A 57,671-nucleotide genomic window follows, 5' to 3' on the forward strand; every position below is an offset into this window, starting at 1 on the left:
CTCCGCCCGCGCCGCCGTCCGCTTCGGCCTCCCCGCCGTCGCGGTCGGCCGGGGCGGAGTCGGGCTCGGGGCCGGCCGTCTCGTGCTCACCCGTGCGCTGCTCGGGGACGGACGGCTCGGGTCCGGCGGGCGGCGCCTGCTCCCGCGCCCCGTCGCCCGCGCCCTCCCGCGGTCCGCCCTCGGGGCCGCCCCCGTCGTCCGGCCCGGAGTCACCCGGCCCGTCCTCGGGGCCCGGGTCCGGATCCGGCTCCGGGTCGTCCTCCTCGAACCGCCGCAGGATCTCGTCGAGTTTGTCCTCGTCGAGCCCCGGCGCGTCGAACGGCGCCCGCCGCCTGCGGTGGGGGAGCGACAGCAGCGCGGCCCCCCGTACGTCCTCGGTCCGGACGTCGGTGCGCCCCGCCCAGGCGGCCAGCGCGGTCGCCGTACGGGCCGTCACGATGTCCGCGCGCATCCCGTCCACCTCGAACCCGGCGCACACCGCCGCGATCTGCCGCAGCGCGCGGTCGCCGAGAGCCACCCGCGGCAGCAGGGCGCGCGCCGCCGCGATGCGCTCCCGCAGGGCCTCCTCGTCCGCCGCCCAGCGCGCCGCGAACCCCTCGGGGTCCTCGTCGTACGCCAGCCGCCGCCGCACCACCTCGACCCGCTCCTCGGTGTCGCGGGACGCCGCGACCTCCACCGTGAGGCCGAAGCGGTCCAGCAACTGCGGCCGCAGCTCGCCCTCTTCGGGGTTCATGGTGCCCACCAGGAGGAAGCGCGCCGCGTGCCGTACGGACACCCCCTCGCGCTCCACGTAGGAGGCGCCCATGGCGGCCGCGTCGAGCAGCAGGTCGATCAGGTGGTCGTGGAGCAGATTGACCTCGTCGACGTAGAGCACCCCGCGGTGGGCGTCGGCGAGCAGCCCGGGCTCGAACGCCTTCACCCCGTCCGACAGCGCCCGCTCGATGTCGAGCGCGCCCACCAGCCGGTCCTCGGAGGCGCCCACGGGCAGTTCGACCATCCGCGCGGGGCGCGCCTCGCCCGTGCCCGGCTCATGGGGTCCGTCCGGGCAGGACGGGTCGGGCGCGGCGGGGTCGCAGGAGAACCGGCACCCGGCCACCACGTCCACCTCGGGCAGCAGCGAGGCGATCGCTCTTACGGCGGTGCTCTTGGCCGTGCCCTTCTCGCCGCGCACCAGGACGCCGCCCACGGCGGGTGAGACGGCGTTGAGGAGCAGGGCGAGCCGCAGGCCGTCCATGCCGACGATCGCGCTGAAGGGGTAGGTGGTGGTCACGCGGCGATACCTCCTGGGGTGCGTGGGCACAGCGGTCCGGTGTGGGAGTGGGGGCTCGTCATGGCGTCCCCCCTGGGACCCCCGGAGGGACGAACGGCAGCCCCTCCGGGACGCCCTCCTCGATGAGCCGCAGCAGCGCGTCCGTGTCGGCGTGCTCCTCGATCAGGTCGCCGAGGCGGTCGAGCTGCTCCTCGCGCAGCTCGCCGAAGCGGGTGTCCGGCGCGGGGACGAACGCCCGGCCCGCCGCGGCGGCCACCCGCCGCAGAAAAGCCCGCCGGAAGCCGTCGCTCTCCAGCGAGCCGTGCCAGTGGGTGCCCCACACCGAGCCCACCCGGCAGCCGTCCAGGAAGGGCTCCTCGGCCCCGTCCAGCAGCTCGGCGACCCCGTGGTGGATCTCGTAGCCCTCCACCCGCTCGCCGAGCGCCTCGCCCACCGGCCGGGCCAGGGTCTTCTCGGCCGCGAACCGCACCCGCACCGGCAGCAGCCCGAGCCCGGCGACCGTCCCGGCCTTCGACTCGACCTCGTCCTCGATGCGCTCCCCGAGCGCCTGGAAGCCGCCGCAGACGCCGAGCACCGGACGGCCCTCGGCGGCCCGCCGGGCGATCGCGTCGGCCAGCCCGCGCTCACGCAGCCACTCCAGCGCCCTTACGGTGCCCCGGGTGCCCGGCAGCACCACCAGGTCGGCGTCGGCCAGCTCCTCGGGCCGGTCCACGAACCGCACGATCACGCCCGGTTCTGCCGCCAGCGCGTCCACGTCCGTGAAGTTGGACATCAGCGGTACGGCGGCCACCGCGATCCGCAGGACGTCCGCGCCGAAAGGGGGCGCCACGACGCTCTCCCGCACCGCGCCGCGCAGCGACACCCGCAGCCCGTCCTCCTCGTCGATCCCCAGCCCGTGGGCGAACGGGAGCACCCCGACGGTCGGGCGCCCGGTGAGGTCGCGCAGCATCTCCAGACCGGGCTCCAGAAGGCTCACATCGCCGCGGAACTTGTTCACCAGGTAGGCGGCCACATGCCGTTGGTCGGCTGCCGACAGCAGCGCGGTCGTGCCGAAGAAGGACGCGAAGACACCACCGCGGTCGATGTCCCCGACCACCACGACCGGAAGCCCGGCGGCACGCGCCAGCCCCATGTTGACGATGTCGGTGCGGCGCAGATTGATCTCGGCCGGGCTGCCCGCGCCCTCGCAGATCACCGCGTCATGGGTGCGCCGCAGCTCCTCCAGGCACTCCGTGACGGTCCCCAGCAGCGCCTCCCGCCCCGCTGAGAGCCTTTCGCCGGGCGAGGGGGCTCCGGCCCCGGCGAAGTACCCGCGCGCGCTCAGCTCGCCCACCGGCTTGCCCAGCAGCACCACCTGGCTGCTGCGGTCGCCGCCCGGCTTCAGCAGGACCGGGTTCATCAGCGCGCTGGGCTCGACGCGCGCGGCGGCCGCCTGCATGGCCTGCGCCCGCCCGATCTCCGCACCCTCCCGGGTGACGAAGGAGTTGAGCGACATGTTCTGCGCCTTGAAGGGCGCCACGCTGACGCCCTTACGGGCGAGCCACCGGCAGATCCCGGCCGTCACCACGCTCTTGCCCGCGTCGGAGGTCGTGCCCGCGACGAGCAGCCCCCCGCCGCGCGCCCCGGAACCCTCCGTGCCGCCCTTACCGCGTATGCCGCTCATCCGCCGCCCCTTCCCAAGGCCCGGGTTCTCAGGGCCCGGGGCCGCCCCGTCAACGCCCTCAGGACCGGCCGGGCCGCCATGGACACCCCGAGCGCCAGCACACCGACGCGCCGCGACAGCCGTATCGCCCGCTCGATGTCGGCCGACTCCACCGGCCGCCCGCCGGAGTTGAGCACCGGCCGGTTCTCGACCCGGCCGCCGTACGCGAGGGCGCCGCCCAGCCGGACGCCGAGCGCGCCCGCGAAGGACGCCTCCACAGGGCCCGCGTTGGGGCTCGGATGGCGTCCGCCGTCGTGCCGCCAGGCGCGCCACGCACCGCGCGGATCGGGGCCCGCGAGCGTCGCCAGGGTCGCCGTAAGGCGTGCACCGGGCCAGCCGGCCACATCGTCCAGCCGGGCCGCCGCCCAGCCGAACCGCCGGTAGCGCGGCGACTTGTGGCCCACCATGGCGTCCAGGGTGTTGACGGCGCGGAATGCTATGAGCCCCGGCACCCCGCCCACGGCGCCCCACACCAGCGCGCCCACGACGGCGTCTGAGGTGTTCTCGGCCACCGATTCGACCACCGCGCGGGCGATCTGCGGCCCGTCCAGCGCCTGCGGATCGCGGCCGCACAGATGCGGCAGCCGCTCCCGGGCGACCTCGAGGTCCCCGGCGGCCAGCGCCCCGCCGACGGCCCGTGCCTCACGGCCCAGGCTCGTACCTCCCAGCACGGCCCAGGTGGCGGCGGCGGTCAGCGCGACCGCCGCGCCACGGCGGCTGCCAAGTCCCCGTACGGCGCGGGTCAGCAGCGCGGCACCGGCGGCCGCGCCGCCCGCGCACAACGCGGTGTGCAGGGCCCCGTAGCCCCGGTGGTCGCGCCACAGCCGGCGCTCGGCGGCCGCGGCGGCGCGCAGGAACGCGGCCACCGGATGGCCGCGGCGCGGATCACCCGTGGCGAGGTCGCCGAGGAAGCCGAGGGCCGCGCCGCACGCGAACGAGGCGTGGTCGGCAGGCATCCGTCAGGCCGCCGTCACGCCTCGGCGCGGCGATACGGAACCAGACGGGCCGGAGGGGCCGGAAGAGCCGAAGCGGACAGGGAGGGCTGGCGGCGTGGCGATGCCGGGCATGGCGGTATGTCCTCACTCAGGGTCCTCGCCCTGGTTCGACGTGACCGGCGGTGAGAGTCTCCTGGCTCCCGGATCCGCGGCCCTCCCGGTCTTCCAGCCCCGCGTACGCGACGAACCGTACGGACGAGCCGTGACCCCATCCAGGCGATGGGAAGGTGCTCCCCGGTGACAGTGGCGGGACCGCGCCGGATTCTCACCGGCTTCCTCTCCTGCCGCCGTTTGGCTCGGGAAGTCCACCATGGGCCGCGAATGGCCGTCAACTCGCATATGACCCATGACGCCCGAGTGTGCCGAGCCCCACAGACGACCGCCCCCACGAGACGGCCGCCGGACGGACGGCGCTGGTCAGCGCCACCATCCGGCGGCCGGTGGGTCATCCGGGGACAGCGGGGCCCTCAGGCGACGATCAGATAGATGCCGTAGGCCACGACCGCGGCGCACACCGCGAAGCAGGCGTACGCGCCGGTGCGCGCGAGCGAGGAGCCGCCCACCGCGCCCCCGGGCACGGCGGCGGCCGTGCCGCCCTGCTCCGGCGCCGCCTTACGGGAGGTGCCGACGATGCCCAGGGTGAAGACGCCCACCATGCCGACGGTCACCGCGAGGCTGATGCCGAAGACCTGGCCGAGTGCCGCCCAGTCGATGCTCATGTTTCCTGGCTCCTTAGCGGGTGGCGCTGCTCGCGGCGGCGGGGGTGGGGGTCTGCTCGGGTGTGTTCTCCGAGGTGTCGTCCTCGGGGGCGGCGCTCTCGGGGGCGGCGCTCGCCGCACCGGCGGGCGGCGGGGCCACGGACCGCAGGGCGGCCGTGACGGCGCCCACCGGCTCCTGGGTGCCGACCTCGTTGACGTTGGTGTGGTCCACGGGCTTGCGGCGCGACAGCATCCAGATCGCCCCGCAGGCCAGGACGGCGAGCACGGCCACCGCCGTGATTCCCGCGTTCCCCTGGTCGGCGAGGAGCGCGGCGGCGCCCGCCACCAGCCCGGCGGCCGGGAGGGTCAGCACCCAGGCGACCACCATGCGGCCCGCGGTCGACCAGCGCACCACGGCGCCCTTACGGCCGACACCCGCGCCCATGACGGCGCCGGAGCAGACCTGGGTGGTGGACAGCGCGAAGCCGATGTGGGAGGAGGCGAGGATGACGGTCGCGGCGCCGGTCTGGGCGGCGAAGCCCTGCGGCGGCTGGATGTCGGTGATGCCCTTGCCCATGGTGCGGATGATGCGCCAGCCACCCAGGTAGGTGCCGAGCGCGATGGCCAGGCCCGCCGAGACGATGACCCACAGCGGCGGGTCGGAGTCGGGCGCCACCACGTTCCCGGTGACCAGCGCCAGGGTGATCACGCCCATCGTCTTCTGGGCGTCGTTGGTGCCGTGGGCCAGGGAGACCAGGGCGGCCGAGGCGATCTGCCCCGCGCGGTAGCCCTTCGCGGTGTCCTCGGGGGAGCGGTCGCGGCCGAGCCGGTAGGTGAGCCGGGTGGCGGCCAGCGTGGCGATGCCGGCCACGATCGGCGCGGCGACGGCGGGGATCAGGACCTTCATGACGATCGCGTCGCCGTTGACCCCGTCCAGGCCCACGGAGACCACGGTGGCGCCGATCAGACCGCCGAACAGGGCGTGCGAGGAGCTGGAGGGGAGTCCGGCCAGCCACGTCACCAGATTCCACAGGATCGCGCCGACGAGTCCCGCGAAGATCACTTCTGGCTGGATACCGGATCCCTCGTCGATGATCCCGCCGGAGATGGTCTTGGCCACCTCCACGGACAGGAACGCGCCGACGAGATTGAGGACGGCCGACATCGCCACCGCCACCCTGGGCCCGAGTGCTCCCGTGGAGATGGTGGTGGCCATGGCGTTAGCCGTGTCGTGAAAGCCGTTCGTGAAGTCGAACACCAAGGCCGTGACGATCACGATCCCGATGAGAAGCGTGATGTGTTCCATACACCCGGTCAATCAGTTCGAAGGTCGTTAGTGGCACGGTGAACGTAAGGAAACAGGGTGAACGGGAGATGAACTGAGCGGGGCATCGGGGTGACATGGTTGCGGGGTCGCTAAAACCCAGTGAATTCCAGCCTACTTTCCCATGTCGTACGGGAGTTGAGCCGCGGTCGAGAGCCGCCGGAGGCGGCCCCTGGACCGGTCTCGCGGGCGTCCGCCGGCCCCCCACGTTCACCCGCCCGGAGTCGGGTGCCCACGAAGCACGGTCGTAGTCCCCCGCCGCGCCGCCGCCGGTCCCACCGTGCCCGCCGCCGGTCCCACCGTGCCCGCCGCCGGTCCCACCGTGCCCGCCGCCGGTCCCACGGCGCCCGCCGCTGGTCCCGCCGCCGCGCGGCCGGCGGCCGCCTGGAAGGATCGGCCCCGGAGGTGAGGGCAGGTGACCCAGTCGCGATCCCCGCGGCAGCCGCAGCCGCGGCTGACGCATCCCCTGCGGCAGGCATGGACGCAGGTGGTGAGTACGGCCCGCAGGACCACCGCCGACGGTCTGGTCGTCGGCACCTCGGGCAATGTCTCGGCCCGGGTCGGCGACACCGTCCTGGTGACTCCGAGCGGCGTCCCCTACGACCGGCTCGGCCCCAGGGACGCCGTCGCCGTCGACCTGGACGGACAGCAGGTCCTCGGCACGCTGAAGCCCACCAGCGAGCTGCCCATGCACCTCGCGATCTACCGGGAGACCGATGCCGAGGCCGTGGTCCACACCCACGCCGTCCACGCCACGGCCGTCTCCACGCTCGTCGACGAGCTCCCCGCGGTCCACTACATGGCCGCCGCCCTCGGCGGCCCGGTCCGCGTCGCGCCCTACGCGCTCTACGGCACGGACGAACTGGCCGACGCCATGCTCGAGGCGCTGCGCGACCGCAGCGGCTGTCTGCTGCGCAACCACGGCACCGTCGTCCACGGCGCCACCCTGGAACAGGCGTACGACCGCACCGCCCAGCTCGAATGGATGTGCCGGGTCTGGCTCACCGCGGTCTCCGTCCCCGGCCGCACCCCCTCCCTGATCCCGCCGGACGAGATGCGGCGCGCCGCCGAGAAGCTGAGCGGCTACGGCCAGAAGGGCTGAGCCCGCCGGGCACGCGCCCGGGCCCCGGCCGGGCGGTCACCCGGCCGGGTACGCCCGCTGGCCGGGGGCCGCCTTCCCGACCACACTGGGAGGGATGCGTCTGCGAACAACGGCGGTCGCGGCCGCCACCACCCTGCTGAGTGTCGGCGTGGCCGCGGTGGCGGCCGGACGGTACGCCACCGGTGCTGCGCTGAAACCGGTCCCCGACCGTCCGCTGCCGAACGAGGCACCGCTGACCGTCCACGCGACCGCGGCCGGCCAGATCACCCTGACCCGCTCGCTCGCCTCGCTGCGCCCCGGCACCTACGGCCTCACCGGCCGCTCCTGCCACGCCGTCGTCGGCCCCGTCATCGAGGACGCCCCGCACCCCGCCGACTGTGTCGTGCGCCGTCTGGAGCGGGTCACCCACGGCGAGCTCACCCCCGGCACCCGGGTCCGGCTGACCCCCCAGGTGCACATCGGCAACCCGCGGGACGCGCTCGGCATCGACCACGCCGACGTGGACGTGCCCGCCGAACTCGGCCCGCTGCCCGCCTGGTTCATCCCCGGCGAACGCTCCACCTGGGTGATCACCACCCATGGCCTCGGCACCACCCGTGAGCACCCTATGGTCGTCATGCCCTTCCTGCGGCAGCTGCGGGTGCCGGTGCTCGACCTCGCCTACCGGGGGGACCCCGGCGCCCCGCGCTCCGAGGACGGCATATCCCACCTCGGCGACACCGAGTGGCGCGACCTGGACGCGGCCATCCGCTACGCGGTCGAGTACGGGGCGACCGGGGTCGTGCTGCACGGCTGGTCCATCGGCGCCTCGATGGCCCTCCACGCCGCCGCGAACTCCGCGCTGCGGCACCGCGTCATCGGCCTCGTCCTGGATTCCCCGGTGCTCGACTGGCAGGCCACCCTGCGCGCCCTCGCCGCGGCCCGCGGCATCCCCGCGCCGCTGCTCCCGCTCGCCCTGCGCGCCGCCGAGGGGCGCACCGGACTCCACGACAGCAGGCTCCCGGAGGTGGCCGACCCGGAGCGGCTGTCCGTGCCCACGCTCGTCGCCCACGGCCCCGACGACACCCTCGCGCCCTGGGACGTCTCGCGCGAACTCGTCGACCGGCGGCGCGATCTGGTGACCCTTCACACGGTGCGGCAGGCCCCGCACGCGGCCATGTGGAACGCGGACCCCGAGGCGTACGAGGAGGCGCTGCGGCGCTTTCTGATACCGCTCCTGTAGCGCCCTTGAGGCGGCCACCCGCGCCGCCCGGCCTCCCGTAGCGCCCGTAAGGCGATCGCGAAAGCGCGTGCGGGGCGGCGCGGGAGGCGTTCGCGGGGCGGCGGCGGAAGCGTTCGTAAGGTGGCGTGAACCCTTCGCGGCGACCGCCGGACGGGTGCCGATTGGGCTTTCGGGCCGTCAACGGCGAGACTGCTTCCGTGACGTCCCGTACTCCGCGCGACTCCCGGCTCCGACTTGTCCGTAACCGGCCGATGGCCACGGCCCGCCGGCCCGCGGTGAACCGCGGCTCAAGACCGGCGCCCCGTCCGCCGGAGGGCACACCGCCCCCGTCGGAGCTGGCCCGGCAGGCCAGGGCGGGGCTCACCGGGGCCGTGGCGATCGCCCACTGGGCCGCGGCCGAGCACGGCGCGCCCGGCGCGCTGTCCGACGAGGCCGCCGCCCGCGCCACCGAGGCGCTCGGGGTGAGCGAGCGGGAGGTGCGGACCGACTGGGACCGCGCTCGTCTCATCGGCCTCATCGAGCACCACGCGGGCACCACCCGCCCCGGCTGGCGGCTCCAGGCGTGGGACCGGGACGACAGCGCCGTGCTGCGCGGCTGGGTCGCGCTCCTGGACGCGTGGTCGCTGGCCTGCCCCGCCCCCGAGACGGCCGAGCCGACGGCGGTCGCGGAGGTCGTCGAGGCCGTGCCGCAGCTGCTCTCCCTGCTCCAGCTCTCGGCCGGTCCCGTGCAGATCTCCGCCCTGCTCGACATGCTCCGGCAGCGGGTCGCCGAGCTGCGCACCGAGCGGTGCGAGGTCCCCCAAGAGGTCACGGAGGACCGGGAGCCCGCCGGGGGCGCCGCGACCGCCGATGATGCCAAGGACGCCGAGGACACCGCCACGCTCGAGGGGCTGCTCGACTGGGCCCTGGACGCCCTCTCGTCCGTCGGGGCGCTCACGGTGCGGGAGGAGCCCCAGGAGGGGCCGGAGGGCGCCGGGAGCGCGGCCGAGGACGCCAAGGGCGACCGCCGGGAGGCCGAGCTGACCGCGCTCGGCAACTGGGCGGTGTGGGTCAAACTCGAGCAGATCTGCGTCGCCGCCCAGAGCCCGGCCGGGAACATCGAGCAGCACGCCGCCGACATGCTGCGCGGCTGTGCGGGCCTGACCCCGGGCCCCGCCCGCGCCGAGTACCGCGCCTGGCTGGCCGCCCGCCCCGTGGGCAGCGCGGTCGTCGAGCTCATCGACGCGGCGCGCGGCGACGACGCGCTGCTGCGCGGGCTCGCCTTCGAGGCGCTGCGCGTCGTCGGGGCGCCCGCCGAGCCCAACGTACGGGCCGTCGTCGAGGAATCGTGTCTGCGGCCGTACGCGCTGCTGTGGCTCGCCGAGCACGAGGGCGCCGACCCGGACGAGGCGCTGGACGCGCTCACCCGCGAGGAGGCCACCTGGCTGTGGGTGGACACCGCCGCGGCCATTTCCGACCACGGGGAGAGCCCGCTGCTCGTCCGCCACCTGGAGTCCGCCGTCCAGGGCACCGTGCCCGCGCTGCTGGCGGAGGTACGGGCCGTGGGGCACCCCCGCACCGTGCAGGTCCTGGTGGCGCTGGCCGCGGCCCACCCCGACCCGGCCCTGGCCAAGGCGGTGCGCCGGGCGGCCTTCCAGGTGCACACGGGCGGGGCCTGAGGGAGGGGCGGCCGAGGGGGAAGCCAGGGGGAAAGCCGGGGGAAAACGACTTGCCCGCCACCGCTAAACTAGCCGCATGGCAATTCTCCTCGTGCATTAGACGGCGTCGGCCGCCCTCGTCCGTCCCGTCCGTCGTCCACCCTGCCCAGGAGTAATTCCCGTGATCACCGCCTCCGGCGTCGAGCTGCGTGCCGGCGCCCGCGTCCTCATCGAGTCCGCTTCCTTCCGTATCGCCAGGGGCGACCGCATCGGTCTCGTCGGCCGCAACGGCGCCGGCAAGACCACGCTCACCAAGTGCCTGGCCGGTGAGGGCATCCCGGCCGGCGGCACCATCACGCGCTCCGGTCAGGTCGGCTACCTCCCGCAGGACCCGCGCACCGGCGATCTCGACGTCCTCGCCCGCGACCGCATCCTCTCGGCCCGTGAGCTCGACTCCGTGCTCCGTAAGATGCGCGAGAACGAGGACCGGATGGCCAACGGCAAGGGCGCCACCCGCGAGCGGGCGATGAAGAAGTACGAGCGCCTGGAGACCGAGTTCCTCACCAAGGGCGGATACGCCGCCGAGGCGGAGGCCGCGACCATCGCCGCCAGCCTCGGCCTGCCCGACCGGGTGCTCGGCCAGCCGCTCCATACGCTCTCCGGCGGTCAGCGGCGCCGGGTCGAGCTGGCCCGGATCCTCTTCTCGGACTCCGACATCCTGCTGCTGGACGAGCCCACCAACCACCTCGACGCCGACTCGATCACCTGGCTGCGGGACTACCTCAAGACCTACAGCGGCGGCTTCATCGTCATCTCCCACGATGAAGACCTCGTCGAGACGGTGGTCAACAAGGTCTTCTACCTCGACGCCAACCGCTCGATGATCGACATCTACAACATGGGCTGGAAGCTCTACCAGGCCCAGCGCGAGGCCGACGAGAAGCGCCGCAAGCGCGAGCGCGCCAACGCCGAGAAGAAGGCCGCGGCGCTGAACGCGCAGGCCGACAAGATGCGCGCCAAGGCGACCAAGACCGTGGCCGCCCAGAACATGGCCCGCCGCGCCGAGAAGCTGCTGGCCGGTCTCGAGGAGGCCCGGCAGTCCGACAAGGTCGCCAAGCTGCGCTTCCCCGACCCGGCCCCGTGCGGCAAGACCCCGCTGACCGCGGAGGGGCTGTCGAAGTCGTACGGCTCCCTGGAGATCTTCACCGATGTCAACCTGGCCGTCGACAAGGGATCGCGCGTCGTCATCCTCGGGCTGAACGGCGCCGGTAAGACGACCCTGCTGCGGCTGCTGGCCGGGGTCGAGAAGCCGGACACCGGCCAGGTGACCCCCGGCCACGGGCTGAAGCTGGGCTACTACGCGCAGGAGCACGAGACGCTCGACCCGGACCGCACCGTCCTGGAGAACATGCGCTCCGCCGCCCCGGATCTCGACCTCGTCGACATCCGTAAGACGCTCGGGTCGTTCCTGTTCTCCGGCGACGACGTGGACAAGCCGGCCCGGGTGCTCTCCGGTGGTGAGAAGACCCGGCTGGCGCTGGCCACCCTGGTGGTCTCCTCGGCCAATGTGCTGCTGCTGGACGAGCCCACCAACAACCTCGACCCGGCCAGCCGTGAGGAGATCCTCGGCGCGCTGCGCACCTTCGCCGGTGCGGTGGTCCTGGTGACCCACGACGAGGGCGCCGTCGACGCGCTACAGCCGGAGCGGATCATTCTGCTTCCGGACGGCGTCGAGGACCTGTGGGGCCAGGAGTACGCGGACCTCGTCGCGCTCGCCTGACGAGGCCCGACGGCGGGCTGGGCGGGCCCGGCGCAGGGATGGGGGCGGCGTTCCGGACGCCGCCCCAAGAGTCCGGTTCCTCCGGTCCGATCCCCTTCTTGTAGATCATTCGGCCTAGGCGTGATCCATCATCTGAGTGAGAACGGCTGGTATCGCGGCGCGTCGCGGGCCACCGGCGCACACCACGTGCCGTGCGCCGGTCCGGATCTCTGCGACGTAGCTCACGTATGCCCTGACCTGCCTCTTCGTCGATGAACACGAAAGAGTGTCAGGTTGAACAGCGCCGGAATCCTTGCTTCCGAAGGCCGTCGTGCCGCGATTTCTCGCAATCCTTCATCCACAGACCTTGCCGAATGGGTGGCCAGGAAGCCCGGTAGGGGTGATCATGAGAGTCCAGAGCGCACTTCCCATGAGGAGGCACGGGTGGCCGAGACTCTGAAGAAGGGCAGCCGGGTGACCGGCGCCGCGCGCGAAAAGCTCGCGGCAGACCTGAAGAAGAAGTACGACTCCGGGGCGAGCATCCGGGCGCTGGCCGAGGAGACCGGCCGTTCCTATGGATTCGTTCACCGGATGCTCAGCGAATCCGGAGTTTCCCTACGGGGACGCGGCGGTGCGACGCGAGGCAAGAAGACCGCCTCGGCCTGACCGCCCGCATGCTCCATCACCATCAGCAGGTAGGGACAGGGGTGCCACCCGGCTGATCGTCGGTTCGGCCGGGTGGTTACTGTGCAGTCACTTGTACTGACCGCACCCGACCGGAGGCCCCTGTGACCCTGCTCGACAAGGACGGCGTTCAGCTCACCGTCGATGACACGGTCGCCACGGTGACCCTGAACAACCCGGCGAAGCGCAACGCTCAGTCGCCCGCCCTGTGGCGGGCGCTGGCCGAGGCCGGACAGCTGGTGCCGGGCACCGTGCGCGTCGTGGTGCTGCGCGCCGAGGGCAAGTCCTTCTCGGCGGGCCTGGACCGTCAGGCCTTCACGCCCGAGGGGTTCGACGGCGAGCCGTCGTTCCTCGACATGGCGCGCGGTTCCGACAGCGAGCTCGACGCGACCATCGCCGGGTACCAGGACGCGTTCACCTGGTGGCGGCGGAACGACATCGTGTCGATCGCCGCCGTCCAGGGTCATGCCGTCGGGGCCGGTTTTCAGCTTGCGCTCGCCTGTGACCTGCGGGTCTGCGCGGACGACGCACAGTTCGCCATGCGCGAGACCAGCCTCGGGCTGGTGCCGGACCTCACCGGCACCCATCCGCTGGTCGGGCTGGTGGGATACGCCCGTGCGCTGGAGATCTGCGCGACCGGGCGCTTCGTCCACGCCGAGGAGGCCGAGCGGACCGGCCTCGCCAACCTCGTGGTACCCGGCGCCGAGCTCGACGGCGCGGTCCAGGACCTGGCGGCTGCCCTGCTCGCCGCACCTCGCGACGCGGTGATCGAGACCAAGGCGCTGTTGCGGGGTGCCGTGGACCGCACGTACGAGGAGCAGCGTGCCGCCGAGCGCGCCGCCCAGGCCCGCCGACTGCGCGACCTGGCGGGCGTGACGGACTGAGCGCTCCGCTGACGTGACCTGACGTGACGTGACCTGGCCTGATCCGCCCGTCGATTGTCCGCGACGCCGTCGTGGCTGGTCGCTACCGGCGGCGGAGCCGCATACCGGCACGGCCCCGCGTCCCTCCGGGGCGCGGGGCGACCCGTCACACCATCCGCTGCGGCACCGCCTCCAGCACCAGCACCGCCAGGTCGTCGTCGATCGGCTCGGGGCTGAAGTCATGCGTGGCGCGCCGCACCCGCTCCGCGACCGCCTTGGCGCCCAGCCCCACACACTCCCGCAGGATGTCCGACAGACCGTCGTCGTCATCCAGCTGACGGAGGCCGTTGCGCCGCTCGGTCACCCCGTCGGTGACGCACAGCAGTGTCTCGCCGGGCTCCAGGGCCAGCGTGTCGGCGTGGAAGTCCGGGTTCTCGTCGATGCCGAGCAGCATCTGCGGGGAGGCGGCGGGCGCCACCGCGCCCCGGGTGGTCAGCCGCAGCGGCAGCGGATGGCCGGCGCTCGCCAGGGTGCAGTGGGCGCCGCCCCCGGCCGGGTCCGGCTCCAGCTCCCCGTAGAGCAGGCTCAGGAAGCGCGGCCTGGACTGCTCGCCGTCGATCTCCGCCGCTTCCGCGTCCTCCTCCACCAAGGCCTGGTTCAGCCGGTTGAGCACCGACTCCACCCCATGGCCCTCGCGGGCCAGCAGCCGCACCAGATGGCGGGCCAGCCCGGTGACCGACATCGCCTCCGGGTCGCTGCCCTGGACGTCGCCCAACAGGAAGCACCAGCGGCGGTCGCCCATGGGGAAAAGGTCGTAGAAGTCGCCGCCGACGGTCTGCCCCTCGCCGTGCGGCTCGTAGACGATCGCCGTGTCCACGCCCGGGATATGGGCGAGCGACATGGGCAGCTGGCGGCGCTGGAGCGCCCGGCTGATCGTCGCCTGCCGGGTGTACTGCCGGGCCGTGGCCACCGCCTGGGCCACCCGCCGTGCCACGTCCTCCGAGAGCCGCACCACGCCCTCCGCCATCCGTGGCACGCCCGCCCGGCCGAGCAGTAGAGCGCCATGGCTGCGGCCGTGTGCGATCAGCGGGAAGCACACCGCCGAGCCGCCCGCCCCCTGGCTGTCCGCGACCCCGGGCCAGGGCCAGGAGGTGCCCGCGGAACCGAGTCCGGTCGGCGGCGGATGCCGCTCCAGCGAGATGCGGAGCGCGCCAATGCGGTGCTCGTCGCTGTGCCAGACGCGGGCGAGCTGAAGCCCGCCGCTCTCGGTGGTCAGCCAGACCGCGCACCAGTCGGCCAGCCGGGGCACCAAAAGCTGCCCGGCGAGGGCGGCCACCATGTTCTCGTCAAGCTGACCCGTGAGGAGTTCGCTGGCCTCGGCGAGGAAGGACGGTCCGCCCCGGTCCACCCATTCGGCGGTCGGATCGCGCTGCTCACGCGGCGAAATGGGGGCCAGGGTCTCGGCGAACCGCAGTTCGCGCCCGAGCGCGCTGGTGGGGACGGCGTCGAACTCGGTCCCGGCCCGCTCGGCGTCCAGCCGGAACCAGACCGCCTTACGGGTGCGGTGATAGGTCACGCCCCAGGATTCCGCGAGCGCCCCGATCAGCTGGAGCCCGCGGCCGCGGCCCCGGCGCTGGCTCTCCGGCCCTCCGTAGACGGTGCTGGCGGGGTGGAGGTCCGCCACCTCGATGACGATCCCCGGCCGCCCCGCGTCCCTCGGCACATCGTCCGGACCGGCCGCCTCCTCGGGCCCGAAGCCCTCCCCGGCGGCGTCGGGACCGGGCTGGAGCCGGCAGACCACCTCGACCCGGGTGCCCGCGTGCAGTACGGCATTGGTGACCAGCTCGCTCACCAGCAGCACCGCGTCGTCGATCGACCGCTCGTCGAGGGTGGCCGGGGCGAACGCCTCCGCCGCGCTCCGCCCCGTGAGCGCCGTACGGACGAAGGCGCGTGCCGCGCCGGGGGCGCGCACGCTCCCGGGCAGCGTCGTCCGCGAGACGGACTCACGCGCGAGAGGAAACAAGGCTCCCACGTGCGGCTCCAGGGCAATACAGGCGGTTTAGGCCATCTAGGTGCCATATTATGACAGACAGGGGGATATGAATGATCTTTAAGGGACGACGCCATGGCTCTCGACCCGATCACCACCGACACTTCCCCGGCCCCGACCGTGGAATGTCCGGAGAACGCTCGGCCGCCCGGCCCGGCGCGCGGTGAGGAGACCGCGTCCACGGCCGAGCTGCGATCCCTGCTGGCGGCGATGAACGCCTTGTGTGACGGTGATTTCTCCGTCCGTGCCGACACCTCGCTCGAGGGCCTGGTCGGCGAGATGGCCGGGGTCTTCAACCAGCTCGCGGTGCGCAACGCGCATCTGTCCGGCGAGTTGCACCGGGTGCGCCGCGAGGTGGTGCGCCAGGGCAGGCTGGACGAACGGATCACCGCGAGCCCCGGCCAGGGGGCCTGGGCCACCAATGTGGACGCGGCCAATCAGCTGGTGGACGCCCTGGTCGGCCCGGTGTCCAACGCCACGCGGGTGCTCGACGCGATCGCGTCCGGCGATCTGACCCAGCGGGTGGATCTGCACGACGGCAACCGCCAGCTCCGCGGCGATCTGCGGCGGCTGGGGCGCGGGGTGAACCGCACGGTGGACCAGCTGTCGCTGTTCACCGGCGAGCTGACCCGGATCGCCCGCGAGGTCGGCACCGAGGGACGGCTGGGCGGCCGCGCCAAGGTGCAGGGGCTCTCCGGCGACTGGCGCATGGTGACGGAGGCCGTCAACACCATGGCCTCCCGGCTCACCGCGCAGGTCCGTGACATCGCCGAGGTGACCACCGCGGTCGCCCGCGGTGACCTCACCCGCCAGGTGACGGTCGAGGCCACCGGCGAGCTGCTGGAGCTCAAGCTGACCGTGAACACCATGGTCGACCAGCTGGGCGCGTTCGCCGACGAGGTGACGCGGGTGGCCCGCGAGGTGGGCACCGAGGGCGAGCTGGGCGGCCGGGCCCAGGTGCGCGGCGTCTCCGGGGTCTGGAAGGACCTCACGGACAGCGTCAACTTCATGGCGTCCAACCTGACCTCCCAGGTCCGCAACATCGCCCAGGTGACCACGGCGGTCGCCACCGGTGATCTCTCGCAGAAGATCACCGTGGATGCGAGGGGCGAGATCCTCCAGCTCAAGTCGACGATCAACACCATGGTCGACCAGCTGTCCGCCTTCGCCGACGAGGTGACGCGGGTGGCCCGCGAGGTGGGCACCGAGGGCAGGCTGGGCGGCCGGGCCCAGGTCCGCGGCGTCTCCGGGGTCTGGAAGGACCTGACGCAGAACGTCAACTTCATGGCGGACAACCTGACCTCCCAGGTCCGCAACATCGCCCAGGTCGCCACCGCCGTGGCGGAGGGCGATCTGAGCAAGACGATCACGGTGGAGGCCAAGGGCGAGATCCTCGAGCTGAAGTCGACGATCAACACCATGGTGGACCGGCTGTCGTCCTTCGCCGACGAGGTGACGCGGGTGGCCCGCGAGGTGGGCACCGAGGGCAACCTGGGCGGTCAGGCCCAGGTGCGCGGCGTCTCCGGGGTCTGGCGGGACCTCACCGAGAACGTCAACTTCATGGCCCTGAACCTGACCTCCCAGGTCCGCAACATCGCCCAGGTCACCACGGCGGTCGCCAACGGCGATCTGTCGAAGAAGATCACGGTCGATGCCCGGGGCGAGATCCTGGAGCTCAAGGACACCGTGAACACCATGGTCCAGCAGCTGCGCTCGTTCGCCGACGAGGTGACGCGGGTGGCCCGCGAGGTGGGCACCGAGGGTCAGCTGGGCGGCCGGGCCGGAGTGCCGGGCGTGTCCGGGGTCTGGAAGGACCTCACGGACAACGTGAACTTCATGGCGTCCAACCTGACGTCCCAGGTCCGCAACATCGCCCAGGTGGCCACCGCCGTGGCGAAGGGCGATCTGAGCAAGAAGATCGACGTCGACGCGCGCGGCGAGATCCTCGAGCTGAAGACCACCATCAACACCATGGTCGACACGCTCTCCTCGTTCTCCGACGAGGTGACCCGGGTGGCGCGCGAGGTCGGCAGCGAGGGCCGGCTGGGCGGCCAGGCCCGGGTCGAGGGCGTCTTCGGCACCTGGAAGCGGCTGACCACCGGCGTGAACGAGCTGGCCCTCAATCTGACCACCCAGGTGCGCGCGATCGCCGAGGTCGCGTCCGCCGTCGCCCAGGGCGATATGTCCGGGTCCATCTCGGTCGAGGCGCAGGGCGAGGTCGCCGAGCTGAAGAACAACGTCAATCTGATGGTCGCCAACCTCCGCGAGACCACCCGCGCGAAGGACTGGCTGGAGTCCAACCTGGCCCGTATCGCCTCGCTGATGCAGGGCCACCGCGATCTGGTCGAGGTCGCCGATCTGATCCTGAGCGAGCTGACCCCGCTGGTCAACGCGCAGTTCGGGGCGTTCTTCCTCACCGCGGCCGGCGCCAGGCCCGGTGAGGGGCTCGAGCTCATCGCCGGATACGGCACCGATCAGGACGCGGTCGGTGGCGACGGCCAGACGCCGCGGCCCGGCCCCAGGGGTCGCGGGCTGGTCGCCCAGGCGGCGGTGGAGAAGAAGCGGATCCTCATCACCGACGTCCCGCCCGACTACATCACCATCGACTCCGGGCTGGGCTCCGCGCTCCCGGCCAGCGTGGTGATCCTGCCGATCCTCTACGAGGACCAGGTGCTCGGAGTGATCGAGCTGGCCTCGTTCAGCCGGTTCAGCGAGGTCCACCTGGCCTTCATCGACCAGTTCGTCAACACCATCGGCGTCTCGATCAACACCATCATCGCCAACGCCCGCACCGAGTCGCTGCTCTCCGAGTCCCAGCGGCTCACCACCGAGCTGCGCCAGCGCTCGAACGAGCTCCAGCGCTCCAACGCGGAGCTGGAGGAGAAGGCCGCACTGCTGGCGACCGCATCCCAGTACAAGTCCGAGTTCCTGGCCAACATGTCGCATGAGCTGCGCACCCCGCTGAACTCGCTGCTCATCCTGGCCCGGCTGCTCGCCGACAACCCCGAGGACCGGCTGTCCCCCCAGGAGGTGCAGTTCGCCGCCACCATCCACCGCTCCGGCTCCGATCTGCTCCAGCTGATCAACGACATCCTGGATCTGTCGAAGATCGAGGCCGGCCGGATGGACGTCCGTCCGAAGAAGCTGCCGCTGGTCAAGATCCTCGACTATGTGAACGCCACCTTCCGGCCGCTCGCCGCCGACCGGGGCCTGTCGTTCGAGATCGCGGTCGGCGAGGACGTACCGCGCGAGATGTTCTCCGACGAGCAGCGGCTCCAGCAGATCCTGCGCAATCTGCTCTCCAACGCCCTGAAGTTCACCTCCTCGGGCGGGGTGACGCTGCGCGTCGAGCGCACCCCGGGAGCGCAGTTCGAGGAGGAGACGCTGCGGGCCGCGGACGCGGTCATCGCGTTCTCCGTCACCGACACCGGTATCGGCATCCCGCCGGAGAAGCTGCCGGTGATCTTCGAGGCGTTCCAGCAGTCCGACGGCACCACCAGCCGGAAGTACGGCGGGACGGGCCTCGGCCTGTCCATCAGCCGGGAGATCGCCGGAATGCTGGGCGGCCGGATCGTGGCCGAGAGCGAACTGGGCGTCGGCTCCCGCTTCACCCTCTACGTCCCCGCGCACTACAGCGGCGTCGCCCCGGCCCCCGACCCCTCGGACCCCAGGGCCACCGGCTCCTCCGTCCCGGCGGCCGCCCCCGCCTCGGACGAGACGCTGCCGGACACCGCCGACCACGCCCCGAGCGGGGTCTTCGGCGAGGCGGACAGCCTGGTCGCCAGCCGGCTCGCCGTCCGGGCCCCGGGCGGCGGGGCGGAGGCCGGGGCCGGGAGCGAGCGGGAGGCCGAGGGCGAGGGCGAGGACCACGACGACGGCTGGCCGGGGACCACCCAGCTCAAGGAGTGGCAGCGCGGACGCCCCGGCCAGGTGCTGAACGGCCGCCGCATCCTGATCGTCGACGACGACATCCGGAACGTCTTCGCGCTCACGCACGTGCTGGGCCGGGTCGGCATGACGGTGAAGTACGCGGAGAACGGCCGCGAGGGGCTCGAGGTGCTGCACCGCAACCCGGACGTCTCGCTGGTCCTGATGGACGTGATGATGCCGGAGATGGACGGGTACGAGACGATCCGGGCCATCCGGAGCACACCGCGGCTCGCCGAGGTGCCGATCCTCGCCCTCACCGCGAAGGTCATGCCCGGCGACCGGGAGAAGGCCATCGACAGCGGCGCCAATGGCTATGTCCCCAAGCCCGTGGACGTCGACCGGCTGATGTCGGCGATCCTCGATCTGCTCGATCCGGACGGTGAGGTGGGGGAGCCGGACGAGCCCGGGAGCGGTGACGCCACGTCCGGCGGGTCCGACGGGTCCGCCGGCTCTGACGGGTCCGCCGGCTCTGACGGGTCCGGCGGGTCCGACGGTGACACCGCCGTATCCGCTGAGGGCGGGTCCGGAGAGGGCGCCGCGCCTGCCGAGACCGGTCCGCCGAGGCCGAGGCAGGGGGAGAGATGACTACGAGCGTGTCCGAGAAGGCCGGAATCCTCATCGTCGACGACATGGAGGAGAACCTGATCGCGCTGGAGGCCGTCCTCGGCCCGCTCGATCAGCAGCTCGTCCGCGCCCGCTCCGGCGAGGAGGCACTGAAGGCGATGCTGCGGCAGGACTTCGCCGTCGTACTGCTCGATGTGCTGATGCCGGGCATGGACGGCTTCGAGACCGCCGCCAACATCAAGCGGCTCGACCAGACCAAGGACGTCCCGATCATCCTGCTGACCGGGACCGACGCCGACTCCGACTACGCCTACCGGGGCTATGCGATCGGCGCCGCCGACTTCCTCACCAAGCCCTTCGACCCGTGGCTGCTGCGGACGAAGGTCAATGTGTTCCTGGAGATGCATCGCAAGAACCGCCAGCTCGAGGCGCGGACCGAGCAACTGGCCGACCGGGTCGAGGAGCTGGAGCGCACGGTCGAGGGGCTGCGGAAGTACGCCGAGAAGTGAACGGTCGGGGCTGGGCTCCCGGTCAGGGCTCCACGGCCGCGACGAGGACGGCCACCGTGGGCGGCTGGTCCCCCGGGGGCGGGGCGGCTTCCGCCACCGCCACTCGTACCGCCCTCGCCACGTCCACGGCACGGTGACCCGCCGCCACGGCCAGCTCGATCCGGATGTGCGCCCCCTCGATCCGCACGGCCCGGGGCGAGCCCAGCACCGGTGCGAGCCGCGCGACGCCGGGCACGGAGGTGGCGGCACGGGCGACGGCAGCGGTGGCGGGGTCGGGGCCGGGGCCGGTGGCGGGGCTGTCGATCCGGTGGGGGCGCGGGGTCTCCGGGGGCCGGGCCGGGAGCTCGTCCAGCACCTCCGTCACCCGTATGTCCACCGCCTCCACCAGCAGACCGAGCCGGTCCGTCGCCGCGTCGAGCAGTACCTCGCGCAGCCGGTCCGCCGTCACCGGAAGCGGTTCCTCCAGCGTCGCCCCGCACTCCGCCGTGACGCGCAGGGGCCCCGGCGACAGGGCGCTCGGCGGGGGCGGCACCGCGGGCGTCCCCACGGAGTCGGGGTCGGCGGGTCCGATCCGCAGCGCGCCCAGACGCGCGCCGGGGACCGCGGCGGCGGCCCGCCCGAGCACATCGCCCGCCGCGCGTTCGGTGATCCAGGAACCGTCCTCCCGCGCGCCCAGGGGCAGCAGCCGACCGAGCCGCAATTGCTCCCTTACGGTCTGCGCGAGCCGGTCCGCGACCACCGCGTCACCCCTTACCGCCGTACGGACGTGAGCCCTACCGCTCTCAGCCTGCCGCATCGATCGCGCGAGTGCCGCATCTCCGAAGCGGTTCGGGGAATGCCCCTTTAAGGTGGCAATAGAGCGAGTGGAAATCGCTTCCCCCGCTCTTCGCCTCGGAAGGGACGATCGGTGATGTCCGAGACCGCACCACGGAACCGACCCGAGAACCCCGCAACGGAACCCGCCGCCGGTACGCCCAAGACGCTGGGCGCCGGGCCCGGCACCGCCTCGGTGGGCGCCGCCACCGATCGGCCCCGGCGGGGCGGGGGCGACCCGGCCCTGCGGGGGCGCACCACCATCGCCGACGGCGTCGTCGAGAAGATCGCGGGTATGGCGGCCCGCGATGTGGTCGGCGTCCACGCGATGGGCGGCGGCCTCGCGCGTACCTTCGGGGTCGTACGGGACCGGGTGCCCGGCGGCCGTTCGGTCACCCGTGGGGTGAAGGCGGAGGTGGGGGAGGTACAGACGGCCCTCGACCTGGAGATCGTGGTGGACTACGGCGTCTCCATCGCCGATGTCGCACGGGCCGTACGGGAGAACGTGATCGCGGCGGTCGAGCGGATGACCGGCCTCGAGGTCGTCGAGGTCAATATCGCGGTCAGCGATGTGAAGTTGCCGGACGAGGAAGAGGAATCGCCGGAGCCGCGGCTCCAGTAGGCCGGCAGCGGTTCCGGTCGGCTCCAGCGAAGGAGCACACGATGAGCATGGCCGTGGTCGGGATGATCGCGGGAATGGCGCTGGCTTTCGCAGGTTACTTCGGTGGATTCGGGGCCTTTCTGCTGGTGGCGGCGTTGGGAGCCGTCGGGTTCATCGTCGGCCGGTTCCTGGACGGTGATCTGGAACCGGGCGACTTCTTCCGTTCCCGTGGCCGTGACGGACGGCCGCGGTGAACGCCATGACGACCGTAAGGACGTGCCGTGGTGGAGCCGGGTGAGCGGGGCGCGACGCGGATCGCGGACCGGGTCGTCGCGAAGATCGCCTCGCAGGCGGCGCGGGAGGCGTTGCGGGGCGGCGGCGCGGCGGATTCCGGTGTGGGCGGCGGTGCGGACGCGGGTGCGAATGCCCGTGCGCATGCCGGTGTGAACCCAGGTGTGAACCCCGGTGACAGCCCCGGTGCGAACCCTGGTGTGAACCCCGGTGAGGTCGCCCTCGCCGATGTCGTCGGCGCGGCGCGGCCGTACGCGGTCGCCGCGGTACGCGGGGGCGTCGCCCGCGTCCGGGTCGCCGTCGAGCTCGGCTATCCCTCGGACATCGGCGCGCACTGCGGTGCGGTGCGTCGTCAGGTGATCGAACGGGTAGGCGAGATGACGGGCATGGAGGTGCCCGAGGTCGCGGTGACGGTCGAACGGCTGCATGTGCCGCGGTGGGAGCGCCCGGAGCGCAGGGCGCGTCGGGGGAGGGACAGGGTGCGATGAACGCGGACCAGAAGATGCGTCAGTCCACCTCGGCGTCGGCGTACGGCGCGAGGGCGGGGACGGGCGCCGGTCCCGGTGCCGGGGACGGGGATCCGCCCGGGCGCGTCCGGCGGTTCTGGTCCGAGCGGCGGGTACCGGCGGGGATCGTCGCCCTGGCCATCGCCGCGGTCAGTGGGCTGCTGCTGTACGACGTGGCGGCGGTGCGCTCGGGGTGGCGCGCCATGCGGTGGCGGGACTGGCTCGCCGATGAACTCGCCGCTCGGCCCCTGGACAACGCCTGGATGGTGGCCGGGGCGGCGCTGCTGGCCGCGCTGGGGGTGTGGATGGTGGTCATGGCGATGGCGCCGGGGCTGCGAGGGCTGCTGCCGATGCGCGCGCCGGAGTCGGGGGCGGGGGTGGGGGCGGAAGCTGAGGCCGCCATTCGAGCGGGAATCGACCGAACGTCGGCGGGGCTGGTGCTGCGGGACCGGGCGATGGAGGTGCCCGGTGTCCGGTCGGCCCGTGTGGACGTCGGCCGGCGGCGGATCAGGGCCCGCGCGCTGGCCCACTTCCGCGATCTCGACGAGGTACGCGCGGATCTGGACGCCGCCCTCCACGAGGGCATCCGCCAACTGGGTCTGGCCCGGCCGCCCGCCCTCTCCGTCCGCGTACGGCGCTCGGCGAAGTCGAAGGGGTGAGCACGCCATGCTGAGTGTCGTCAACCGGGTGCTGCTGGGGCTCGTGGGTCTGGTGCTGGCCGCTGCGGGCGCGGTGATCCTGGCCGGGTGGCCGCCGTTCGACGGCCGCGACGATGTGCTGCTCAGCCGGGCGGACCGCACGCGGTGGCGGGACACCGGATGGTTCTGGCCGGCCGTCATCGCGGCGCTTGCGGTGCTGTTCGTGCTTTCGCTGTGCTGGTTCCTGGTCCAGCTCCGACGGCGCCGCCTCCAGGAAGTGCTCGTGGAGACGGGCGACGGCGAGGGCGCCCTGCTCCGGGGCCGCGCCCTGGAGGCCGCGTTGTTGTCGGACGCGGAGTCGCTGGACGGCGTGGAGCGCGCCCATGTGCTGCTGCGGGGCCGCCGGACGACACCGGAGGCCCGGATGGGCTTGGCCCTGGAGGCGCGGGCGGACCCGCTGGCGACTCTGGACGCGGTGCGGGCGGAGGCCCTGGAACGCGCCCGCACGTCGGCGGGCCTGGGAGCCCTCCCGGCGGAGGTGCGGCTGAGGGTGGCCCGGCATGGGGCGGAGCGGGCGCGATAACCCTGCGACCGGCCGATGCGCGCCGCGCGCGCCCGCCTTCGCAGGGCCTTCCCCACCCCGCCCCTCCCCGAAACCAGGGGGCTCCGTCCCTACGACCCCCGGGGCTCCGCCCCTACGACCCCCGGGGCTCCGCCCCTACGACCCCCGGGGCTCCGCCCCTACGACCCCCGGGGCTCCGCCCCTACGACCCCCGGGGCTCCGTCCCCACGACCCCCGGGGCTCCGCCCCCATGCCCCCCGGGGGCTCCGCCCCCACGACCCCCGGCTGGGGCTGCGGCCCCGCCTCCCGTTGGGGCTTCGTCCCACGAGCCCTGTTGGGGCGCCGCCCCCGGCCCCGCTCCTCAAACGCCGGAGGGGCTGGAGGGAGCCGGAGAGGCCGGAGACAGCCGGAGGGGCCGGGCAGGGGACCGGCCGGGCCTGACTCAGCGCGGTTCGGTGCCCGCCTGACGGGTCGGTCGGGGGCACCGGCGGGGCGGGTGTCGGGCTGGGGGCGGGCTTGGCCGGAAAGCCAGCCTCTCCGGCGTTTGAGGAGCGGGGTCCGGGGCGGAGCCCCGGTGGGGGTCTAGGGGGCGGAGCCCCATGGTTTCGGGAAGGGGCGGGGTGGGGGAATCCCCGCCAGAGGCGCCCACGGCCCGCGCTCGGCGTCCGGCCGCACCATGCCCGGGTCTTCGGCCTGGTGGCCGTATCGTGCCCCGGCCGGCCGTGGGCGGGAGTGCCGTGGCTGTACCGTGCCCAGGCTTTGGGCGGGAGCCCCGTGGCCGCACCATGCCCAGGCCGTGGGCGGAGCCTCGTGGCTGTACCGTGCCCGGGCCGTGGGCGGGAGTCCCGTGGCCGTGTCGTGCCCAGGCTTGGGTGGGAGCTTCGTGGCTGTACCGTGCCCAGGCCGTGGGTGGAGCCTCGTGGCCGCACCGTGCCCAGGCTTTGGGCGGAGCCTCGTGGCCGTGTCGTGCCCAGGCCTTGGGCGGGAGCTCCGTGGCCGCACCGTGCCCGGGCCTTGGGCGGAGCCTCGTAGCCGCACCGTGCCCAGGCCGTGGGCGGAGCCTCGTGGCCGCACCGTGCCCAGGCCCAGGCCCCGTAGGCCCACCCCCAAGCCCCTCAGATGTTGTGGAGCGCCCCGCCGTCCACCGGAAGCATCACCCCGGTCAGATACGACGCCGCAGGCGAGAGCAGGAACGCCGCGGCCTTCCCGAATTCCTCGGGCGTCCCATACCGCCGCAGCGCGATCGCCGCCGCGTTCCGCTCCCGCGCGGCATCCGCGTCGCCGGAGAGGGAATCGAGCTCGCGCACGCGGTCGGTGTCGATGCGGGCCGGGAGGAGGCCCACGACGCGGATGCCGCGGGGGCCGACCTCGAGGGAGAGGGACTTGGCGAAGCCCGCGAGGCCGGGGCGCAGGCCGTTGGAGACGGTGAGGCCGGGGATCGGCTCGCGGACGGAGCCGGAGAGGACGAAGCCGATCACGCCCCCGGAGGGGAGCTGCTCCGCGGCGGTGCGGGCGAGGCGGACGGCGCCGAGGAAGACGGAGTCGAAGGCGGCCTGCCACTGGGCGTCGGTGATGTCGGCGGTCAGCCCGGCCGGCGGGCCGCCGACACTGATGAGGACGCCGTCGAAGCCGCCGAACCGCTCCCGGGCGGTGGCGATGAGGCGGGCCGCCGCCTCGGGGTCGGCGTTGTCGGCGGCGACCCCGACCGCGTTCGGCCCGAGGTCGGCGGCGACGGCGGCCGCCGTATCGGCGTCGCGGCCGGTGATGACGGTCTTCGCACCGTCGGCGATCAGCTCACGGGCGGTCGCGAGCCCCAGCCCGCGGGTGGCCCCGGTGACGATGTACACCCGGTCTTTGAGTCCAAGATCCATGGGGTCAGTCTGCCCTGGGCCGTTCCGCGAGGGTGAGGGCGGTCCCCACCAGTCCGATGTGGCTGAACGCCTGCGGGAAGTTGCCGAGCTGCCGACCGGTGGCCGGGTCGTACTCCTCGGCGAGCAGCCCGACGTCGTTGCGGAGCGCGAGGAGGCGTTCGAAGAGGGCTCGGGCTTCCTTGTGGCGGCCGGCCAGCTGGAGGGCGTCGGCGAGCCAGAAGGAGCAGGCGAGGAAGGCGCCCTCGGAGCCGGGGAGGCCGTCCACGCCGCCGTCGGTGGTGTAGCGGCGGATCAGGCCGTCCTCGCTGAGTTCGCGGCGGATCGCGTCGATGGTGCCGAGGACACGGGGGTCGGTGGCGGGGAGGAAGCCCACGCGCGGGATGAGCAGGGTCGCGGCGTCCAGCTCGGCCGAGCCGTAGGACTGGGTGAAGGTGGACCGCTCGGGGTCGTAGCCCTTCTCGCAGACCTCGCGGTGGACGGCGTCGCGCATCGCGCGCCAGCGGTTCGCGTCCCCGCCCAGCCGCGGGTCGGCCTCCATCGCGCGGACGGCGCGGTCGGCGGCCACCCACGCCATGACCTTGGAGTGGACGAAGTGGCGGCGGGGCCCGCGGACCTCCCACAGCCCCTCGTCGGGGTCGCGCCAGGCCGACTCCAGGAAGTCCATCAGCGCGGTCTGGATCTTCCAGGCGTGCGGTTCGGCGGGCAGCCCGGAGGCGCGGGCGAGGTGGAGGGTGTCGAGCACCTCGCCGTAGATGTCGAGCTGGCGCTGGTCGACCGCGTCGTTGCCGACCCGGACCGGGGTCGAGCGCTCGTACCCCTCCAGCCAGCTCAGCTCCTGCTCATGGACCCGGCGCTCGCCCGCCAGGCCGTACATGATCTGCAACTCGGCCGGGTCGCCGGCGATCGCCCGCAGCAGCCAGTCGCGCCAGGCGACGGCCTCGTCGTGGTAGCCGGCGCGGAGCAGGGCGTTCAGGGTGAGCGTGGAGTCGCGCAGCCAGCAGTAGCGGTAGTCCCAGTTGCGGACCCCGCCCAGCCGCTCGGGCAGCGAGGTGGTGGGGGCCGCGACGATCCCGCCGCTCGGGGCGTAGGTGAGCGCCTTGAGGGTGATCAGGGAGCGCATGACGGCATCCCGGTACGGGCCCTCGTAGCGGCAGCGGGCGGCCCAGCCGCGCCAGTCCTCCAGGCTGGCGTGGAGGGAGCGGTACGGGTCGATGAGCCGTGGGCGGGGCTCGTGGGAGGGGTGCCAGGTGAGCACGAAGGCCACCTGGTCCCCGGCCGAGACGGTGAACTCGGAGCGGGTGCTGAAGTCCTCGCCGTAGGTGCGTACCTCGGGCTCCGAGCGCAGCCATACGGAGTCCGGCCCGGCGATCGCGATCCGGTGGCCGTCGGTGCGGCGCACCCAGGGGACGACCCGCCCGTAGTCGAAGCGGAGCCGCAGGACACCGAGCATCTCGACGCTGCCGGAGACGCCCTCGACGATGCGCACGACGTCGGGGGCTCGGTCGCGCTGCGGCATGAAGTCGATGACCTTGACCGTGCCCGTCTCCGTCTCCCAGACCGACTCCAGGACGAGGGAGTCGTCGCGGTAGCCGCGGCTGGTGCAGGCGCCCGCGCCCTTGGGGGCGAGCCGCCAGTGGCCGTTGTCGCGGTCGCCGAGGAGCGCGGCGAAGCAGGCGGGGGAGTCGAAGCGGGGCAGGCACAGCCAGTCGATCGAGCCATGGCGGCTGATCAGTGCCGCCGTCTGGTGGTCACCGATGAGGGCGTAGTCGTCGATGTGCTGGGCCATGTCGGGCGCTTTCCCGGGGAAGCGGGATTCTAGGCCCCTGCCCGGTCAGGATCCGCTGGGCCGCTCCCCGCTACCAGAAGCGGATCGGCGGAAGTCGGCCGCGGTTCGGACGCGCCCGAAGGGGTGCGGGGCTGTATAGATACGCGGCTCCGCCGCGGGGCGCGACCAGCCACGACGGCGTCGCGGACGAGCGACGGCATGGTGGGGCACGTCCTGCGGACCGCTTAGTCCGCGGCGGCCGCGGCGGGGACCTTCTCCGACGTCGCCGCCGCCTTCGCGGCCTCGGCGGCGCGGTCCCGGCGCTCGCGGCGGGCCAGCACGAACCAGCCGATGGGCACACCGGCGGAGAACAGCCACCACTGGACCGCGTACGCCATATGCGGGCCGATGTCGCTGTGGTTGGGCGCGGCGACCGGCTGGGGCTGCTTGCCGCCCTTGGGGGAGGACGAGGTGAGCTCGATGTAGCCGCCGAGGACGGGCCGGGACAGCGCCTTCGCCTGCTGTTCGCTGTTGATCAGCGAGACCTGGCGGGGCGGCAGCCCCTGCTTGTCCTTGATGCCGCTGTTGCCGGTGGTCTCGTCGGCCTTCAGCCGGCCGGTGACGGTGACCTTGCCGGAGGGCGCGGCGGGGACCTTGGGGAACTTGGTGAGGTCCGTGCCCGCCGGGATCCAGCCCCGGTTGACCAGCACCGCGCGGTCGTCCGGGAGCAGCAGCGGGGTGAGGACGAAGTAGCCGATGGACTGCTCGTCGGAGCCGGTGCGCTGGCGCACGACGACCTCATGGGCGGTGTCATAGGTGCCGGTGGCGGTCACCGTGCGCCAGGTGTCGTCGCGGGGGACCGTACGGCCGGGGGCGGTGAACTTCTCGACGGCGACGGCCGGGGCGTCGAGGTTGTCCCCGATCAGCTGGTTCTGCGCGACCCGGTGCTCATGGCGGTGCAGCTGCCAGAAACCCAGCCTGATCATCGTCGGGATCAGGGCCAGGGCCACGAGTGTGAGGATCACCCACTGCCGGGTCAACAGGAAGCGGTACACATCCTTGACCCTACTCGGCGTGGATTGTCCCTCGGCCGCTGGGGGCGCCCCGGGACAATCCACGCAGGTGGCCGGGTTCACACATGGTCGACGATGCCCACCTTCCCCTCCGCCCGAGCGCAGTGCGCACAGCAGTAGAACTGGCCGTCGGCCTCCACGCCCTGCCCGATGATCTGGGCCCGGCAGTGCTCGCAAATGGGCGCCATGCGGTGGATGGCGCACTGGAAGCAGTCGAAGACGTGCACATTGCCCTGTGCGTGCACTTCGAATGTCATCCGGTAGTCGTTTCCGCAGACCTCACAACGTGCCATGCGCCTCAGCGTGCGGGGCCGCGCGGTGGCGAGCGAGCGGCGGGCGGGCGCGTCGCGCCGACTTCACCTGTTTGTCGGCGGCGCGGGGGTGACGTCCTGGAGGAGCTGCATGAAGGCCGCCTCGTCGATGACCGGCGTGCCGAAGGAGCGGGCCTTGGTGGTCTTGGACGTGGGCGACTCGGGGTCGTTGGTGACCAGCACGCTGGTGAGCCGGGAGACGCTGGTGGCCACGTGCAGCCCGGCCTCGACGGCCCGGTCCTCCAGCAGCTCGCGGTCCACGGAGGTGTCACCGGAGAACGCCACCCGCATCCCCTGGACCAGCTGCCCGCCCGGCTCGTAGCGCCCGGGGTTGGGGTACGGGCAGGCGGGGCGCTTGCGGCTGGGGCGCCAGGTCTGCCGATACGAACGCTGACGGCCGATGGCCGGTCCCTCGGACCACTCCGTGAGCGGCTGGCAGGCGAGCAGGGGCAGCCGCAGCCCGGCCTCGGCGGCCCGGTGGAGGCTGGGCCGGAAGGTCTCGGCGAGCACCCGCGCGTCGTCCAGTGCGTGGTGGGCGCGCCGCTGGACCACTCCGTAGTGCGCGGCGAGGGTCTCCAGCTTGTGGTTGGGCAGCGGCAGGCCCAGCTCCTTGGAGAGGGCGATGGTGCACAGCCGCTGCCGCACGGGCGCGGCGCCGCGGGTGCGGGCGTACTCGCGGGCGAGCATCGACCAGTCGAAGGCGGCGTTGTGCGCGACCAGGACGCGGTCGGCCAGGCGCTCGGAGAGCTCCGCGGCGATCTCGGGGAAGCGCGGGGCGTCCGCCAGCATCTCCTCCGTCAGGCCGTGGATCCACACCGGGCCGGGATCGCGCTGCGGATTGACCAGCGTGTACCAGTGGTCCTGCACCGCGCCCCGGGCGTCGAGCTGATAGACCGCCGCGGAGACGATCCGGTCGTCGCGGGCGAGGCCGGTGGTCTCCACGTCGACGACCGCGTACCCCTGCGGATAGGTGGCCGGCCAGGCGGACGGCGGGGCGAGGTGCGGGGCGGCTGCCGTGGGGTCTTCGAGCATGGTCAATGAGGATACGGGCCGTCACCGACAACCCCGACCGGCGGGCCGGTCGGGACGTACGCCGCCCCGGGGTTGACGGGGCGTCGGGCCGGGCGGCGGATCGGAGCGCGTACATCGCGGGCCGGAACCTGTACGCGGCGGGCCGGAACCTGTACGTGACGGGTCAGGACCTGTACGCGGCGGGTAGGAGCCGGTACGTGGCGGGTCAGAGCTTGGGCAGGGCCAGTTGCAGGTCGACGTCGCTGATGAGGAGGCGGCCGGCGCGCTTGTCGCCCGGGCGGTCGGGCACCGTCACCTTCACTCCGGGCGAATCCCCGGTGAGAACCGTCACCTTGGCGCCGTCGAAGCGCGGGGCCCGCTGGCGGATGACGGACTTCAGGCGGTCGGCGGCCCGTTCGGCGGTCCTTTTGCCGTCGGTGAGGGCGCAGATGACCCCGGATGTCCGCTTCGCCGACTTCGCCAGCTGACCGGTGGCCGAGAGGCGCACCGGTTCCTTGGGGTTCTTCCCGCCGAAGTCGACGCGGTAGACATCGCCCAGACAGTCGCCCAGCGCCCGGTAGTCCGGGTCGTCCGCCACGGACTTGCCCTTGGCCGGGCGCACCGCCGACAGATCCTTACCGGCGTAGCCGAAGGAGATCTCGTCCTTGGCGACCTGGAGGGTGATCCCGTCCTTCGCCCAGACGGTCTCGCCGTGCCAGGTGCGCCGGGCGAAGCCGCCCGCCTTGAGCTTGGCGGTGACGCGGTCCGCGTCGAAGGAGCCCTGCCAGTGTCCGGCGTATCCATTGGTCACATCGGTGTCGATCATGGCTGGATCGAGGCCATAGGCGTGGGCGTTGAAGCGGTAGCCCGTCATCAGCGGACTGCCCGCCTGGCCGACGGCGCGGAACCGCTGGGAATCGCCCTTCTCGCCCGTCTCGCCCTTCTCCAGAGATCGCACCCGGGCGGCGTCGAGATAGGAGACCTGGGCCCCCGTCGCGCCCGCGACCGAGATGTGCCCCACCGCGTCCATCAGGGCTGAGGGTGAGTCATCGCCGCCCGATCCGGAGGAACACCCCGTGGTGAGCGCCGACAGCAGGCAGGCGAAGGCTATGCCACCGATCCGGAACCGTTCTCTGGCTCTGCGCACAGGCGGGGAGCTTAATCGGCCATGCGGCCGGAGGCGAGACCTGTTGTTGACGCCGCATCTACCATACTTGTTGGTAACTACCCCTAGCGGCGGCCTTACGGGCGGTTCTATGTTGCGGACATGCCGCACCTGCCCAATGCCGTGATGTGGTCGATACCGGCCTTTGTGCTGCTCGCCGTCGTGGAGATGGTGAGCTACCGCTTCCACCCCGATGACGACGCCGAGGGCTATGCGGCGAAGGACGCCGCGACCAGTGTCGGCATGGGGCTCGGCAGTCTGGTCTTCGATCTGCTGTGGAAGATCCCGATTGTGGCGATCTACGCCGCCGTCTACGAACTCACCCCGCTGCGCGTCCCGGTGGTGTGGTGGACGCTGCCGCTGATGCTGCTCGCCCAGGATTTCTTCTACTACTGGTCGCACCGCGGGCACCACGTCATCCGCATCCTGTGGGCGTGCCATGTGGTGCACCACTCCAGCCGCAAGTTCAACCTCACCACCGCCCTGCGGCAGCCGTGGACCACCTGGACCGTCTGGCCGTTCTACGTGCCGATGATCGCGCTCGGGGTGCATCCGGCGGCGGTGGCCTTCTGCTCGTCGGTGAACCTCGTCTACCAGTTCTGGATCCACACCGAGCGGATCGGCACCCTGCCGCGCCCCGTCGAGTTCGTCTTCAACACCCCCTCCCACCACCGCGTCCACCACGCCTCCCAAGGCGGCTACCTGGACCGCAACTTCGGGGGCATCCTCATCGTCTGGGACCGGCTCTTCGGATCCTTCGTCCCCGAGACCGAGCGGCCCGTCTACGGCCTGACGAAGAACATCGACACCTACAACCCGCTGCGCGTGGCCACGCACGAGTACGTGGCCATCGCCCGTGACATCGCGGCGGCGCGGGACTGGCGCGAGCGGGCGGGCCGGGTCTTCCGGGGGCCGGGCTGGCAACCCGCGCGGGCCCCGGAGGCGGGTCTCCCGGAGGCCGGTACGCGGGAGGTCGGTTCCCCGGAAACCAGCCCTGAGACCGGTCCGGAGACCGGTCCGGGGGCCGGTCCGGAGGCCGGTCCGGAGGCCGGGCGGCCGGAGCCGGTCGGCGAGAGCGCGCGGTGACGGCCGCCGCCGGGCGCGCGACGACGGTCCTGCGGGCCCTCTTCGCGCTGCTGACCGGCGTTCACCTGGGCGCGCTGCTGGTGGACGCCACCACCGTCGTCCACCTCACCAAGCCCGCCCTGATGCCCGTGCTCGCCGTATGGGCCCTGGCACGCGGCGGGCCGTGGCCGCTCCCGGCCGCGCTGCTGTGCGGCTGCGGGGGCGATGTGCTGCTCCAGATCGGCGGCGAGACCGCGTTCCTGGCCGGAATGGGGTGCTTCGCGGCCGGGCACCTCTGCTATCTGACGCTGTTCGCCCGCGCCGGGCGGCGCCGTACGGCGCCCTGGGCGGCCGCCGGGTACGGGGCCGCGTGGCTGGGCACGGTGGCGCTGCTGTGGCCCGGCCTCGCGGCGCATCTGCGGCTTCCCCTCGCGGGCTACAGCCTGCTGCTGACGGTCATGGCGCTCGCCGCGCTCGGGGCGGGTCCGTGGACCGGGCTCGGCGGGGCGCTGTTCATGCTCTCCGACACCCTGATCGCGGCCGGGCTCGCCGACTGGCCCCGGCCGCCGGTGCCCCAGTTCTGGACCATGGCCACCTATACAGCCGCCCAGTGGCTGCTGATGGCGGGGGCGACGCGCGAGGGAGCCCCGCGCCCCGCGCCGGAACGGGCGCTCGTCAGCCCGTGACCGGCAGCCGCCTGAGCCTGACCACCCGCAGCGGGTCCGAGTGGCGGTCATGGCTCAGCTCCCAACCCCGGGCGCGCGCCGCCTCGACCACATAGCCCGCGCCCACCCCGCGGTACTCGCGCACGGGGATGTCGTGCGGGCCCGGCGGCGGGGCCTTCCTCGCCTTCTGGGCGGCCAGTTCCTTGGCGGTCCAGCCCGCGACGCGCTTGTCGACCCGGGCCCGGTAGAAGGCCGCGTCGCCCTCGTGCCGCAGCTCCGGGAGCGTCACGCACCAGGCGGGCCAGATCTTCACGCTGTCCCCGAACTTGTCGATCAACCCGAGGAACCCCTTCTCGAACCCGGGGATCACCGTAAGGATCTCGGCCACGATTCCGAAGGCGATGAAGCCGAGGAAGATCACCACGATCAGCGCCCACCACAGCGGCAGCAGCAGTACGGTCAGCACGAACCGGATCAGCAGCGAGAAGGCCGGCCGCGGCGGCAGCGGTCCCCAGGGGGCGTCGTGGTGCACGGGACGGGGTCCTCTCGCGGCTTCATGGGAACACGTACGGGCCGCCGGGCGGCTGCTCCGCCCCGGCGGCCCGTGCATTGTGTCAGCCGGTCACTTCTCGACGGCGTCCAGGGCGTCCGCGAGCCCGGCGCCGTAGAAGCCGTTGTACCGCTTGCCGCCCTCGCACACCGCGTCGACCGTGCCGTCGCCGTCGATGTCGTACGGCGTCGGGCAGGCCAGGTCATCGGCCTCGGCCTTGAGTAGCGCCTTCACCTGCCCCGCGGAGGCGTGCGGATGGGTGCTCTTGATGAGCGCCGCGACACCGGCCACATGCGGCGAGGCCATCGACGTGCCCGCCATGTAGCCGTACTGCCCGCCCGGCAGCGTGTTGTAGATCAGGCCGCTGGTGGCCGGGGGCTCCGGCTTCTGGTAGGCGGTGCTGTCGCCGCCGGGGGCCGCGATGTCGATGATCCCCAGACCGTAGTTGGAGAACGAGGACTTGAGCGCCTTGGCGCCGGTCGAGGCGACCGTGACGACGCCCGGCAGCTGGGTCGGGATGTCCAGGCAGACGCTCGGGTCCACCTCCCGGTCACCGGGGGTGGTGTCGTTGGGGCTGGAGGGGTCGGTGATCTTGTCCGAGGTCAGGTCGTAGTTCTCGTTGCCCGCCGCGGCCACATTGACCACGCCCCGGCGCTCGGCGTACGAGGAGGCCCGGCGCACCGCCTCGACCAGGGCCTTCTGGTCCGGGTCGGTGGTGCAGTTGAAGTACCACGGGTCGGTGTAATAGCTGTTGTTGGTGACGTCCACGCCGTGCTCGGCGGCCCAGACGAAGCCGCAGACGACCGCCTCGGTGTAGAAGAACCCGGCCGTCGTGGACACCTTGATCCCGGAGACCTTGACGCCCGGGGCCACACCGGTGACGCCGATGCCGTTCTTCGCGGCGGCGATCTCGCCGGCCACATGCGTGCCGTGCGGGGACTCCTCGGCGCTCGGCCGCCAGGCGCCGTCAGCGGTGTCCGGCTTGCCCGTCACACAGTTGACGGACGCCTTACGGTCGAAGTTCGGCGCCAGATCGGGGTGGGTGTCGTCCACACCGGTGTCGATGACCCCGACGGTGACCTTACGGCTGCCCAGGCTCTTCTCGTGCGCCTTGTCCGCCTTGATCGCCGGCAGATCCCACTGCAACGGCTCCAGCGGGTCCTGCCCGGCCTTCGCCTTGGCCGCCACCGCCTGCCGCTGCTTCTCGCTCAGCAGCTTCGGCGTGTCGATGTCGTCGGTGGACTGGGCGGGCAGCGGGGCGGTGCGGGTGTTCCCGGCGGAGGTGACGCCGCGCACCTTACGGACGGTCTTGGCGAAGTCCGGGTTGGCGGAGTGGACGACGATGACGCCGATCCGGTCGTAGGACACGACGACCGTGCCGCCGGCCTGGGCGATGGCCTTGCGGATCCGGGACGGGTCCTGCCCCGGGCGGGTGTTGACGACATAGCTCAGGGACGGGCCGTCGGCCGCGGCCGCCGCGGCGGCGTGGCCGTCCCGGCCGAGCGCGGTGGCGGTGGTGGGCAGGAAGGCCAGCGCGGTGGTGAGCGCCATGGCGGCGGGTATCGCGGCGGTGCGCAGCGGCAGGGAGGTGCGGCGCGGCGTCATGGGTACTCCGGTTCTCTCGACGGTTCTCTCGAGATGGGTCTCGAGGTGGATGAGGAGGCTCTGGGCGGGCGGACCGGGCTGGATCGCCAGCGTTCCGGACCGGGGGCGCGGACGCGCGCTCAGCGCGCCACTCGGGGGACGTGGAGCCCCCGGGCGCGGGCGGCGGTCCGGCGGGCCGCGTCAACGGCGGCGGTTCGGCCGGGGTCATCCGCACAAGCGAATGTGCGCGCCCTCGTGGCGCGGCTCCCGCGCGCCGCCTCGACGGCCCGGGACGCCGCGGAACCGGGGCAAGGACGGCGGGGAGTGGTGAACGGGTGGTGCGAAGCCGACGGGCCGTCAAAAACCCGCCGTCCGGGTCTTGGAGGAGCCGATCTCAGATGAGCCATGGGGTCTCCACTTCATCCTTGCGGGCCGCCCGAACGCCGTCCGCGGCTGGGCGGGTACATGACGAAGGAAGCTATCGCTGATCAAGGTCGGACATCAATGCATTCCGGAAGAAAACCCGCCACAGTACCCGGAGCCGATCCCTCCCCGGAATTCTTATCCGTCTTTCAATCAACCGGCCCCTGTCGTACGGGTCCGCGTCGCCCTACCATGCGTGATCTGGATCACTCTCGACGCCGTATTCATCCCCGTCGGACCCACTCACCAGGAGAGACCGTGGATACCGCACCGGCCAACGATCGCCCCGACGATCAGCGGCAACTTGACCGTTCTGCCTACGCCGAGGTGCAAGCGAGCGCGGAGTTCGGCGAACTGCGCGGTGCCCACCGCTCGTTCGCCTTCCCGCTCACCATCGCGTTCGTCAGCTGGTACCTGCTCTACGTCCTGCTGTCCAACTACGCGGGCGGGTTCATGGGCACCAAGGTCGTGGGCCACATCAATGTGGCCCTGGTGTTCGGGCTGGCCCAGTTCCTGACCACCTTCCTCATCGCCTGGTGGTACTCCCGGCACGCCGCCGCCAAGCTGGACCCCCGCGCCCAGGCCATCAAGTCCCGTCTGGAGGAGCGCGCATGAGCCTCCACGTGCTCGCGGCCGAGAGCGCCTCGGACAACCGGCCGCTGATCGTCACGCTCTTCGCGGTCTTCGTCGTGGCGACCCTGGCCATCACCGTCTGGGCCGGCCGGCAGACCAAGAACGCCACCGACTTCTACGCCGGCGGCCGCCAGTTCACCGGCTTCCAGAACGGCCTGGCCATCTCCGGCGACTACATGTCCGCCGCGTCCTTCCTCGGCATCGCCGGCGCCATCGCGCTCTCCGGCTACGACGGCTTCCTGTACTCGATCGGCTTCCTCGTCGCCTGGCTGGTGGCCCTGCTGCTGGTCGCCGAGCCGCTGCGCAACTCCGGCCGCTACACGATGGGCGACGTGCTCGCCTACCGGATGCGCCAGCGCCCGGTGCGCACCGCCGCGGGCGTCTCCACCATCGTGGTCTCGATCTTCTACCTGCTGGCGCAGATGGCGGGCGCGGGGGTGCTGGTCTCCCTGCTGCTGGGCATCACCAGCGAGGCCGGGAAGATCCTCATCGTCGTCCTCGTGGGCGTCGTGATGATGCTCTACGTCACCATCGGCGGTATGAAGGGCACCACCTGGGTGCAGATGGTCAAGGCCGTGCTGCTGATCGCGGGCACGCTGCTGATCACCTTCCTGGTGCTGCTGAAGTTCAACTTCAACATCTCCGAGCTGCTCGGCGAGGCCGCCAAGAACAGCGGCATCGGGGAGTCGTTCCTGGAGCCGGGGCTGAAGTACGGGGTCAACGCCACCACCAAGCTGGACTTCATCTCGCTCGGTATCGCCCTGGTCCTGGGCACCGCGGGCCTGCCGCACATCCTCATCCGGTTCTACACCGTGCCCACCGCCCGGGCCGCCCGTAACTCGGTCAACTGGGCCATCGGCATCATCGGCCTCTTCTACCTGATGACCATCGCGCTGGGCTTCGGCGCCGCCGCGCTGCTGGGGCACGACGACATCATCGCCTCCAACAAGTCGGGCAACACCGCCGCCCCCCTGCTCGCCGAGGAGATCGGCGGCGGACCGGACTCCACGGGCGGCGCCATCCTGCTCGCGGTGATCTCCGCGGTGGCGTTCGCGACGATCCTCGCCGTGGTCGCCGGACTCACCCTCGCCTCCTCGTCGTCCTTCGCCCACGACCTGTACGCCAACGTCATCCGCAAGGGCAAGGCGACCCAGGACGAGGAGATCTCGGCCGCGCGCTGGGCCACCCTCGGCATCGGCACCGTCGCCGTCGTCCTCGGGGTCTTCGCACGAGATCTCAACGTCGCCGGACTCGTGGCACTGGCCTTCGCGGTCGCCGCCTCCGCCAACCTGCCGACCATCCTGTACAGCCTCTTCTGGAAACGCTTCACCACCCAGGGCGCGCTGTGGTCCATCTACGGCGGACTGATCTCGTCGGTCTTCCTGGTGCTCTTCTCGCCCGTCGTCTCGGGCAAGGAGACCTCGATGTTCCCGGACGTGGACTTCCACTGGTTCCCGCTGGAGAACCCCGGACTGATCTCCATCCCGCTGGGCTTCCTGCTCGGCTGGCTGGGCACGATCGTCTCAAAGGAACAGCCCGACAAGGAGAAGTACGCCGAGCTGGAGGTGCGCTCGCTCACCGGGCACGGAGCCCACTGACCAGCCACTCCCACCCGCGCGGCCCCTCCATGTCACACCCGTCACGTACGCTGCGAGAGAATTGAGCAGTGCACGCACGCCAACCGTGGAGGGGCCGCCACCATGCTGATCGACACCTATGGTCGCGTAGCCAACGACCTGCGTGTCTCCCTGACCGATCGCTGCAATCTGCGCTGCACCTACTGCATGCCGGAAGAGGGCCTGCAATGGCTCGCCAAACCGGATCTGCTCAGCGACGACGAGATAGTCCGGCTGATCCGGATCGCCGTCACCGAGCTCGGGATCACCGAGGTCCGCTTCACCGGCGGTGAGCCACTGCTGCGCCCCGGTCTGGTCGGCATCGTGGAGCGCTGCGCGGAGCTCGACCCGCGCCCCCGGATGTCGCTCACCACCAACGGCATCGGTTTGGAACGCACCGCCCGGGCCCTGCGCGACGCGGGCCTGGACCGGGTCAATGTCTCGCTCGACACCCTGCGTCCTGAGGTCTTCCAGGCCATCACCCGGCGCAAGCGCCATGGCGATGTGCTGCGGGGCCTGGACGCGGCGCACACCGCCGGGCTGACCCCGGTGAAGGTCAACGCCGTGCTGATGCCCGGGCTCAACGACGACGAGGCGCCCGAGCTGCTCGCCTGGGCCCTGGAAAAGGAGTATGAGCTGCGCTTCATCGAGCAAATGCCGCTCGATGCGCAGCATGGCTGGAAGCGCGACGGCATGATCACCGCCGGGGACATCCTGGCCAGTCTGCGCACCCGCTTCACCCTCACGCCCGAGGGCGAGGAGGAGCGCGGCTCCGCGCCCGCCGAGCGCTGGCTGGTCGACGGCGGCCCGGCCCGGGTCGGCGTCATCGCCTCGGTCACCCGCCCGTTCTGCCGCACCTGCGACCGGACCCGGCTGACCGCCGACGGGCAGGTGCGCACCTGCCTCTTCGCGCGCGAGGAGTCCGATCTGCGCGGAGCGCTGCGCTCCGGCGCCCCGGACGAGGAGATCGCCCGGCTGTGGCGGCTGGCGATGTGGGGCAAGAAGGCCGGATCCGGGCTCGATGACCCGTCGTTCCTCCAGCCGGACCGGCCGATGTCGGCGATCGGGGGCTGACACCCCCGGGGCGGACCTTTCCGGAAGGGGCCCCTCCGGGGCGGCCCCTCGCGGGCGGCCCCGCCGCCGGCCGGAACCGCCCAAGCGGCGGAACCGGCTCCATAGCGACATGGGTTCGGTATATTCCTCGTGTCAACACTGAAGGGCCCGACCCGGGTGGCACCCCGAGCCAGGCCCTTCAACGCGGTTCACAAGCCCGGTCGCCCAGCTGCCGACCGGGCTTCCGCGTATGCGGATCCGGTCACGACCGGCTCGTGTCGGGGACGGCTATCGCACGAACTGTCCCACCGTGGCGATGACGGCCACGAGCAGCCCTGCCGCGGCCAGACGGACCTGCCACCTCTCGGCCTCGCTCCACCTTCGCTCGCGAGGTTTCGCGTCGCTTCGATCACCACTCACTCACTTCCTCCTCGCTCCTCCAGCAGCCCTGCTGAGGGATTCAGCAGGCCTGCCGTGAGGGGCGCGCTTCGGAAACGCCAGGAAGTATGGCATGGGGGAAGGCACACGGCGCACCGGAACCGCGCGACTGATCTGAGGTTTTCTTGAGCTTGCGGAATCGGTGTCAGCGGTCGGTGGCCGACCATTCCGCCAGCGGCACCACGTCCTTGAGGAAGCCCCGCACTCCGAGGAACTCCGAGAGATATTCGCGGTGTTCCTCGCAGGCGAGCCAGGTCTTGCGCCGCTCCGGGGTGTGGATCTTGGGGTTGTTCCAGGCCAGCACCCATACGGCGGGGGCGTGGCAGCCCTTGGCGGAGCAGATCACGGTGTCGGTCTCGGCGGCGGTCTCGCGGGTGTTCACACCGCAGACTCTACGAAAAGCCCGCCGGACATGACGACGCCGGGCAGCCACGGGGGGAGCCGCCCGGCGTCGGTCCGTCGCTCCGACGGGGGATGCGGAGCGCGTACGCAGTATGTCACGAGGGATGGGGCCCGGTGCACCGGTACTGCACTATTGATCTGAGGTTTTCTTGAGCTTACCGAAACATGGCAGGTCAGCCATGCTCACCGCGTCCAGGCTCGCTGATATGTCCGACGTCCTCCGGGACGGATTCCGCCCCGTGGGGGTCGCTCGGCTCCTCTCCGCGCCCGGCGATCAGCATCGGACGGGGCGGGGTCGGGATGAAGGTGGTGGGCAGCGAAGTGGCGTTCTCCCGGCCCGCGTTGGCTATCACGACCGCGATGTAGGGCAGCACCGCGCCGAGCACCAGGGCCACTATCGCCACATGGCGCTCCACGTTCCACAACACCGCCGCCAGCACGACCGCGATGGTCCGGACCGACATCGAGATCACATAGCGGCGCTGCCGGCCGCGTACGTCGTCGGCCAGCCCCTGCCGTGCTCCGGTGATCCGGAAGACCTCCGCATCGCCGTGCTTCCGCATCACGTTCCACCACCTGATCGCCGAGCGGGCTTCCCCCGCTCTGGGACGTACTCAACGTTACGCCGCGCCTGCTGTCGGTTCGAGACCGGGGCACCCTGATGGGTGCCGTCTCCGGCTACGCCAGAGGGTGGATCGGCCCTCCGGCGTGCGCCGTACCCGAAGTGGTCGAACACTGGAAGGGATCCGCATCCCCTCGCCGCGTGTCAGGGAGGCGACATGAACTGGCTATGGGCGATCGTCGTGGGCCTGATCCTGGGTGTGATCGCCAGGGCGATCCTGCCCGGTAAACAGGCCATTCCGCTCTGGCTGACCTGCGTCTACGGCATCCTCGGCTCCATTCTGGGCAATGCGGTGGCCGGCTGGATCGGGGTCAGGCACACCGAGGGCTTCGACTGGATCCGGCATCTGCTCCAGCTGGCGGGGGCCGTGCTGATCGTCGCGCTGGGCACTCCGCTGTGGCACTCGATCCGCGGTGGCGGACGCAGACGCAGTACGACCTGAGGGGCGCGACGCCGGTGTGACCTGGTGCGCGACGCCGGTGTGACCTGGTGCGCGACGGCGGGGTGATCTGGTGCGCGACGGCGGCGGCCGGTGCGCGTGGTGGACGCGCACCGGCCCCCGCTCCTCGCGGTCGTGGGCCGGGTGACTACACCCCGCGCACCTGGGCGATCTTCCGCCCGGCCTTGAGGTAGACCCCGCCGGAGGCCGCCGTGAGCCCGGCGGACGCCAGCGTCTCCGCGACCACCTCGGCCAGCGGGCGCACCGCCTGGGCCTCGGGCAGCACCACCGACTGCTGGCCGCCCTCGGTCTCGATCACCAGCCGCAGACCGTTCTGCTTGGCCACCCGGCGGGCGGCCGAGGCGCTGGGCTGGAACTCCAGCACCTTGCTCAGCACGGTCGCGATGGACTCGGTGCCGTGCTCCCCGGCGTCGACCACCGGCGTCTCGACGTCGGTGAAGCTCTTCTTGGAGAACTGGGCGACGAAGCCCGCACGGGCCGCCATCGCCTTCTCGAGGCCGTACAGCGCCGCCACCACCTCGCCCGCCAGGACCTTCTTCAGATCCATCGGGTGCAGCGACCGCTCCTCGACCCGGGCGATCGCGGCGGTGATCTCCGCGTCCGTCCACTCGGTCCATGCCTCCAGGTACGGCTTCATCAGCCGGTCCGGAATCGACATGATCTTGCCGAAGACGTCCTCGGCGGTCGCGGAGAGCGCCACATAGTTGCCCTTGGACTTGGACATCTTGGCGCCGGTGCCGTCCGTGCCCTCGATCAGCGGCATCGTGACCACCAGCTGCGGCCGCTGTCCGCGCAGCTCCATCAGCTTGCGGCCCATCTGTAGATTGAGCAGCTGATCCGCGCCGCCCAGCTCCACATCGCACTCCAGGGCCACCGAGTCGAGGGCCTGCGCGATCGGGTAGAGCAGCTCGGACATGGTCAGCCCGGAGCCGGCGGCCAGCCGGTTGCGGAAGTCCTCGCGCTGCAACAGCTGGGAGACCGGCACCTGGGCGAGCAGCCCCAGCAGCTCCGGGAAGGTGTACGGCGCCAGCCACTCGCTGTTCTGCCGGAAGTTGACCTTCTCGAAGTCGAAGAACGGCCGGACCTGGTCCTGGTAGCCCGCGAGGTTCCGGGCGATGTCGTCGTCGGTCAGCGGCGGGCGCTCCGCCGTACGGCCCGACGGGTCGCCGATCTTGGCCGTGAAGTCGCCGATCAGCAGCGTGACGTCATGCCCCATGCGCTGGAAGCGGTTGAGGATGATCATCGGCACCACATGGCCGAGGTGCACATCGGCGGCCGTGGGGTCGATGCCCAGCTTGATGGCCAGGCCCTGGCCGGCGCCGCGCCGCTCCTCGATCCGCTTGGCCAGGTCCGCCACGCCGGGCAGGATCTCGACCGTACGGGACGCGATCAGCTCGGCCTGCTCCGTCGGCGAGAGGTCCGTCAGGTCGATATAGCGCCGCGAGCCCGTCTCCTCGAGCAGCCGCTCGACGGTCTTGTCGGAGGAGAGGTCCTGGCTGAGGAGCTCGCTGGCGCGGGCGACGGATTCGCCGAGGCGTGTCATGGCGTTCCTGTTGATAGACGAAACGGATATGGATGGATCCGAAACGGTCGCTTCGGATGGGCGTGGACCAGTCTATTCGGCTCCTCACACCGTTCCTAAAGACTGAGCGGTAGTGAGTCCTGTTGCCAGGAATCATGCTCAGCCGCGTGCCCCGAACGGTGCTGGGCACACTGGTCTCCCGCGTTCGCTCCGCATCCGGCGCGCATGGATCGTGTCCGTGGTCCGGGGATGCGGGGGCGGGGTTCCTCACGCCTCGGGGCGCCCGGTCGGGCCTGGACGGTCCGATGCCCCACACGATCACGCTGGTCGTGCGGGGGCGGTGCCGTCCGTCGCCGGATCGGGTGTCCCAGGGCGCGCCTGCCGATCGCCACGGCGGCTGCGTCGTGGCGAGTGATGGTGCGGTTCTTACAGGTGAGTGGCTTCTGCCAGTGCTGGGCGCCCCACTTGCTGGTGTAGGCCGGGTCGACCGCGATGACGGTGATGCCCAGTTCGGCCGCCATGCTCACGAGCCGGGCCCGCAGCCTGGCCACGGGCATGCCGGAGATGAGATTGCGGAACTTCTTGCGGCGGCCGTGTTTCTCGCGGGTCTTGTCCGCGGTGAAGTCGAGGTCTTCGATCGCGATGGCGCGGCCGTGGCGTTTGGCCCAGTGCAGCAGGCGGATCAGGGCGTGCCGGACCTGGGCATCACGGTGTGGGGCGGGGCCGGACAGGTCGAAGCCGAACCGGAGCGGTTCTCCGACGGGGTTGCCGTGTAGGTCCAGGCGCCAGGCTGCGAGGTGGTCGGCGTTGGTGTCGACGCCGACCAGGCCGCCTCTGCGGGCCGCGGCCAGGGGCACGGTCTTCACCGGGGGGATGGTCCACGATGCGGTGAGGTACCAGCGCCCGCATGATGTGTCTTCGTGGATGCGGTAGGCGATGGCGCGGTTGGCGGTGACCCGGTCGCGCCACTGCTCACCCCGGTGTGCGAACGCCACCCGCGCGGCGAGCACGTACCGGCCGTGCGGGGCGTTGGCCAGATGCGCCAGCGGGGCGGGGAGTTTGAGGGAGACCTCGCCGTCGGGGGTGACGCGGATGGTCTCGTTGCCGAACCGCTTGCCGGACTCGCCATCAGCTTCAAGGAACCGGCGCACGGCCTGCCACCGCGTGCGCCACTGCTCCTCGGTGAGCCCGGCGGCCCGCAGGTGGTGGCGGGTGTTCAACAGCCCCTTCCCGCCCCGCACCACACGGACGACCCCGGCCTCACGATCGGCCCGCACCGCCCGAAGCCGGTCTTCGAGCACGTGCAGGCGGCGGGCCTTCGCATGCCACTCCTGCCTGCTGCGGTAGCCGCCCGGAGCGCGCTTGCCGCCCTTCTCCCCGATCGGCAGGGACAGCCGGTGCGCGATCGTGCGCACACCCGCTTCCAGACTCTGGATGTGCGCGAGCTGCCCGCGCCTGGCCAGCGCCCACTGATCATGGGTGGCCTTGGTGATCGACCCGGCCCATCGGGAGGAGGAATCCAGCGTCAGCGTCCTCTTGCGCTCGGCCCACTGGCCGGTGTCATGGTCCAGCCCGGCCGCACACCGTGCTTTCAGGTCCAGGGAGGCGAGCGTACCGAGCAGGTCACCGATCAGACGAAGTACCTTCTCATCCTCGACACTCAGGTGCTTGAGCCGGTCGCGGACCGCGACTCCGGACGGGCCAAGGGCGACGAACGGTGCCGCCACCTCTTGTAGCCCGCCCATCCCCTCACCCCGCCCCCGCGTCGGCCGACAACCCCCTCACCACACTCAACGACCACCACCGGCAAAGGTCACACATTCGACCAAGGAACCTTCGTTCACGCTCATGGAGCCACACGGGCCGCATCCCGAACACTCACTCGTACGCGCCGCCTGCGCGCAGGCACTCGCCAGCAGTTCACACCCCCTTGCTGACCGAGCTCATATTGAAGTCCGGAATGCGCAGCGGCGGCACCGCGACGCGGTTGAAGTAGTCGCTCCACTCCCGCGCCAGCGTCCGCTCGGTGCTGCCCGCCTCGGTGGCGCGGGCGAGCAGATCCACCGGCGACTCGTTGAACCGGAAGTTGTTCACCTCGCCGACCACCTCGCCGTTCTCCACGAGGTAGACGCCGTCCCTGGTCAGCCCGGTGAGCAGCAGGGTGGCCGGGTCGACCTCGCGGATGTACCACAGGCAGGTCAGCAGCAGCCCCCGCTCGGTGGACGCGACCATCTCCTCCAGCGAGCGGGTGCCGCCCGCGTCCACGATGAGGTTGTCGACCCCGGGGGCGAGCGGCAGCCCGGTGAGCGCGGAGGTGTGCCGGGTGGTGATCAGCTGCTGGAGCACCCCGTCGCGGACCCAGTCGGTGGCGGCCAGCGGCAGCCCGTTGTCGAAGACCGACGTGTCGCCCCCGGACGAGTGCGCGATCACGAACGGCGCCGCCTCAAGACCCGGCTCGGCCGGGTCGCTGCGCAGCGTGAAGGGCAGCTCGGACAGCTTCTCGCCGATCCGGGTGCCACCGCCCGGCTTGCTGAAGACCGTACGGCCCTCGGCCGCGTCCCGCGCCGAGGACGACCACAGCTGGTCGATCAGCAGATCGGCCACGGCGCTCGGCGGCAGCAGCGTCTCGTAGCGGCCGGCCGGCAGCTCGACCCTGCGCTCGGCCCAGGCGAGCCGCCCGGCGAGCTCGGCGTCGATCGCGGCCGGGTCCACATCGGTGAAGTCGCGGGTGGCCCGACCGGCCCAGGCCGACCGCGTCCGGTCCGGCGACTTGGCGTTGACCTCGAGCGTGCCGGTGGGCTGGTCATGGCGCAGCCGCAGCCCGGTCGAGCTGCCGAGATAGCTGGAGACCAGCTCATGGTGGGCGAATCCGTACAGCTGCCGGCCGCCCGCGCGGGCCCGGGCGAAGGACTCGCCGAGGGCGGGCGCGAAGTCGGCGAACACCTCGGAGGAGGTCACCGCGGGGGAGTCGGTGAAGCCGGGGGAGACCGCCGCGCCCGGCTCCCGCTCCACCAGCGGCTGGGCGTCCTCGGCCGGCTCCGCCTCCCGCGCCGCCGCCTCGGCGGCCCGGACCAGCGGCTCCAGCTCCTCGGCGGTGACCGCGGACCGGGACACCACGCCCGAGGCGGTGCCCTTCCCGCCGTTCACGGTGGCCACGACGGTCAGGGTGCGGCCGCGGGTGACGCCGTTGGTCGTCAGGGCATTGCCCGCCCAGCGCAGATTGGCCGTGGAGGTCTCGTTGGCGATCACCACACAGCCGTCCGCGCGGGACAGCTCCAGGGCGCGCTCGACGATCTCATGGGGCTGCATGCTCATCGTCCGGCCTCCTGGGTGGTGTTGAGGATGTTGACGCCGCGGAACAGCGCCGACGGGCAGCCGTGCGAGACCGCCGCGATCTGCCCGGGCTGGGCCTTGCCGCAGTTGAAGGCGCCGCCCAGGACATACGTCTGCGGGCCGCCCACGGCCGTCATCGAACCCCAGAAGTCGGTGGTGGTGGCCTGGTAGGCGAAGTCGCGCACCTGCCCGGCGAGAGCGCCGTTCCTGATGCGATACGCCCGCTGCGCCGTGAACTGGAAGTTGTACCGCTGCATATCGATCGACCAGGAGCGGTCGCCGACCAGATACAGACCGTGTCCGACGTCCCCGATCAGCTCCTCCGTCGAGGGACCGCCGGGGGCAGGCTGGAGCGATACGTTCGCCATCCGCTGCACCGGCACATGGCCCGGCGAGTCGGCGAACGCGCAGCCGTTCGACCGCTCGAAACCGGTCAGCCGGGCGATCCTGCGGTCCAGCTGATAGCCGACGAGCGTGCCGCCCTTCACCAGGTCCCAGGACTGGGCGGCCACGCCCTCGTCGTCGTAGCCGATGGTGGCCAGCCCGTGCTCGGCGGTCCGGTCCCCGGTCACATTCATGACCTCTGAGCCGTACTTCAACTTTCCCAGCTGGTCGAACGTGGCGAACGAGGTGCCCGCGTACGCCGCCTCGTAGCCGAGCGCGCGGTCCAGCTCGGTGGCGTGGCCGATCGACTCATGGATGGTCAGCCACAGATTGGACGGGTCCACCACCAGGTCGTACGAACCGGCCTCGACGGCTGGCGCGCGCATCTTCTCGGCCAGCAGCTCCGGGATCTCCGCCAGCTCCGCGTCCCAGTCCCAGCCGCCCGCGCCGGGCCCACCCGTCAGATACTCCCAGCCGCGCCCGACCGGCGGGGCCAGGGTGCGCATCGAATCGAACTCCCCGCTCGCCGGATCCACGGCCACGGCCGTCAGCTGCGGATGCAGCCGCACCCGCTGCTGAGTGGTCGTGCTGCCCGCCGTGTCCGCGTAGAACTTGTTCTCCTGCACGGTCAGCAGCGACGCGTCCGCGTGCGCGACCCCATCGGCCGCGAGCAGCCGTCGGCTCCACTCGGCGAGCAGTGAGGTCTTGTCGGAGTCGGCCACATCAAAGGGATTGACCTCATACGACGAAACCCAGGTCTTGTCGGCATGCACCGGCTCGTCCGCCAACTCCACCCGCTCATCGGACCCGGCCGCCTCGATCACCTTGGCCGACAGCTTCGCCATCGCCACGGCCTGCGAGGCCACCCGCGCGGCGGCGTCCATGCTCAGATCCACCCCGGAGGCGAACCCCCACGCCCCGCCGTGCACCACCCGTACGGCATACCCCAGGTCGGTGATGTCGGAGGCCCCGGACGGCCTGCCATCCCGCAACCGCCACGCGGCACTCCGCACCCGCTCCAACCGAAAGTCCGCATGCCCGGCCCCAAGCGCGCGGGCCCGCGCGAGCGCCGCGTCGGCGAGCGCCCTCAGGGGCAGCGCAAGGAAGGACGGATCAATCTCGTGCGCCACGGGCGGCTCCTCTTCGTCGCGTACGTCGCGTGGTGTCCGTCGGCAGTGAACCATGTGACTGGGGCCCGGGGCGCGGTAATTGCCGTCGCGCTCTGCGTGGCGAAAGGACAACGGCCGCCCCGGTTGCCCAGGGCGGCCGAACGGGTGGTTACGCGCCGAACTCCTCAGCCGTGAGACGGCCGATGAACGCGTCCCACTGGCGTATGGAGAAGGCGAGTTGCGATCCGTGGCGGTTCTTGGAGTCCCGTACGTGGACGGTGCCGCCGGTGGCGGCCACCTCGACGCACATGCCGCCCTCGCTACTGCTGTAACTGCTCTTGAACCAGGACAGGTTGACGTGCTTGTCGCTCATATTTCTCCCCGCAGCTTCTCGATGAGCTCCAACGACTCACGTGGCCTGAGAGCCTGTGCTCTGATGATGCCGTAGCGCTGCTCGATTTCTCGGACTGATTTCCGGTCCGTGAGCAGCCTGCTGATGCTCTGGGCCTCGACGTAGGCCATCGTCTGCCGCCCTTTCGGCTCCAGCAAGGCCAAGGGACCTGCGGTTCCGGCATGATCGTCCACGTTGGTCGGCATGACTTGGAGCTCCACGTTCCGCAACTGGCCAATGTGCAGCAGGCGTTCCAACTGCCCGCGCAGCACCGTCGCACCGCCGTAAGGGCGGCGCAGTACCGCCTCCTCGGTGACGAAGCTCATGATCGGGGCCGGTTGCCGGGAGAGGAGTTCCTGCCGGGCCAGCCTCGCGGACACCAGCCGCTCTATGGCCTCCTCCTCCAGTAACGGTCGCTGCATATTGAGCACCGCACGGGCGTAGTCCTCGGTCTGGAGCAACCCGTTGACCACCAGGCATTCGTACGCATGGAACTCGACCGCCTGCGCTTCCAGCCGTGCCGCGCCCCGGAAGAACGCCGGGAGCTGTACGTTGGCGACTTCCTCCCTGGCCGCCCGCAGCACCCCGAACGCCTCCAGCGCCTCATCCGCCGCGTCAAGGAAGTCCGGCTGTGGCACCCGACGTCCCTGCTCGACCGAGGAGACCTGCTCCTCGCTGTACCCGATCGCCTCACCCAACTGCGCCTGCGTGAGTCCCGCCCGTTCGCGGAAGAGCTTCACCTGCCTGCCGATGCATTTGACGATGTCACCCGCCATGACCCACCCACCTCCTTGCGCGAGAACGCGTCCCTTCCCCTCGGCGTCACGGCAGTCCTCCCGTACGCGCACCGGTCGTGCCCGTACCGCGACCCTGCGTACCCGCCGCCCGTCTGGTCAGGCTAGGCGCGCTTCGCCACGCTCGGTGACGTGAATGGCGAAAATCCCCCTAGCGGTACATTCGAGATGTTCTTCACCTCTTCCCGGCGCGGTGCCCGGCTCGCCCGACGCATCGTCGTCCGCAGGCTGGAGGAGTGGGGCATCCCCCGCGACAGTGACGCCTCGCAGAGCCTCGCGCTGATCGCGGGGGAACTCGCGGCGAACGCAGTGAGCCATGGGCACGTGCCCGGTCGCCACTTCCATGTACGACTCAGCGTTCAGCCACCGCCCAGCCTGGACGGCCGTCGCGCCCCCGCCTCGGCCAGGATCGAGGTGTCCGACGCCCGCGACGAGCGGCGCCCCGTCCTCCGTGACCAAGGAGACGAGGCGGAGCACGGACGAGGTCTGATGCTCGTGGACGCCCTGGCCTCGAAGTGGGGCGTGGTCGAGCGGGGCGTCGGCAAGACGGTGTGGTGCGAATACGCTCTCGCGTCCGAGGAGTGCCGGTCGCGGCAGGTCGCGGGAGACACTGGAGTCGGCGATGCGCGATGATGGGGCACCGGCGAGCAGGTTGGCCGTGGTGAAGGAGCGTCGGCCGTAGTTTCCCCTGAAGTTCCCTACTCATCTTCTAATCCAGTCAGGGATGGTACTGGACGCCGGGCTTGGAGGCGTTGCCACTAACGCCTAGTCACCTTTCGGACCCTGAATCGAGACTTCGCGACGCCGACTCGAGTCCCTCGAGCGCTTCGGCTACCAGTTGTTCGGCATCTGGGGGGAGGGTGTCCAACCCGCGATCGATTACGTCCACGGCGAGCACTTGTTCCAGCGTCCACCAATCGCCGCGAATCCTGTCCTTCGCCTCAGAAGGCTCCAACGATTCCCAAATGGAGTCAACGTCGCTGACAAATCTTGCCAACGAAATGCGGCCTTCTCGAAACTCTTGCAGCGACTTTCGGAGCAGTGCGCCGTAATCGGTTTCCATGATCAGCCTTACTGTCGAATTTTACCGTAGTCGACGGTTATGACCCTGCCGTCTGTAGAACTCCTGACGACCGTTAGGTCGTTCAGTTCGTCGTAATATACCGTGGTGCCCTCTCTCTTTCCGGACATTTCGTGACCATGCTCGATCGCATGCTGGACAGCCGATGGCATGATGCCTTGCTTCTGCATACGGTCAAACGCATGACCGCTGTAATGAATCCCGTTGACCTCCCCTGGGGCGTTACTCGCTGTCCTGTCAGCGGGATGTTTTATCTCCCACTTCTGTCCCCTGTGTCCTACAGGGGTCCGTGGAGATGTGTCGTCTTTCGGGCAGCCATCGGGTGCGAGGCCGAGGCTGTCGGACAGCACCAGAGGGTTCGGCACATATGCGATGGGGTTCGGACCTGGGCTCAGCCCAAGAGGGTCCGGTGAGGCGTAGCGGGCCGTTTCCGGGTCGTAATGCCGGAAGTAGTTGTAGTGGAGGCCGGTTTCCGGGTCGGCGTATTGGCCGGGGAAGCGGAGGGGGCAGTCGACCGAGCCGGACGGGGCGGGGAGGGGCGTGCCCCAGAGGGTGGTGCGGTGTTGCCAGGCCAATTCCCCGCCGGGGGTGACCAGTTCCGTGGGGGTGCCGACCAGGTCCGTGACGATCGCGTGGAAGCGGGTCTCGGATTCCTGGTGCTCGGTTTGGGTCACCGGGCGGTGGGTGTCCGGGGCGTAGTCCCACGTCAGCGTTGTGCCGTCGGCAGCCGTCTGTTCCGCCAGCCTCGTGCCGTCCCAGGTGAAGTCCACCGATTCGGCGACCGTGCCATCCTCCGTCAGCCGCCGCTTCGCGGTGCGGCGGCCTAGCGGGTCGTAGGCGTAGTGCCAGTGGTCGCCGTCCGGGGTTGTCGCGTCGGTGAGGCGGTCTTCCGCGTTCCAGGTGTAGGTCCAGGTGCGGGTCTGGCCGTTCAGGAGTTTGCGGGTGCGGCGGACGAGGCGGCCCTGGGCGTCGTGTTCGTACGTCGTGCGGCCCGCTCGGTGGATCACCGTGCCGGTGAACTCGCGGTCCCCGGGGGACGCGTGGTCAGGGGCCGTGGCCCGCGTCAGGTTGCCCGCCGCGTCGTAGGCGTAGGTCTCCGTCCAGCCGTGCGCGTGGACCGCCGTCACACGGCCTACCGGGTCGAGGTCGAAGCGGCGGGTGCCGGACGTCAGCTCGCGGATCTCGGTGAGGTGGTCGTCCGGGCGGTAGGCGTACGCCCGGTGCTGGATCAGGGCGTTGGCCGGGCCGGTGACGGTCTGGCCCGTCATGCGGTCCAGGGCGTCCCACGCCTGGGTCAGGGTCACGTCGTCGCCGAACGTGCGCATCGTCTCGCGGCCCGCCGCGTCGTACGCGAAGTGCAGGGAGTTGTCCGCCGTGGTGAGGGTCGTCGGGCGGCCTGTCGCGTCGTACGTCCACGCCGACCGCAGGCCGCTCGGGGTGATCCGCTCCGTGCGGTTGCCCGCCGCGTCGTACGCGTACGACGTCGTACGACCGCCCACCGTCTCCGTCACGACCCGGCCCCGCGCGTCGTACGTGCGGCTCAGCTCCGTGTCCGGGTTCGCCGCCCGCGTCAGGCGGCTCGCCGCGTCGTACGCGAACGTCGTCTCCGCGCCGTCCGCCGTGCGCGTGGCGACCGTGCGGCCCAGCGCGTCGCGCGTGTAGGCCAGGGTTTCGCCCGCGCCGTTCTCCCGGGATATCAGGCGGCCCGCCGCATCGTGCTGGTAGCTGAGCGTGCGGCCGTTGAAGTCCGTTTCCGAGACGACCTGCCCCGCCCCGTCGTACGCGTACGTCCACGTCAGGCCCTGCGGGTTCGTGACCCCGGTCAGGCGCAGCTCGGTGTCGTACGTGAAGGCGTACGTCGCCCCGTCCGGCTCGGTCCGCGTCGCCGGGAGGTCGAAGTGGGTGTGGGTGTGGCGGGTGGTGTTGCCCGCCGGGTCGGTGTGTTCCAGGAGGTTGCCCTCGGCGTCCCAGGCCCAGGTCTCGCGGCTGCCGTCCGGCCGGGTGCGCCAGGCGGGCTTGCCCTCGATGGTCCAGCCTTGGCGGGTGACATGGCCCAGGGGGTCGGTGACGCGCGTGATGCGGCCATGGGTGCCCCGGCGGACCGTGGTCGTGTTGCCCGACGCGTCGGTGACCTCCACCGGCAGGCCCGCCGCATCGCACACCACCGTCACGGTGTGGCCCAGCGCGTCCGTGACCGAGGTCAGGTTCCCCGACTCGTCGTACGTGTAGTGCGTCTCCGCGCCCATCGGATCCGTCGTCCGGACGCGGTTGCCCCGGTCGTCGTAGGCGTGGCGCCACACCGCGCCGTCCGGCTCCCGCACCTCCAGCGGCCGGCCGTACGCGTCGTACGTGGCCGTGGCCGCCGTGCCGTCCGGGCGGGTGACGCGTATCAGGTTGCCGGAATCGTCGTACGCATAGCGCGTGGTGTGGCCCAGCGGGTCCGTCACCGACAGCGGCAGGCGGCGCGTTTCCGGGTCCCACTCGGTGCGGGTGGTGTGGCCCAGGGCATCGGTGCGGGCCACCGTCCGGTACGCCTCGTCGAAGACGTACGTGACGCGGTGGCCGAGCGAGTCCGTGTAGACGGTGGTGCGGGACGCCTCCTCGTAGTGGAAGCGGCCGGTCATCATGTCGTCCGAGCCGATGGTGCGCAGCACCCGGCCCCGGTGGTCGTAGACGTACCCGAAGCTGGTGCCGTTGCGGTCGGTCCATGATGTGACGCGGTGCTGGTCGTCGTAGGTGAACCGCATCGGCTCGTCGGCCGAGTTGAAGACCTGGGTCAGGTCGCCCGCGTCGTTGTAGCCGAAGGCGACCAGCGGGGTGCCCTCCTCGGCGTCACCCACGCCCAGGAGCCGCAGCCCCGTGACGCGCATCAGCTCCGGATCGGTGTCGATCGCGATGCGGTACCCGCCGGAGTGCGCCACCTCGCGCGGGGTGCCGTCCTCGTCGTAGCTGAAGGTGATGGAGCGGCCGTTGCGGTCCTCGATCACCGTCAGCGGGAGCTCGTTGCCCACCAACGGGTCGAAGTGCAGTGTGCGCCCCTGCTCCGGTATCTCGATCCGCATCGTGCCGCCCGCCGCGCCGTCCCAGCGCAGCGGCCAGCGCGGACCCCGCGCCGGATAGGTGTCCTCCCCGGGCGTCGGCACCCCGTAGCGCAGCACCATCCCGTCGGCCGTGACGAACACGATCCCGTCCGCGTCCAGCTCCAGCCGCTGGTCGAGCGTGGCCGCCCAGGTGCGGCCGAACCAGCCGCCGCAGGTGTGCCCGGAGACGAAGGTGCGCTCCAGGACCAGCGGGAGCGCCCCGGGCAGGGACACATCCGTGGCCGGCATGACCATCTCGCCGGTCGCGACGTCGACGGGGTCGTCCTCGCAGTCCCGGTCGTGGGTGTGGCGGTCGTGGGTGCCGTCGCTGTCCGCCCGGCGGGACGCCTCGCCGTCCCGGCCCAGGTCCCTCTTGCGGAGCGCCAGCCGCTGCGCGGCGGTCTGGCCCGTCCGGAGCTCCTTGCGCAGCGCGCTCGCGCCGCCCGTGGCCAGGGCGAGCAGCAGCGACGGGGTGATCTCGCCCGCCGCGCGCAGCGGGTCCTTGGACCACATGTCCCAGTTCGTGACCGCCTTCGCGAACTCCTTGGGGTGCTGGGCCGCGTACGCCGCGCCGTCCGCCATGCCGGCCAGCTGCATCGCCAGGCCCTTGCCGTCGCCCTTGACGATCGAGGCGGGGATCTCGCCCAGGCCCAGGATGCCGTGGTGGACCTTCCACAGCCCGTCCTTGAAGCTGTCCCCGAGCTTCTGCCAATTGCTCGGCTTGTTGGGGGCCTTCTCCGCCGCCTTGTCGATCTTCTTCTTCGACGCGTCGACGACCAGCTGCAACTCCTCGATCAGCTTGTCCAGCCGACCGACGCACGACTCCATCGCGGCGATGCCCGGATCGGTCTCCGAAGGCTTCTCCGGCAACTGCTCGTCGCCGCGCGTCACCGCGTCGTTGTACGACTCGACCTTCTTGCCGTACGCCTTGGACGCCGCCCGCGCCGCGTCCGCGTCCTCGATGATCGGCTCACACCGCTTCTGCACCGACCGCAGCTTGGTGGCGTACGCCGCCAGCGCGCTCGCCGCATGGGTGAACTGATCATGGCCCGAGGTCAGCTCCTTCGGCAGCCGGTCGACCGACTTCCGGAACTCGCTCGCGCCCTTGCCCGACCAGTCCGCCAGCTCCAGCGGCCGCAGCTTGTCCTTGCCGTCCTGGAAGGCGCCCGCGTACGCGCGCAGCTCCAGCACCAGGTCGTCGATGTCGTCCGGATTGCCGGGGATCAGGTCCCTGGGCTTGGCGTCCACCGGTATCCGAATCTGCGGGGTCCGCCCCGCGTCCGGATCGCCCATCAGGACTCGTCTCCGTACTCACCCTGTAACTTGCGCGCGAACTTCGACAACGCCGTGTCCTCCGGGCGCTTCTCCATCTCGGGCGCGCCCACGTGCTCCCAGGACCATTTGCCCGCCGCGCCCGAGGGGAGCTTGGCCATGTTCTCGTCCGAGGGCCAGAAGTCCTTGATCCGCATCAGATCCGCCAGCATGTACCCGGCTATCGCCTCGTACAGCCGCTCCACCACCGCGTCCGCGTGGTCGGCCAGCTCGCCCATGCCGAAGCCCCACTCCTTGAGGAATCCCTTGCCGGATTCCAGGAGTTCGGGGGCGCCGCAGTGCTGGAGGTAGGCCGCCAGCTTCTCCTGGCCGTTCTTCACGGCCCGGGCCCCGATGACCGACTCCTCCAGCGGGGCGATCAGGCCCTTCACCGAAGCGATCTCGATCTTGTAGCCGTCGGCACCCTCGTTGCCGCCGTACTTGCCGTGTTCGCCGCCCTCGCTGGGGGCGCGGTTCACATTCCGGGCATCAGGATCCGCCACGCTCAGCCCCCTCCTCGCGGCCGTCTGCTCCCTGGCCGTCCACTCCATGGCCTTGGGCTTCCTGGCCGTCCGCTTCCTGGCCGTCCGCGTCGCGCAGCGTCCGCGCGTCCAGGAGGAAGGGGCGCTCGCCCAGCGGATCCACCAGCGCCCGTACGCCCTCGGGCAACAGGCCCACCAGGTCCTCGACGGTCGTGGACGCCCATCCGCACGCCCCCGCGAAGCGCGCGAGCCCCTCGACCGAGGTGAAGACCGGCACGAGCGGGCCGTCCTCGGCGGTCTCCGAGACCAGGAAGCCCGGCTCCTCCGGGCGCTGGAAGTACAGCCGCGCCTTCCGCAGCGCCGCCCACTTCTCCGGCTCCGACATCCGCGCGGCGGTCTCCTGGCGGACGAGGTCCGCCAGCGTCATTTTGCCAGCCTGACCAGGCGGTCCGCTGTCCCCTCCCCCAAACATGCGAGCCATACTCGCACAGGTGACTGACACCAGTGGTGACCGCCACGCGACACGGGGTGATGAACGGGACTGCGTGTTCAGTCTGGGCTCAGCCCGCGCCGCCGAGCCACTTCAGCCCGTCGAGCAGGAACCGGTTCTGCGTCTCGCTCGCGAAGGTGGACGACAGGGGGGTGTTGTGCTCGTAGTCCATCGCGTTGTGCCCGAAGTTCGCGTACAGCATCTTGTACTTGCTGTTCGTCCAGAGGATCGGGTAGTAGCCGTCGTACCAGGTCTGGTTGGGGTCGGTGCCGAGCGGGAAGCTGCTCGGGTCGACGGAGGCGAGGATCTTGATGTCCGGGTTCTGCCGCAGATCCTTCGACCAGCTGTACCACTCACTGACCGACGAGGTGAACGTGGCGGGCAGCGCCTTGGTGGACGGGTGGGTCCGGTCCTCGACCCGCAGGGTGGCCGTGGTCGGGCCCCAGGTGTTGGACTTGAAGTTGCCGCTGCCGAGGAACTGATCGTGGTACCAGGGCCAGCTCTGCGCCTCGGTGGTGAAGGCCGCCACATGGAACCCCATCCAGGCGCCGCCCGCGCGCATATAGCGCTCGAATCCGGCCCGCTGGGCTGCGGTCTGCGGCAGGTCGTCGAGGAACAGCACCACCTTGTAGTCGTCGGTCCCGATGTCGTTGAGCTGGTCCCAGTCGTTGCTCGCCGTATAGGTGAAACCGTTCTGCGCGGCCTGCTTCGGGAACCAGTCGTTCGCTTCGTGAACGAAGTTGATGTGGGCGGCGTCCCATGTCCCGTTGTAGAGGGCCAACACCTTGAACGGCGCGGCCGCGTCGCGCGCCGTCGCATGGACGGGGGCGACCGCCAGCCCCAGCAGCGTGGCCAGCAACACCAGCAGCCGTATGGCCACGGACGCCTTCCTGGGCGATTTCCTGGGCGACCTGATGTCTGCGCTCTCCGGCATGTGCGCTCCTCGCTGTACGGCTGATGCCGCTGTCACGGGTGGGGGATCAGGACACTTACGGCCAACGCCGACACAGCTGCGGAGCGAGTGGTCCACCGTCTGGTCCACCGTCGCAGAGTCGCGGCTTTCGCATGCGGGCGATGGGTGAACTTAAAGGTCTGAACCAATCCCGTCAAGAGATGAAGAGAGAGCTCCGGGCCCGGAAGTGCAAGATCGGCAGGGTCTACCGGTTTTGTCCGCGACTGGCTATCCCTGGAAGGGCGGCCTGGACCAGGGCCGCATTCCCGGAAGGAGCCCCGCCATGGACCACTGGTACGTGGACGACCGCTGTACCAACTGCGATGTCGCAAGGCAGTTAGCGCCCGAGCTGATCAGCGAGGTCGGCGGGCGGTCGGAAGTCGTGCGTCAGCCGCGCGACGAGGCGGAGGTGCGGCGCCTGCACGCCGCCGTGTTCGCCTGCCCCACCCGCTCGATCCGCCCGGCGTCCGGGCGGCCGGACCGGGCGCTCGACCCGTTCCCCATGGCCCTGGACGACGGGGTACTGATCTGCGGCCACAACTCCCAGCACACCGCCGGGGCCAACTCCTATCTGCTGCCGCGGCCGTCCGGCACGGCGATGATGATCGACACACCGCGCTGGAGCCGGGAGCTGGCCGGGCGTTACGCGGCGTCGGGCCCCGTCACCGATGTGCTGCTGACCCACCGCGACCACGCCGCACACGGCCGTCGCTACGCCGATCACTTCGGCGCCCGGCTGTGGATCCACGAGGGTGACCTGGACGCGGCGCCCGACGCGGACCAGGTGATCCGGGGCCTGGAGCCCGTGGAGATCGGCCCGGGGGTGACCGCCCATCCGCTGCCGGGCCACACCCTGGGCAGCGTGCTCTACCTCGCGGACGACCGGTACTGCTTCAGCGGCGACAGCGTCTACTGGTCGCGCGCGCTCGGGGATCTGGCCGTGGCGGAGAGCGTGACCTGGCACTCCATCGAGGAGCTGGCCGCCTCACTGGCGAGGGTGGCCGGACGGCTGCGTTTCGAGTGGATCCTGCCGGGCCACGGGGACCGGTGCCGTCTGGACGCCGACGAGATGTCCCGGCGGCTGCGGGCGCTGGCGGAGCGCACGGGGCTGCTGCGGCCCCGGCCGATCGACTTCACGGCCGTCCGGTGGTGAGGGAGCGGCCGGGTGAGGGAGCGACCGGGTGGGGGAGCGACTGGGAGGGGGAGCGACTGGGAGGGGGAGGGGTCGGGAGGGAGGCCCGGCGGAGGTTGGTGACCACTGGGTTTCTGTAGGAAGTCGACAGGGAGGGACACCCGCCCCTGTGGGTGCCCGATTCCTCCTCGAGGGCCTCGGACCGATAGTTTGCGGGGGTAGGGGTGGCACGCGCCGTGACGTCCCGCAAAGCAGTCCCGTAGGAACGCGGGACCAGTCCCGCAGGAACAATCGACAGAGATCGACAAGAGAAGGTGGTCCCTTGAGCCGCTCGGTTCTCGTCACCGGAGGCAACCGCGGCATCGGCCTCGCCATCGCCCGTGCCTTCGCCGACGCTGGCGACAAGGTCGCCATCACCTACCGGTCCGGTGAGCCACCGGCCGGCTTCCTCGCGGTCAAGTGCGACATCACCGAGCCGGAGCAGGTCGAGCAGGCGTACAAGGAGATCGAGGAGAAGCACGGCACGGTCGAGGTCCTGGTGGCCAACGCCGGGGTCACCCGCGACCAGCTGCTGATGCGGATGACCGAGGAGGACTTCGCCGCCGTCCTCGAGACCAACCTCACCGGCACGTTCCGCGTGGTCAAGCGGGCCAACCGGGGGATGCTGCGGGCCCGTAAGGGGCGCGTGGTGCTGATCTCGTCGGTCGTCGGGCTGATGGGTTCGGCCGGTCAGGCGAACTACGCCGCGTCCAAGGCGGGCCTGGTGGGCTTCGCCCGCTCCCTCGCCCGTGAGCTGGGCTCGCGCAACATCACCGTCAATGTGGTCGCGCCCGGTTTCGTCGACACGGACATGACGCGCGCGCTCAACGACGACCAGCGCGAGAACATCGTGAAGCAGGTACCGCTCGCGCGTTACGCGCAGCCCGAGGAGATCGCCGCCTCGGTCCGCTTCCTGGCCTCCGACGAGGCCGCGTACATCACTGGAGCCGTCATCCCTGTCGACGGCGGATTGGGCATGGGTCACTGAACGTCATGAGTGGAATTCTCGCCGGTAAGCGCATCCTGGTCACGGGCGTCATCACCGAGGCGTCCATCGCCTTCCACGCCGCCAAGCTGGCCCAGGAGGAGGGCGCCGAGGTCATCCTGACCGGCTTCGGCCGGGTCTCCCTCGTCGAGCGGATCG

General features: G+C 71.5%; 50 protein-coding genes, 1 pseudogene and 1 riboswitch (1 of these 52 running past the window's edge). Of the genes and pseudogenes, 23 read left to right on the forward strand and 28 right to left on the reverse strand.

The features are described 5' to 3' along the window. The 5 genes from ABD329_RS31895 to ABD329_RS31915 form a co-directional block, all read right to left on the reverse strand. The coding region (locus ABD329_RS31895) for a magnesium chelatase ATPase subunit I (protein ID WP_344317266.1) at positions 1-1,270 on the reverse strand (1,270 nt) is incomplete at its 3' end. 58 nt (positions 1,271-1,328) lie between these two features. Continuing rightward, on the reverse strand, positions 1,329-2,933 hold the full coding sequence (locus ABD329_RS31900) for a cobyric acid synthase (RefSeq protein WP_344317267.1): 1,605 nt from the start codon (positions 2,931-2,933) through the stop codon (positions 1,329-1,331). Continuing rightward, the gene (locus ABD329_RS31905) at positions 2,930-3,928 is read right to left on the reverse strand and encodes a cobalamin biosynthesis protein (RefSeq protein WP_344317268.1); all 999 of its coding nucleotides are present in this window, start codon (positions 3,926-3,928) and stop codon (positions 2,930-2,932) included. The genes ABD329_RS31900 and ABD329_RS31905 overlap by 4 nt, the downstream gene beginning before the upstream one ends. A gap of 146 nt (positions 3,929-4,074) precedes the next feature. After that, positions 4,075-4,292: riboswitch (cobalamin riboswitch) on the reverse strand. 142 nt (positions 4,293-4,434) lie between these two features. Beyond that, positions 4,435-4,686, reverse strand: a complete 252-nt coding sequence (locus ABD329_RS31910) for a hypothetical protein (RefSeq protein ID WP_344317270.1) — start codon at positions 4,684-4,686, stop codon at positions 4,435-4,437. A gap of 13 nt (positions 4,687-4,699) precedes the next feature. Next, positions 4,700-5,971 carry an inorganic phosphate transporter gene (locus ABD329_RS31915; protein ID WP_344317271.1) on the reverse strand — a complete coding sequence of 424 codons (1,272 nt, stop codon included), beginning with the start codon at positions 5,969-5,971 and terminating at the stop codon, positions 4,700-4,702. 433 nt (positions 5,972-6,404) lie between these two features. Between ABD329_RS31915 and ABD329_RS31920 the strand changes: the two genes are divergently transcribed. The 6 genes from ABD329_RS31920 (at position 6,405) to ABD329_RS31945 (ending at position 13,277) form a co-directional block, all read left to right on the forward strand. Then, complete coding sequence (locus ABD329_RS31920) at positions 6,405-7,091, forward strand: class II aldolase/adducin family protein (RefSeq protein ID WP_198281308.1); 687 nt, start codon at positions 6,405-6,407, stop codon at positions 7,089-7,091. Positions 7,092-7,185: 94 nt separating this feature from the next. Then, complete coding sequence (locus ABD329_RS31925; protein ID WP_198281309.1) at positions 7,186-8,313, forward strand: alpha/beta hydrolase; 1,128 nt, start codon at positions 7,186-7,188, stop codon at positions 8,311-8,313. Between the two features lie 197 nt (positions 8,314-8,510). Beyond that, complete coding sequence (locus tag ABD329_RS31930) at positions 8,511-9,971, forward strand: hypothetical protein (protein ID WP_425574405.1); 1,461 nt, start codon at positions 8,511-8,513, stop codon at positions 9,969-9,971. A gap of 160 nt (positions 9,972-10,131) precedes the next feature. Further along, entirely contained in the window at positions 10,132-11,730 is a 1,599-nt protein-coding gene (locus ABD329_RS31935) for an ABC-F family ATP-binding cassette domain-containing protein (protein WP_198280013.1), read from the forward strand. Between the two features lie 423 nt (positions 11,731-12,153). Then, the gene (locus ABD329_RS31940; protein ID WP_020872291.1) at positions 12,154-12,375 is read left to right on the forward strand and encodes a helix-turn-helix domain-containing protein; all 222 of its coding nucleotides are present in this window, start codon (positions 12,154-12,156) and stop codon (positions 12,373-12,375) included. A gap of 122 nt (positions 12,376-12,497) precedes the next feature. Then, on the forward strand, positions 12,498-13,277 hold the full coding sequence (locus ABD329_RS31945; protein WP_198280014.1) for an enoyl-CoA hydratase/isomerase family protein: 780 nt from the start codon (positions 12,498-12,500) through the stop codon (positions 13,275-13,277). Between the two features lie 145 nt (positions 13,278-13,422). On the opposite strand, the gene ABD329_RS31950 is transcribed toward ABD329_RS31945, so the two are convergent. After that, complete coding sequence (locus tag ABD329_RS31950; protein WP_198280015.1) at positions 13,423-15,288, reverse strand: SpoIIE family protein phosphatase; 1,866 nt, start codon at positions 15,286-15,288, stop codon at positions 13,423-13,425. Positions 15,289-15,381: 93 nt separating this feature from the next. On the opposite strand from ABD329_RS31950, the gene ABD329_RS31955 reads away from it, so the two are divergent. Continuing rightward, complete coding sequence (locus tag ABD329_RS31955; protein ID WP_344317273.1) at positions 15,382-19,821, forward strand: HAMP domain-containing protein; 4,440 nt, start codon at positions 15,382-15,384, stop codon at positions 19,819-19,821. Next, positions 19,818-20,309 (forward strand): response regulator, encoded by a 492-nt coding sequence (locus ABD329_RS31960; RefSeq protein WP_198282366.1) that lies wholly within the window; start codon positions 19,818-19,820, stop codon positions 20,307-20,309. Before ABD329_RS31955 ends, ABD329_RS31960 begins: the two co-directional genes overlap by 4 nt. 22 nt (positions 20,310-20,331) lie before the next feature. Here the strand turns inward: ABD329_RS31960 and ABD329_RS31965 are convergent, their stop codons facing one another. Further along, entirely contained in the window at positions 20,332-21,048 is a 717-nt protein-coding gene (locus ABD329_RS31965; RefSeq protein WP_344317275.1) for a nucleopolyhedrovirus P10 family protein, read from the reverse strand. A 171-nt stretch (positions 21,049-21,219) separates the two neighbouring features. Between ABD329_RS31965 and ABD329_RS31970 the strand changes: the two genes are divergently transcribed. From ABD329_RS31970 to amaP, 5 genes are read left to right on the forward strand one after another with little or no spacing between them, the layout of a single operon-like run. Next, positions 21,220-21,744 (forward strand): Asp23/Gls24 family envelope stress response protein, encoded by a 525-nt coding sequence (locus tag ABD329_RS31970; protein WP_198282287.1) that lies wholly within the window; start codon positions 21,220-21,222, stop codon positions 21,742-21,744. Positions 21,745-21,785: 41 nt separating this feature from the next. After that, the gene (locus ABD329_RS31975; RefSeq protein WP_020872298.1) at positions 21,786-21,977 is read left to right on the forward strand and encodes a hypothetical protein; all 192 of its coding nucleotides are present in this window, start codon (positions 21,786-21,788) and stop codon (positions 21,975-21,977) included. A 30-nt stretch (positions 21,978-22,007) separates the two neighbouring features. Continuing rightward, positions 22,008-22,502: an Asp23/Gls24 family envelope stress response protein gene (locus tag ABD329_RS31980; RefSeq protein ID WP_198282288.1), complete on the forward strand. Its 495-nt coding sequence runs from the start codon at positions 22,008-22,010 to the stop codon at positions 22,500-22,502. After that, on the forward strand, positions 22,499-23,179 hold the full coding sequence (locus ABD329_RS31985) for a DUF6286 domain-containing protein (protein WP_344317277.1): 681 nt from the start codon (positions 22,499-22,501) through the stop codon (positions 23,177-23,179). The genes ABD329_RS31980 and ABD329_RS31985 overlap by 4 nt, the downstream gene beginning before the upstream one ends. Before the next feature lie 7 nt (positions 23,180-23,186). Beyond that, positions 23,187-23,741, forward strand: coding sequence for an alkaline shock response membrane anchor protein AmaP (amaP, locus tag ABD329_RS31990; protein WP_198282450.1), 555 nt, complete (start codon positions 23,187-23,189; stop codon positions 23,739-23,741). Positions 23,742-24,835: 1,094 nt separating this feature from the next. On the opposite strand, the gene ABD329_RS31995 is transcribed toward amaP, so the two are convergent. The 6 genes from ABD329_RS31995 to ABD329_RS32020 form a co-directional block, all read right to left on the reverse strand. Beyond that, on the reverse strand, positions 24,836-25,591 hold the full coding sequence (locus ABD329_RS31995) for an SDR family oxidoreductase (protein WP_344317278.1): 756 nt from the start codon (positions 25,589-25,591) through the stop codon (positions 24,836-24,838). Between the two features lie 4 nt (positions 25,592-25,595). Further along, positions 25,596-27,377 carry a glycoside hydrolase family 15 protein gene (locus ABD329_RS32000; protein WP_198277428.1) on the reverse strand — a complete coding sequence of 594 codons (1,782 nt, stop codon included), beginning with the start codon at positions 27,375-27,377 and terminating at the stop codon, positions 25,596-25,598. A 224-nt stretch (positions 27,378-27,601) separates the two neighbouring features. Continuing rightward, positions 27,602-28,411 carry an SURF1 family cytochrome oxidase biogenesis protein gene (locus ABD329_RS32005; RefSeq protein ID WP_198277427.1) on the reverse strand — a complete coding sequence of 270 codons (810 nt, stop codon included), beginning with the start codon at positions 28,409-28,411 and terminating at the stop codon, positions 27,602-27,604. Positions 28,412-28,488: 77 nt separating this feature from the next. After that, on the reverse strand, positions 28,489-28,722 hold the full coding sequence (locus ABD329_RS32010) for a hypothetical protein (RefSeq protein WP_037949523.1): 234 nt from the start codon (positions 28,720-28,722) through the stop codon (positions 28,489-28,491). A gap of 63 nt (positions 28,723-28,785) precedes the next feature. Then, entirely contained in the window at positions 28,786-29,772 is a 987-nt protein-coding gene (locus tag ABD329_RS32015) for a DEDDh family exonuclease (RefSeq protein WP_198277426.1), read from the reverse strand. Positions 29,773-29,977: 205 nt separating this feature from the next. Beyond that, on the reverse strand, positions 29,978-30,898 hold the full coding sequence (locus ABD329_RS32020) for a hypothetical protein (RefSeq protein ID WP_309142730.1): 921 nt from the start codon (positions 30,896-30,898) through the stop codon (positions 29,978-29,980). A gap of 120 nt (positions 30,899-31,018) precedes the next feature. Between ABD329_RS32020 and ABD329_RS32025 the strand changes: the two genes are divergently transcribed. Then, complete coding sequence (locus ABD329_RS32025) at positions 31,019-32,002, forward strand: sterol desaturase family protein (RefSeq protein ID WP_198277425.1); 984 nt, start codon at positions 31,019-31,021, stop codon at positions 32,000-32,002. Then, a complete protein-coding gene (locus ABD329_RS32030; RefSeq protein WP_198277424.1) occupies positions 31,999-32,667 on the forward strand; it encodes a lysoplasmalogenase in 669 nt (222 codons plus the stop codon). Before ABD329_RS32025 ends, ABD329_RS32030 begins: the two co-directional genes overlap by 4 nt. On the opposite strand, the gene ABD329_RS32035 is transcribed toward ABD329_RS32030, so the two are convergent. Both ABD329_RS32035 and ABD329_RS32040 read right to left on the reverse strand, forming a co-directional pair. Then, positions 32,657-33,178 (reverse strand): hypothetical protein, encoded by a 522-nt coding sequence (locus tag ABD329_RS32035; RefSeq protein ID WP_198277423.1) that lies wholly within the window; start codon positions 33,176-33,178, stop codon positions 32,657-32,659. The genes ABD329_RS32030 and ABD329_RS32035 overlap by 11 nt on opposite strands. Positions 33,179-33,268: 90 nt before the next feature. Further along, entirely contained in the window at positions 33,269-34,801 is a 1,533-nt protein-coding gene (locus ABD329_RS32040) for a S8 family peptidase (protein ID WP_246618483.1), read from the reverse strand. 660 nt (positions 34,802-35,461) lie between these two features. Between ABD329_RS32040 and ABD329_RS32045 the strand changes: the two genes are divergently transcribed. The 3 genes from ABD329_RS32045 (at position 35,462) to moaA (ending at position 38,526) form a co-directional block, all read left to right on the forward strand. Beyond that, a complete protein-coding gene (locus ABD329_RS32045; RefSeq protein WP_198277422.1) occupies positions 35,462-35,818 on the forward strand; it encodes a DUF485 domain-containing protein in 357 nt (118 codons plus the stop codon). Continuing rightward, the gene (locus ABD329_RS32050) at positions 35,815-37,434 is read left to right on the forward strand and encodes a solute symporter family protein (protein WP_198277421.1); all 1,620 of its coding nucleotides are present in this window, start codon (positions 35,815-35,817) and stop codon (positions 37,432-37,434) included. Before ABD329_RS32045 ends, ABD329_RS32050 begins: the two co-directional genes overlap by 4 nt. Positions 37,435-37,536: 102 nt before the next feature. Continuing rightward, complete coding sequence (gene moaA, locus ABD329_RS32055) at positions 37,537-38,526, forward strand: GTP 3',8-cyclase MoaA (protein ID WP_198277420.1); 990 nt, start codon at positions 37,537-37,539, stop codon at positions 38,524-38,526. A 562-nt stretch (positions 38,527-39,088) separates the two neighbouring features. On the opposite strand, the gene ABD329_RS32060 is transcribed toward moaA, so the two are convergent. Together ABD329_RS32060 and ABD329_RS32065 are read right to left on the reverse strand one after the other, a co-directional pair. Next, on the reverse strand, positions 39,089-39,325 hold the full coding sequence (locus ABD329_RS32060) for a hypothetical protein (protein WP_198277419.1): 237 nt from the start codon (positions 39,323-39,325) through the stop codon (positions 39,089-39,091). A gap of 193 nt (positions 39,326-39,518) precedes the next feature. Then, positions 39,519-39,908, reverse strand: coding sequence for a DUF3099 domain-containing protein (locus ABD329_RS32065; protein ID WP_198277418.1), 390 nt, complete (start codon positions 39,906-39,908; stop codon positions 39,519-39,521). A gap of 216 nt (positions 39,909-40,124) precedes the next feature. Between ABD329_RS32065 and ABD329_RS32070 the strand changes: the two genes are divergently transcribed. Continuing rightward, the gene (locus ABD329_RS32070; RefSeq protein ID WP_198277417.1) at positions 40,125-40,409 is read left to right on the forward strand and encodes a GlsB/YeaQ/YmgE family stress response membrane protein; all 285 of its coding nucleotides are present in this window, start codon (positions 40,125-40,127) and stop codon (positions 40,407-40,409) included. A 145-nt stretch (positions 40,410-40,554) separates the two neighbouring features. Here the strand turns inward: ABD329_RS32070 and tyrS are convergent, their stop codons facing one another. The 6 genes from tyrS to ABD329_RS32100 form a co-directional block, all read right to left on the reverse strand. Beyond that, complete coding sequence (gene tyrS / locus ABD329_RS32075; RefSeq protein ID WP_198277416.1) at positions 40,555-41,970, reverse strand: tyrosine--tRNA ligase; 1,416 nt, start codon at positions 41,968-41,970, stop codon at positions 40,555-40,557. Between the two features lie 95 nt (positions 41,971-42,065). Continuing rightward, entirely contained in the window at positions 42,066-43,694 is a 1,629-nt protein-coding gene (locus tag ABD329_RS32080; RefSeq protein WP_344317281.1) for an IS200/IS605 family accessory protein TnpB-related protein, read from the reverse strand. 175 nt (positions 43,695-43,869) lie between these two features. Next, the gene (locus tag ABD329_RS32085) at positions 43,870-45,264 is read right to left on the reverse strand and encodes a metallopeptidase TldD-related protein (protein ID WP_198279582.1); all 1,395 of its coding nucleotides are present in this window, start codon (positions 45,262-45,264) and stop codon (positions 43,870-43,872) included. Continuing rightward, positions 45,261-46,796: a TldD/PmbA family protein gene (locus ABD329_RS32090; protein ID WP_198279583.1), complete on the reverse strand. Its 1,536-nt coding sequence runs from the start codon at positions 46,794-46,796 to the stop codon at positions 45,261-45,263. Before ABD329_RS32090 ends, ABD329_RS32085 begins: the two co-directional genes overlap by 4 nt. A 148-nt stretch (positions 46,797-46,944) precedes the next feature. Continuing rightward, complete coding sequence (locus ABD329_RS32095) at positions 46,945-47,148, reverse strand: DUF397 domain-containing protein (protein ID WP_198279584.1); 204 nt, start codon at positions 47,146-47,148, stop codon at positions 46,945-46,947. Continuing rightward, positions 47,145-47,942 (reverse strand): helix-turn-helix domain-containing protein, encoded by a 798-nt coding sequence (locus tag ABD329_RS32100; RefSeq protein ID WP_198279585.1) that lies wholly within the window; start codon positions 47,940-47,942, stop codon positions 47,145-47,147. Before ABD329_RS32100 ends, ABD329_RS32095 begins: the two co-directional genes overlap by 4 nt. Before the next feature lie 186 nt (positions 47,943-48,128). Between ABD329_RS32100 and ABD329_RS32105 the strand changes: the two genes are divergently transcribed. Further along, on the forward strand, positions 48,129-48,593 hold the full coding sequence (locus ABD329_RS32105) for an ATP-binding protein (protein WP_198279586.1): 465 nt from the start codon (positions 48,129-48,131) through the stop codon (positions 48,591-48,593). Positions 48,594-48,729: 136 nt separating this feature from the next. Here ABD329_RS32105 and ABD329_RS32110 read toward each other — a convergent pair whose 3' ends face one another. The 5 genes and pseudogenes from ABD329_RS32110 to ABD329_RS32130 all read right to left on the reverse strand — a co-directional run. Beyond that, positions 48,730-49,023: a hypothetical protein gene (locus tag ABD329_RS32110; RefSeq protein WP_198279587.1), complete on the reverse strand. Its 294-nt coding sequence runs from the start codon at positions 49,021-49,023 to the stop codon at positions 48,730-48,732. A gap of 8 nt (positions 49,024-49,031) precedes the next feature. After that, positions 49,032-53,414 carry a putative T7SS-secreted protein gene (locus ABD329_RS32115; RefSeq protein ID WP_344317282.1) on the reverse strand — a complete coding sequence of 1,461 codons (4,383 nt, stop codon included), beginning with the start codon at positions 53,412-53,414 and terminating at the stop codon, positions 49,032-49,034. Next, positions 53,414-53,935 (reverse strand): hypothetical protein, encoded by a 522-nt coding sequence (locus ABD329_RS32120; protein ID WP_198280709.1) that lies wholly within the window; start codon positions 53,933-53,935, stop codon positions 53,414-53,416. The genes ABD329_RS32115 and ABD329_RS32120 overlap by 1 nt, the downstream gene beginning before the upstream one ends. Further along, entirely contained in the window at positions 53,922-54,341 is a 420-nt protein-coding gene (locus ABD329_RS32125) for an SseB family protein (protein ID WP_246618983.1), read from the reverse strand. Before ABD329_RS32125 ends, ABD329_RS32120 begins: the two co-directional genes overlap by 14 nt. A gap of 139 nt (positions 54,342-54,480) precedes the next feature. After that, a pseudogene (locus tag ABD329_RS32130) lies at positions 54,481-55,338 on the reverse strand (ThuA domain-containing protein); the annotation flags it as partial. Between the two features lie 301 nt (positions 55,339-55,639). Here ABD329_RS32130 and ABD329_RS32135 point away from each other — a divergent pair. The 3 genes from ABD329_RS32135 to fabI form a co-directional block, all read left to right on the forward strand. Next, entirely contained in the window at positions 55,640-56,509 is an 870-nt protein-coding gene (locus ABD329_RS32135) for a 4Fe-4S domain-containing protein (protein ID WP_198280707.1), read from the forward strand. A gap of 301 nt (positions 56,510-56,810) precedes the next feature. Then, positions 56,811-57,515, forward strand: a complete 705-nt coding sequence (gene fabG / locus ABD329_RS32140; RefSeq protein WP_037963432.1) for a 3-oxoacyl-[acyl-carrier-protein] reductase — start codon at positions 56,811-56,813, stop codon at positions 57,513-57,515. A 5-nt stretch (positions 57,516-57,520) separates the two neighbouring features. Further along, a protein-coding gene (gene fabI / locus ABD329_RS32145) for an enoyl-ACP reductase FabI (protein WP_198280575.1) crosses the window boundary here: on the forward strand, positions 57,521-57,671 show its 5' end (the start). It continues 620 nt past the right edge of the window; 151 of the gene's 771 nt are visible here — the first part of the coding sequence; it begins with the start codon at positions 57,521-57,523; its stop codon lies off the right edge, out of view.

The sequence above is a fragment of the Streptomyces javensis genome, from assembly GCF_039525925.1.
Lineage (GTDB): Bacteria > Actinomycetota > Actinomycetes > Streptomycetales > Streptomycetaceae > Streptomyces > Streptomyces asiaticus.

Coding starts and splice junctions, on each gene's coding strand:
- ABD329_RS32000 (WP_198277428.1), bottom strand. CDS start 27,377: ATGGCCCAGCACATCGACGACTACGCCCTCATCGGTGACCACCAGACG.
- ABD329_RS31985 (WP_344317277.1), top strand. CDS start 22,499: ATGAACGCGGACCAGAAGATGCGTCAGTCCACCTCGGCGTCGGCGTAC.
- ABD329_RS32050 (WP_198277421.1), top strand. CDS start 35,815: ATGAGCCTCCACGTGCTCGCGGCCGAGAGCGCCTCGGACAACCGGCCG.
- ABD329_RS31925 (WP_198281309.1), top strand. CDS start 7,186: ATGCGTCTGCGAACAACGGCGGTCGCGGCCGCCACCACCCTGCTGAGT.
- ABD329_RS32080 (WP_344317281.1), bottom strand. CDS start 43,694: ATGGGCGGGCTACAAGAGGTGGCGGCACCGTTCGTCGCCCTTGGCCCG.
- ABD329_RS32115 (WP_344317282.1), bottom strand. CDS start 53,414: ATGGGCGATCCGGACGCGGGGCGGACCCCGCAGATTCGGATACCGGTG.
- ABD329_RS32065 (WP_198277418.1), bottom strand. CDS start 39,908: ATGCGGAAGCACGGCGATGCGGAGGTCTTCCGGATCACCGGAGCACGG.
- ABD329_RS32110 (WP_198279587.1), bottom strand. CDS start 49,023: ATGGAAACCGATTACGGCGCACTGCTCCGAAAGTCGCTGCAAGAGTTT.
- ABD329_RS32100 (WP_198279585.1), bottom strand. CDS start 47,942: ATGGCGGGTGACATCGTCAAATGCATCGGCAGGCAGGTGAAGCTCTTC.
- ABD329_RS31975 (WP_020872298.1), top strand. CDS start 21,786: ATGAGCATGGCCGTGGTCGGGATGATCGCGGGAATGGCGCTGGCTTTC.
- ABD329_RS32125 (WP_246618983.1), bottom strand. CDS start 54,341: ATGACGCTGGCGGACCTCGTCCGCCAGGAGACCGCCGCGCGGATGTCG.
- ABD329_RS32105 (WP_198279586.1), top strand. CDS start 48,129: ATGTTCTTCACCTCTTCCCGGCGCGGTGCCCGGCTCGCCCGACGCATC.
- ABD329_RS32095 (WP_198279584.1), bottom strand. CDS start 47,148: ATGAGCGACAAGCACGTCAACCTGTCCTGGTTCAAGAGCAGTTACAGC.
- ABD329_RS31955 (WP_344317273.1), top strand. CDS start 15,382: ATGGCTCTCGACCCGATCACCACCGACACTTCCCCGGCCCCGACCGTG.
- ABD329_RS31970 (WP_198282287.1), top strand. CDS start 21,220: ATGTCCGAGACCGCACCACGGAACCGACCCGAGAACCCCGCAACGGAA.
- moaA (WP_198277420.1), top strand. CDS start 37,537: ATGCTGATCGACACCTATGGTCGCGTAGCCAACGACCTGCGTGTCTCC.
- ABD329_RS31915 (WP_344317271.1), bottom strand. CDS start 5,971: ATGGAACACATCACGCTTCTCATCGGGATCGTGATCGTCACGGCCTTG.
- ABD329_RS32070 (WP_198277417.1), top strand. CDS start 40,125: ATGAACTGGCTATGGGCGATCGTCGTGGGCCTGATCCTGGGTGTGATC.
- ABD329_RS32015 (WP_198277426.1), bottom strand. CDS start 29,772: ATGCTCGAAGACCCCACGGCAGCCGCCCCGCACCTCGCCCCGCCGTCC.
- ABD329_RS31905 (WP_344317268.1), bottom strand. CDS start 3,928: ATGCCTGCCGACCACGCCTCGTTCGCGTGCGGCGCGGCCCTCGGCTTC.
- ABD329_RS32085 (WP_198279582.1), bottom strand. CDS start 45,264: ATGAGCATGCAGCCCCATGAGATCGTCGAGCGCGCCCTGGAGCTGTCC.
- tyrS (WP_198277416.1), bottom strand. CDS start 41,970: ATGACACGCCTCGGCGAATCCGTCGCCCGCGCCAGCGAGCTCCTCAGC.
- ABD329_RS32025 (WP_198277425.1), top strand. CDS start 31,019: ATGCCGCACCTGCCCAATGCCGTGATGTGGTCGATACCGGCCTTTGTG.
- ABD329_RS31900 (WP_344317267.1), bottom strand. CDS start 2,933: ATGAGCGGCATACGCGGTAAGGGCGGCACGGAGGGTTCCGGGGCGCGC.
- ABD329_RS32135 (WP_198280707.1), top strand. CDS start 55,640: ATGGACCACTGGTACGTGGACGACCGCTGTACCAACTGCGATGTCGCA.
- ABD329_RS31995 (WP_344317278.1), bottom strand. CDS start 25,591: ATGGATCTTGGACTCAAAGACCGGGTGTACATCGTCACCGGGGCCACC.
- ABD329_RS31960 (WP_198282366.1), top strand. CDS start 19,818: ATGACTACGAGCGTGTCCGAGAAGGCCGGAATCCTCATCGTCGACGAC.
- ABD329_RS32010 (WP_037949523.1), bottom strand. CDS start 28,722: ATGGCACGTTGTGAGGTCTGCGGAAACGACTACCGGATGACATTCGAA.
- ABD329_RS32040 (WP_246618483.1), bottom strand. CDS start 34,801: ATGACGCCGCGCCGCACCTCCCTGCCGCTGCGCACCGCCGCGATACCC.
- amaP (WP_198282450.1), top strand. CDS start 23,187: ATGCTGAGTGTCGTCAACCGGGTGCTGCTGGGGCTCGTGGGTCTGGTG.
- ABD329_RS31910 (WP_344317270.1), bottom strand. CDS start 4,686: ATGAGCATCGACTGGGCGGCACTCGGCCAGGTCTTCGGCATCAGCCTC.